The organism is Vibrio sp. MMH1-50 (assembly GCF_022347645.1).
Classification (GTDB): Bacteria; Pseudomonadota; Gammaproteobacteria; order Enterobacterales; family Vibrionaceae; genus Vibrio; species Vibrio harveyi.
In genome coordinates this window covers 1-57,671 of the sequence record NZ_JAKRGG010000025.1, presented here as the reverse complement: position 1 = coordinate 57,671, position 57,671 = coordinate 1, and the positions used below count along the sequence as shown (strand labels likewise).

The window sequence follows — 57,671 nt, the reverse complement described above, 5'->3', positions numbered from 1 at the left end:
AGCGGAAGAACTGAAAGAACGCTTGTACACCAAGCGTGACGAATTGGGCGACTTACTGCCTGTACCAGTGAAGCTAGTGCACCTGAACAAGTGCCCTATTCTCGCTCCAGCAAAAACGTTAACCGCGGAAAATGCGGAAGTCATTGGTATTGACCGCCAACAATGTTTAAACAATTTAGCGTTGTTGCGCCAACACCCAGAGATCCGAGAGAAGCTGATTAGTCTATTCTCTATAGAACGTGAATTCGAAAAGAGTAATGACGTTGATACGCAGCTTTACGATGGCTTTTTCTCGCCTGCTGATCGCGCTGCGATGGACATCATTCGTGAAACCGATCCGAATAACTTAGCCGCACTGGACATTGAATTCGATGATAAACGAATCAAGCCATTGCTTTTCCGTTACCGTGCTCGCCATTATGCAGGCACATTAGATGAACAAGAACAAAGACGCTGGGCACAACATTGTCGTGAAGTTTTCGAAAGTCAGATTGAAGAGTACATGATGAATTTGGAAAACTTAGTTCACGAACATGAAAGTGACGAAAAGAAGATAGCAATATTAAAATCCGTCTATCGTTATGTAGAGAGCCTAGCCTCCTAATTTCTTACCTTGTTCAAGCGCACCTTCGGGTGTGCTTGTTGTTTTATATGCTGTCAAAATGATAAAAGATCGATTACTACAGCTGATCCATTTGCTCATCTCCCTCGCACTCATCATGGGAGCACTTGGTATCGGCAACACCATTCAAAAATTCATTGGCATTTCTGTTCCAGGAAGTGTCATCGGCATGCTTGTGCTGTTTTTCTCAATGACCCTTGGCTTAGTCAAAGTGGAATGGGTTAAGCCAGGTGCAACCCTATTCATCCGCTATATGATCCTGCTATTCGTGCCTATCAGCGTGGGTCTGATGCAACACTTCGATATGCTACTGGCGAATGCACTGCCAATTATTGCGAGTGCCGTAGGCGGCTCACTGATCGTATTGGTCAGCTTAGCGTGGTTCTTAGATTACTTGCTGAAGGAGAAACACTAATATGTGGTTACTTGTCACTATTGTGGTTTTCCTTGCCGCTCGTCAAATCGCAATTAAGGTTAACAACCCAATCGCTAACCCGCTTTTAATCAGCATTGCAGTATTGATCCCTCTACTCACCTTTTTGAAAGTGCCGTTTGAAACCTACTACGCCGATAACGAGTATATTAGCTTCTTGCTTCAGCCCGCTGTTGTTGCGCTAGCGTATCCGCTCTATGAGCAACTACCTCAAATCAAAGCCAATTGGCGCATTATCGCACTGGCTTGCTCTTTGGGCAGCGTGATGTCGATGCTAACAGCGACACTGATTGCCGTTGCGTTCAAAGCAGACATCAGCCTGATTGCAAGCTTAGTGGGCAAATCGGTAACTACCCCTATCGCGATGGAAATCTCTAGTCACTTAGGTGGTGAAGCCGCTGTTGCCGCTATTTTAGTGCTTATTGTGGGTTTATTCGGGGCGATTTTAGCTTACCCAATCTTTAACCTTATCGGCATTAAGCACCCTATCGCTCGTGGCCTGACAATGGGTACTGTCTCTCACGCACTTGGGACAGCAACATGTGCTGAAAAACAGCCTGGTGATGCGGCTTTCTCATCTCTAGCTTTGGTGCTGTGTGGCATCATCACTTCTATTCTTGCACCAAGCTTCTTTGCTTTGGCTGTTTGGTTATACCAATAAAGACCTCAATGACCTGCTCTACTTTGCTTCCCGATAAAGTGAGCAGGCCATAATCTCATCCAGAAAATTCGCAGTATGAATATACGTTGATATAGTTATTAGTGGGACAGAGATAACGTTAAATCGTCGTGAAATCGAATACATGTGTGAGCTCACTCTAATTATGTAACGTAAATTATCATTGCACACATTAACGTGATCTAAAGCACAGAACATTTCCATCTTTCACATAGAATAACTGTCCATGCAATAACAAGGATTCAACATGAAAAGTCGCATTGAACAGGCGCTAGCAAGCGCTCCTGAAGCACTTTCAACACATCTTGCTCCTATCGTTCTCGCTGACGATTTTGATGCCACTATTTCTGAGCAACAGTTTGATGAGCTGCTGAACGCTACCAACCTTTCAGACAAAGAGCTTCGTGTTGCTCTACTTCCTTTTGCCGCAGCGTTTTCTTACGCTCCAATTTCTGAATTCTATGTCGGTGCGATTGTTCGCGGTCTATCTGGTCGCCTTTACTTCGGTGCGAACATGGAGTTTTTCGGCGTTCAACTGGGTCAAACCGTTCATGCAGAGCAGTGTGCGATCAGCCATGCTTGGATGAAAGGCGAACATGGTGTGAAAGATATCACCATTAACTACAGCCCTTGTGGTCACTGTCGTCAGTTCATGAATGAACTAACTACGGCGAAAGAATTAAAAATCCAATTGCCAGAGCGTGAAGAGAAATCGCTACACGACTATCTTCCTGAAGCATTCGGTCCTGCTGATCTTGGTATCCAGTCAGGTCTAATGGCAGAAGTGAAACACGAGTTTGCTTGCGATGACAACGACACTCTGATCCAAAAAGCAGTTACTGCTATGAACATCAGTCACGCTCCATACACTAACAACTTAAGTGGCATTGCTCTTGAGATGAATAGTGGTCGTGTATTCCAAGGTGCTTACGCAGAAAACGCAGCGTTCAACCCTAGCCTTCCGCCACTTCAGGTTGCCTTAATTCAAATCCTGATGGCAGGCGAGCAGTTTGAAGACATCAAAGCCGCAGCACTAGTTGAGAACTCACAGGGTAAGATCAGCCACCTAGCCGATACTCAATCAACACTAGAGGCACTGAACCCAGATATTCCAGTGAGTTTTGTTAACATTTAACTCACAATGCTCTTATGAGAGAGGCTCTGCATGACGCAGGGCCTTTTTTATTGTTTAAAATCACACGCAAACGTTTGCTTCATTCGCAAAAATCAGTATGATCCCCTGCAAATTCGCTTCCACCACTTTATTTTGTAAGGGAACACTATGTTTGGTACTGCTACTAGCACTCATGCTACCCGTGTATTACTTCTGGGCTCTGGCGAGCTTGGTAAAGAAGTAGCAATTGAATGTCAACGTCTTGGTTTAGAAGTGATCGCGTGTGACCGTTATGCTGACGCACCAGCAATGCAAGTGGCTCATCGCAGCTACGTCATCGATATGCTTGATGGCGAAGCATTAGAAGAAATCATCAAGAAAGAGCAACCTGCTTATGTGGTTCCGGAAATTGAAGCTATCGCAACAGACAAATTAGTTGAGCTAGAAGAAAAAGGCGTGAACGTCGTTCCGACAGCAAAAGCAACTAAGTTGACTATGAACCGCGAGGGCATCCGTCGTCTTGCAGCTGAAGAGCTAAGCTTAACGACTTCTCCTTATCAGTTTGCAGATAACTTTGATGACTTTAAAGCGGCAGTTGAGCACGTTGGTATCCCTTGTGTAGTAAAACCCGTGATGAGTTCGTCTGGTAAAGGACAAAGCGTCATCAAAACAGAACAAGATGTGCAAACAGCGTGGGAGTACGCGCAAGAAGGCGGTCGTACTGGTGCCGGTCGTGTGATCGTCGAAGGCTTTATTGACTTCGACTATGAAATTACGCTGCTGACAGTACGAGCGAAAGATGGCGTCCATTTCTGCGCACCAATTGGACATCGTCAAGAAGATGGAGACTACCGAGAGTCGTGGCAACCACAAGCAATGTCAGATACTGCGATTAAAGCAGCAGAAGACACAGCGGAGAAAGTCGTAAATGCGCTCGGTGGTTACGGCATCTTCGGTGTAGAGCTGTTCGTGAAAGGTGATAAAGTAATTTTCAACGAAGTTTCACCTCGTCCACACGACACTGGCATGGTAACTATGATTTCTCAGGAAATGTCTGAGTTTGCTCTGCATGTTCGTGCGTTCACTGGCATGCCAATCAACAGTATCATTCAATACGGCCCGTCCGCGTCAGCTGTCATCCTAGGGCAAGGTACATCAACAGATATTCGCTTTGATAATCTTGCCAATGCCCTGGCTCAACCACAAACTCAAGTTCGTTTGTTTGGTAAGCCTGAAATCGATGGTCGCCGTCGTTTAGGCGTTGTTCTAACGCGTCGTAAGACTATCGAAGATTCGATTGAAGATGCAGTGAGCAGCGCCTCTAAAGTGCAGATCGTTTACTGATTTCACTAGTTCGCTCCAAGAAACAAAAAGCGCAGCCCAATTGGCTGCGCTTTTTATTTGTATAAACTCGGTTACCCTATTCACTTTCAATTAAATACACTTCTTCAGAGAAGTGACTCAGACCCTTTTTGGCAATTTTAGGGTGATTATCATCGGCTTGATCTACGTTTAAGCATGTGATCTTATAACCGGAAAATAACTGTTCAAGCTCTTCTACAGGAACACTAAAAGGAGGTCCTGCCATCTCTTCTTGCGGGTAGTTCAACGTGACCAACAAGATACGACCGCCAGGATTCAGCAATTGCTTAACACGAGCAGCATATTCTGCTCGCATCTCTTTAGGAAGAGCCACTAACGCAGCGCGATCGTAAATGATATCGGCTTTAGATACTGGGGCGGTAAAGAAATCACCCGTATAAATCGACAGCTCATCAAACTGATATAACTCGTGCATACCATTAACAGGCGTTACCGTTGGTGTGTAAAAATGCTCAGCAAAAAACGCTCTTACCGCAATTTGGCTTAGCTCAACGCCCTGAACTTCGTCGTGTTTGGTCGCTAACCAAATCAAATCCTCTGACTTACCACACAGAGGCACCAAAACTTTATCATCACGCTTTGCAGCCGTATGTTGCCAAAATGCAGGCAATAGTGGGTTCACGTCTTCTAGATGAAAACCAATTTGGTTACTGGCCCATTTATTGTGCCAAAATTCTTGATCTCTCATGATTCTTCTACTTGTCGGCTGATAGTGGATTCGAGCTTTGCGCTTCACTTTTGTGGGCTAAGACTAATGATTTTTTCAAATTTGTCTATGCCGTTCATCTTTGGTTAATACTGCAATGTTAGTATGGCTAACGTTCAAGAAGGAACCCTTCCTTGTTCTGATGGTCAGAATAAAGGAAAGCAAAATGGTGATCTAGAACACGATTCCACCATAAGGTTGAAAATCAACCTTGGAATCTATCGTAGAGACCCCATTAACTAGGTAGTACCTGATTTGCGAATCTTAGTGACCTTTTCGTTACCCATTTTCTAAGTGCAAGCAAGTTAAGGAGAGTGAATGAGCTTACTTCTACGTACTACGGCATTGATGCTATTAGTACTAAGCCGTGCGCCGGCTTTCGCCGCACTTCCAAATGTCCCGAGTAACGAGCAAGACCGTTCTGCTAGCCAAAACGAAGTTTGCTCAAAATTGTTTAAACATAGCCTTAGTGGTTTGTATGGCATTCAGTCAATCGACTCCAAACCAGCACAGCCTTATTCAGATTTCGACGTACTTTACAGCAAAGCGCACCAAGCGCAGTTTGAGCTAGAAACCATCTGTAAGAGTACTGCCCTTCTCACTGACGCACAGCCTTATTTTGCTGGCGTTAAATCTCAGCACCGCGCCGAAGAGAAAATCGCCCACGAACTTGACGGTCAAGTAGAACGTATCACCGACTTAGCCCGTGCAACTATCGTTGCAAATGACGTAGCAAGCTTGGTGTCGGTATATGAAACGTTAGAGCGCGAAACAACCATTGTTAAAGTAAAAAACCGCTTTAAAAAACCAACGGCTTCTGGTTATCGTGATCTCAACTTGTTGGTCCGTTTACCAAAAACCAACCTAATTGCTGAAGTCCAATTGCATCTAAAAGCGATTGCTGATGTAAAAAGTGGTCCGGAGCATGATTTGTACGAGCAAATTCAGAAACTGGAACGTCAAGCTCTGGTTGAAGGTCGTAACCTAAATGATATCGAGATGGCATCAATTCGTAACATGCGTACTCTATCTAAAAACTTGTATCAAGAGGCTTGGCATCCTTACCTAACGACGCACCTAGAAGCAGCCTAAGCAAACAGTATTTTAGAAACTGATTCCCTGAATACTGAAAAACCACCGCAATTGCGGTGGTTTTTATTTGTTCTTTAGTCAGTAATGAAAGCCACAAACAAAAAGACCACGACAAAGCGTGGTCTCATTCCATGTTACATGGCTTACTGGTCGGTCTTTAGGTTCTCTACGCGAGCTTTCAACTTCTGACCCGGGCGGAACGTAACGACACGTCGAGCAGTAATAGGAATATCTTCGCCAGTTTTCGGGTTACGACCAGGTCGTTCATTCTTGTCACGAAGGTCAAAGTTACCAAAACCTGACAGTTTTACCTGTTCGCCACTTTCTAGTGCCTTACGAATCTCTTCAAAGAACACTTCCACCGTTTCCTTGGCGTCCCGTTTACTAAATCCCAATTTATCAAACAGGTTTTCTGCAAGTTCGGCTTTTGTGAGCGCCATAAAACTTTCCTCAAAGCTATGTTAAACAATGCTACCTTAGTGTAGCGCCAGAGCAGTTTTACCCTACCAATTCAACAACATATCGGGGTTACATCAGGAAGTGTATGCCAAGCTTATGATTTTCGCCAACTTTTTTCTTTGCTAATATACGGAATGTTGCACCACGCAGATAGTTTACCCACCACCATTTCCAGATTTTCCTTTAATTCCCTCTCCAATGGCAAAAATATCCAGTTCAAATTACTAGATTTGAAACTCAAAACAACATTAATCACTATTTAATAAAAATATCAGATACTGGCTACTTTACAAACAATTGACACAAAACTTCTTACCTTTTCAGTAAGTTGAGTACGTTTGAAAATAGATCTGGTCGGTCCTATTTAGCAGACTTGTTATTCAGATATAGCGTGACACTAGGAGCATGAAAGCTTGAACAGCGACAAAATTCTATTGATTGCTCCATGACGGTTAACTGAAAGGTTGTTACTGTTTATCCCTGTTTTCACCACGCGAAAGAGCCGCCATGTTGCACCAAGTCATCAGTATCTTATTTCCCGTCTTTGTCTTGGTTTGCGTAGGTTACTTAGTTAGTCGATGCCTCAAGCCCGATTTTCGCCCAATCAATCGCATCAATATGGATGTGTTTACTCCGGCACTGGTATTTTCTTCTCTTGTCGGTATGCCACTAAGCATGGTGCAAGTCCCCTTGCTACTAGCCGCGCTTATTGCTGTCGTAGTACCTGGCATTGTGATGGTTCCCATCGCGAAGTTTTGCGGATTATCATTCAAAGCATGGGCTCCACCACACATGTTTCGAAACAGCGGTAACTTAGCGATACCGCTGTTTACTTACACCTTCGGGGAAATCGCCCTTCCCTCCGCAGTATTGCTTTTTGTCGTTTCAGCATGCCTACATATAAGCCTTGGCGTCATGCTACTGAGTAATGGCAATCCGCTTAAACAAATCGTCAAAATGCCGATCTTCTTATCCGCTTTGCTCGCGTTGCTTATCAACATTTCTGGTATTGGTATTTGGTCTCCTCTTTTTGAAGCGACCACATTACTTGGGCAAGCCGCCGTCCCAGTTATGTTGTTATCATTGGGAGCACAAATGTGCCATTTAAGATGGGATGGTCTTCGAGTGGGTCTTTGGTGCACACTTCAATCACTCGGTACCGGAGCACTCGCCTTTGCCTTAATCTATACCTTGATACCATTGCCAATCATGCAATTACAGATGATGGTGTTGTTTACCATGTTGCCACCAGCTGTAATGAACTACTTGTTTGCTGAACGACTCAATATCGAACCTCTGAACGTTGCTTCTATGGTCTTGTTTGGCAACTTTTTAAGCATTATTACTCTACCGCTGCTACTAACGTTTGCTTTATCACTTGCTTGAACCATGCCTCCACATAATCCATCAACATCAAGCAACGTTTAACAAATCACAACGTAACGCTTCAAATTTGAAATCTAATTTTTAACAATAAATTCACCTTATCTAGCCTTTATACCTCGCTTTTTGAGTGTTTTATCTATTAGCCTGAACCCTCCGCAAATTTACAAAGGAGTTGTAATTTTATGGATAAGACATGCCGTGTGATTTTTCTCGGTGGAGCTCATCACTTAGAGGAAATCACAACAACACTCAACACAATCAAATTTACACCAACAGTGTGCTTTGGCGATGACGAATACGTTCTACTCCCAAAAGGAGTTGGTAATTCACCTAGATACTTCGTTTATGTGCACTCCACTTTGACAGATGAAGAACAAAATGAACTGATTCAATTAATCGAAATTCCGATGAAAAATAAATAGAGGCTTAATGGAGGACAGATAATGTACGAAGTTATTTTTATTGGCGGTGAGAGCCATGGTGAAAATATTTCCCTCAACTCTCTACCCTTAACGGTAGATAAAAATGGAGAAAAATATTCTTTATTTGGCTTAACAGACCCTAACTATGACAAACCTTACAAAATATACTGTACGAAGTATTCAATCGCAGAACGGTATATCCCTCAAATTGTTAAAGTCGAATTTATTGGTGGTCATTGGGATCGAGAATTTGAACACAGAATTCTGGGGTGGATACCTACAAGGGTGAACCGAACTCGTGAGGTCCTCGATAATCTAATAACCAATTCCTATGAATTAGTCACTCAGTTTTCCGACGGGAAGACCGTCCACGCATACGCCTCTGAAGATGTTCCAGAAGTATTTTTAAATGAAAGAATGCAAGCATTGCTCAAAGGAGATTGAAGCAAACTTTATCGCTGACATTGTTTATTTAACAAATTCGCAATCTAAATTTTACAGCTAAATTAACCATGTCTCTTTTTTGAGTCTCGCTTTTTGAGCAATTTATCGATTAGCCTAAAATCTCTCAACACTTGCAACGGAGTTGTAATTATATGGATAAAGAGTGCCTTGTAATTTTTCTAGGTGGCTATGAACACTTAGCAAAAGTTGTAACTACGCTTGATGCCATCAAATTCTCTTCAACAATAAAATTTGGCAATGATGAATATACCCTCATGCCAAATGGATATGGAAATACACCTCGAATCTTCTTTTATGTACACACTGAACTGAGTGAAGACATCATTAGAGAAATGAAAAATATGGTGAAACTTTCTATTGATAAAAAATGGTTTGAAATTGGTGGTGAATAATGGCGTTAGAAGTATTTATTGATATTTGCGGAGTCTCAGCAACAACACGAGAGATAGACAGGGAATGGGTAACCGGACTCGTTAACAGAGCAAAAGACCGCAAATCTAAGGTATGGGTGTCTGTGATTGTCCGAGATTTGAAGCAAGATATTAACATTCGGCTTGCATGCGGTAGTGCACCAAGAATAGCAACAACCACAAACAGCCCAAGACGAAAGCCGCTAACCCAGCTCGAAAGAAAGCTGACGGATCTCTGGTCTATGTTCCGGTGCGAAGGTGGGAACGTTAACGTTCAGGGCGTATGTGATTTTATCCGCTACCTCGAAGGGTGTCAGAGACGTGAGAGTGATGAAAAGCTAAAAAAGGATAAGCAGTGGCATTAATTATTTCCATTGATTGCTGTGGAGTAGTCATTGATTCATTAGAGAGCAACTCGAAAACCATAAACGCTATTGTGACGAAAGCTCAAGAACAAGGACAAAAAGTGTGGCTACGTATATGCCTAAAAGATGTATCGCAGAACATCGATATTGAACTTTGCTGTGGAGAACCGCCGTCTAACTCTGTGCCACCAGCAGCTAAAAGGGGCTCACTCATAGAGAAGAATATTAAAAAACTTTGGTTAGAACTTGGTTGCGCGGGTGAACAAGTGAATGCACAGAAGATCTCTGCATTTTTACTGTATTTTCAAAGCTATATTAATCAGTCCTAGAGAGTAGAACCTGCAATCACGAACTACCTATCAAGTTAACGTTTAAGAAAGGCGCTGGTGTTCTTCAGTTATCGATTAAGCTGTGGCACTGCGCTTTTAAACAGATGACCTAGAGAAACCTTTTAATGGTAGAGGCATATCAAAAACAAAAGATTGAATGATAGACTAACGTCAAACAACTACCGTTTTTGCTTTGCAACTCTATGACATCAATTATTCAAATCAGCGACTGCCATTTAAGTGACGATTCAAGCTTTGAGAATCTACGTGGCGCGCTTCTTTATGCTCAAAAAGATTCATCATGCGATACCCTTTTGCTCACAGGCGATCTTTGTTGCAACCCCAAACCGGGTGATTACCGTGTACTACTAAGTTTCCTAGAAAAGCACATTCGCGATAAGAAAATATTCGCAATTGCAGGCAACCATGATGACACCAAATTGATGAAGCGGGAACTGGTCGGTAGCTCTATTAACGTAGTGAATAAAGCCAAAATTCATAACCGTGACATGCTGTTCTTAGATTCGAGTGCTAAACCTTTGGATAAGCGCCACCCTTTAGGCTCTGGTCGTGTCGATAACCGTGGGCTAGCACGCTTCAATAAACAACTTCGCCATGCGATCAATCCGATTGTTGTTATCCATCACCCTATTATTCCCGTAGGCTCGGATTGGATACAAGCCATTTGCTTGGAAAACGATGCAAGCTTACATGCGCTTTTGGCTAAGTACCGGGTTCAAGATGTTATTTGCGGGCATGGTCATGATGCACTGACTGTAACGCGTCAAGAAGTCACTCAACATATGGCACCCGCTACTGCTTACGGTTTTGACCACAGTATTGACGAATACAACCGCAATACAAAGATTGGCGTGAATAAGATTCACCTCGAAGATGAGAGGATGAAGGTAGAGACAGTTTGGCTCTAGTTATTCCCTATTTCCTATCTCCTATCTCCTATCTCCTATCTCCTATCTCTCAAGATATAAAAAAACCCTGCCAAACTGGCAGGGTTTCCATTTCTTAAGAAGATACGTTACATGAGATTAGTCACGTAGAGACGCACCAAACTTCTCAGAAACGTGAGCAACGATAGCATCAACCGCACCAGCGATATCTGCATCTTCTAGAGTACGCTCAAGTGACTGTAGAGTCAGAGCGATTGCTAGGCTCTTCTTACCTTCTTCAACGCCTTTACCTACGTAAACGTCGAACAGCTTCGCATCTTTAAGGAACTCGCCACCTTGTTCTAGACAAGCGTTAACGATATCACCAGATGCAACAGCTTCATCCACGACTACCGCGATATCACGACGGTTTGAAGGGAATTTAGAAAGTGCTACCGCTTCTGGGATTACTTTGCTGTTGATTGCAGACCATTCGATTTCGAAGACGATAGTACGACCATTTAGACCGAACTTACGCTCAAGTTCTGGGTGAACAGTACCGATCACACCCACTTCTTTGCCATCTACGATGATTGCCGCAGATTGACCTGGGTGAAGTGCTGGGTGCTTAGCTGCAGCGAAAGAGTACGCTTTTTCGTTAGCAGATAGCTCTAGAATTGCTTCTAGATCGCCTTTAAGGTCGAAGAAATCAACAGTGTTAGTTTCGATATCCCAATGCTCTTCACCGCGAGTACCTGCGATAACACCGGCAAGCATTGGCTCTTGGCGCATACCGTTTTCTGCAGATTCACATGGGATGAAACGTAGACCATATTCAAATAGACGAACGCGTGGCTGTTGACGCTTCTGGTTGTGAACAACCGTGTTCAGCAGACCTTGGATAAGACCAAGACGCATTGCTGACATGTCTGCAGAAATTGGGTTTGGAAGCACTAGAGGCTCAACACCAGGTACAACTAGCTTTTGTTGCTCAGGCTCAACGAAGCTGTATGTGATTGCTTCGTGGTAACCACGGTCAACAAGAAGATCACGAACGCGTTTCAGTGGAAGATCCGCTTCAACGTGGTTGTGCATCTTAAGTGCTGCTGCTGGGTGTTGGTTAGGAATGTTGTCGTAACCGTAGATACGACCAACTTCTTCAATCAGGTCTTGCTCGATAGCGATATCGAAACGCCATGTTGGTGCTACTGCCACCCAACCTTCTTCAGAAGCTTCAACTGTCAAACCTAGGCGCTCTAGGATTTCTACTACGTCAGCATCAGCGATGTGGTGACCTAATAGGTTGTCTAGCTTAGTACGACGTAGAGCAACTTTGTTTGGCTTAGGTAGGTCTGCTTCAGAGTCTACTGCAACAACAGGTGCTACTTCACCGCCACAGATCTCAACAAGAAGCTGAGTTGCACGCTCCATTGCGCTAACCTGCAGTGCGTAATCCACACCACGTTCAAAACGCATTGAAGAATCAGTGTGAAGACCGTAGCTACGAGCGCGACCACGGATGTGGTCAGGTGCAAAGAATGCACACTCTAGTAGAACGTCTTTAGTTTCCGTTGTTACACCAGACTCTTCACCACCAAAGATACCTGCGATTGCAAGTGCTTTGTTGTGGTCAGCAACAACTAGTGTATCTGCGTTTAGTTCTGCTTCGCTACCGTCAAGAAGTGTTAGCTTCTCACCTTGCTCAGCCATACGAACTACGATGCCACCTTCGATCTTCGCTAGATCGAATGCGTGCATTGGTTGACCTTGCTCTAAAAGAACGTAGTTAGTGATGTCTACTACAGGGTCGATAGAACGAATACCACAACGACGCAGCTTCTCTTGCATCCATAGTGGCGTTTCAGCTTGAACGTTTACGTTCTTAACAACGCGACCTAGGTAACGTGGACACGCAGCTGGCGCTTTCACTTCGATAGACACTTTATCTTCGATTGAAGCTGCTACTGCTTCTACTGATGGCTCAGTTACGTCAGCTCGGTTTAGTACGCCAACTTCACGAGCTAGACCACGAATGCTGAAACAGTCAGCGCGGTTTGCCGTTAGGTCTACGTCTACTGTTACGTCGTCTAGACCTAGGAATTCACGGAAATCGGTACCGATTACTGCGTCTTCTGCTAGCTCCATGATGCCATCTGACTCAACATCGATACCTAGTTCAGTGAACGAACAAAGCATGCCGTGAGATGGTTGACCACGTAGTTTTGCTTTTTTGATTTTAAAGTCGCCTGGAAGAACAGCACCAACCGTTGCTACTGCTACTTTCAGACCTTGGCGACAGTTGTGTGCGCCACAAACGATGTCTAGAAGCTCTTCTTCACCCACGTCTACTTTAGTAACGCGCAGTTTGTCTGCATCTGGGTGTTGACCACATTCAACAACGTGACCAACTTTAACGCCGTTGAACGAACCTGCTACAGGTAGCACGTCATCAACTTCTAGACCCGCCATTGTAATTTGGTGAGTTAGTTCGTCAGTGGTAATCGAAGGACTAACCCACTCACGAAGCCATGATTCGCTGAATTTCATAGTGATTTATCCCCTGGATTACTTGAACTGTTTTAGGAAACGAAGATCGTTCTCGAAGAACGCACGTAGGTCGTTTACGCCGTAACGAAGCATTGTTAGACGCTCAACACCCATACCGAATGCGAAACCAGAGTATTTTTCAGGATCAATGCCTACGCTACGTAGTACGTTCGGGTGAACCATACCGCAGCCTAGTACTTCTAGCCATTTACCGTTTTTACCTTTCACATCAACTTCAGCTGAAGGCTCAGTGAACGGGAAGTAAGATGGACGGAAACGTACTTCCACTTCCTCTTCGAAGAAGTTGCATAGGAAATCGTGCAGGATGCCTTTCAGCTGTGCGAAGTTTACGTTCTCATCAACCAGCATGCCTTCCACTTGGTGGAACATTGGCGTGTGCGTTTGGTCGTAGTCGTTACGGTATACACGACCAGGCGCGATGAAACGGAATGGTGGTTTGCCATTTTCCATCGTACGGATCTGTACGCCTGACGTGTGAGTACGAAGCATCAAATCTGGGTTGAAGAAGAAAGTATCATGGTCAGTACGCGCTGGGTGATCAGCTGCGATGTTTAGTGCATCAAAGTTGTGGAATGCATCTTCGATTTCTGGACCAGACTCAGTGTTAAAGCCAAGTTCACCAAAGAACTTCTCAATACGCTCTACAGTACGAGTAACTGGGTGTAGACCACCGTTCTCGATACGACGACCTGGTAATGTTACGTCGATCGTTTCTGCCGCTAGCTTCGCTTCAAGCTCTGCACGTTGTAGTGCGTCTTTACGAGCTGCGATAGCTTGCTGAACCACGCCTTTCGCTTTGTTGATCTCTTGACCCGCTTCACGGCGTTCTTCTGGTGGTAGTTTACCTAGGCTTTGAAGTTGAGCAGTTAGCTCACCTTTTTTACCTAGATACTGAACACGCACTTCATCAAGTACGACTAGCGATTCTGCAGCTTCAATTGCTGCACTCGCGTTAGCAATGATCTCTTCTAGATGTTGCATCGTTTCCTCATCTACCTATTGGTAGTATCCATAAGGGAGTGATTGGTTTTTTGATAGCTGTACATAGTAGCCAAACCCGCCACCAAGGCCAAATTGAATTATGAAAAGAAGAGGTTATTGAATAAAAAGAACACAAAAACGTAAAAAATGAAGGGTTGCTATGGAATAACCCCTGCTTTTTCGTGATTATTTTTGCATAAGTAGCTAAAGAATACGCCACATAGATTTTCACCAAACAGTGAAAAAATTGGGTTCTCTGGCGTTCTAATGTGAATGACGAGTTAGTTCGAAGATATTAGCTTTTGCGATGACCGTACTCGGTTTTTACCGTTTTGTTTTGCTAAGTAAACGCCTTCGTCAGCAACTCGGATCAAATCAGTGTAAGTTTGCATTTCTTCGCGGCGTTCTGCTACCCCGACACTGATGCTGCCTCGCCAAGGTTCGAATGCTGTTGGAACCAGCATGTGAGAGATCTGTTTTCTCACCATCTCGGCAACATGCAACCCACCTTCAAGACCCGTGTCCGGGCATATAACAACGAACTCGTCGCCGCCAAGTCGGCACACGATATCATCACTGCGGAAAGAGTGTTTTAGCGCTTGTGCAAGTTCTTTTAAGACCAAATCTCCGGCTTCATGACCACAGGTGTCATTGACTTGCTTAAAGTAATCCGCATCAATCATGATACAAACCAAAGGTAAAGCTCTCGCCTCCTCGTTTCGCCACAAGGTCTTGAGAGATTTAATCGCACTTCTTCGGTTCGGCAGTTGAGTCAACGAATCCGTGAGTGATAAAGCCTCTAGCTGCTTATTGGCTTGAGAAAGTTGTATTGTCCTTTCATCCACTTTTTCTTCCAAAACCAGATTAAGCTTCAGTAATTCTCGGTTACGCTCTGAAACTTGTGAAAACAGAGCATTTAGCGCATCTAGCAATGGCGCAGTGGATGCGTTGGCTTGTTTTTCTTGTTCATCATACGCCGCCCTCGGTGACATCCCAGATTGAATGGCAGTCACTTGCTTAGACATATTTTGATCAATACCAAGAATGTGGTAAGCCAACCAATGAATGAGGAAATCCAATAACTGCTCAGCAGCGCGTTTATTGGCATCACTGATAAAGCTCTGCATACTGATGATGTCGCTCATAAATGCGCGGTGTACTTGGATATGTTTTTCTAGGTGCTCTGGGTGGATCTCGACCTCTCGCATCAAGTTCTCTTCTTCTTTGAAGTGGAACTCGGCATAGCGAGACAGTTCAAATAATGCTACTTGAATGTCCGTGAGAGTGATGCTGTTTTGCGCCAAAAGTTCGCCGTACTTGTTGATAAATCCAACAAGATATTGGTGCTGTTCATCGACTTCTTCGATGCCTGTTTCAAAATAAGTGTCCCAGAGAAATGAATTCAACGTTACTACCCCTAAGTAAAACCGGAGGGTTTTGTTAGTTGCTTATCGCATCGCTATCAAAACCACAACAAACATAAGGAATAGTAACGATAAATCTTCCTTACGGCTCTAGCAGCCAGTCAAAATAATGACATGGATCTCTTTGCCTTAGAATTTTCGATTTACTTATCTCCCGCACTAAAAATAGTACTGGATAGATAGCTCGATAAAATCATCGTCTCTTGCGAAATACAAGAGGTCCGTTGGCGTGTCATTTTTAAACAACCAAGCATCAATTTGCCACTTAAAATGATTTGAAATGCGGCTGGAAGCCTCAAGTTTTGCGTTGTACACATCGGTATTATCGAGATCTTGCGTGATACCAGTTAGGATTTCGGTGCCATCTTCATCATTAAACGCTAAGCGAACACCTGCAAAGACATCATTTTGACCAATGTTCTGCGCGTTGTTACCACGGCTATCATATAAATACTCACCGATAAGACCCACATCCCATACCGTTTCAAAAGCCCCCACTATCGTGTATTCAAATCCGGTAACAACACCGACATGATTATCAAAACTATCACGATAAACACTTTCAAGTTTCCATAACCAATCTCCCACGATTCCCTGCACATCCAGTCCAACATGGCTCATCAATGCGTAGTAAGGTTTTAGCTCGCCTTGCTCGAATCGAAAATACGGGTCACGGTTCGTTCCATAGACATAGCTCAAGCCGAGATCCCAATCGCCAAACATTTGTGCATACCGCAACGCGACATCTACATGCTTTTCTTCTCGACTCGATTCGTACAACGCATCATCGGAGACAACAGGATCGAACCTCAAACGCCCATCTTTACCCGCGAATGTTCGTTCACGAAAATAAGGCAAGATAATAGCATCCAGCGTTCCCCACTCTTTGATGGACGTAAAATGCACCATGGGTTGTCCCAATTTATCTTCACCATCGACCGCTTCTACCGCATCAATTTGGTTTACAACATCCACTAAGTGCGCAGATTCTGTTACACCCCAAAACACCTTGCTAATACCAACACGAAGTTCATAGTCATCCCAATAGGTTAAATACAAGGCTTCTCGAATATCAGCATGCGTACGATCATCATCCATGCTGTCCCAACGATAAAAAGGCGTAAAGGTGAAACTCGCATCACCATCTTGAAGCTCCCAGTAGAGCTCTGGTTGCAATACTAGCGATGTTTGCCCTTTGCTCTGCCCTTGAGCACCGGCAGAGAAAAATTGTCGATGCTCGAAGTTAACCTGACCTGCCAATTCAGCGCCAAGCAAAGACGAAGAACAAAGCACAGCCATAATGCTAGCCAAGACTCGGCCAGCAGCGATTGCCCTAGTCATTCAACCTCCCTACTTGACACGCTTGAGGATGCTTTTGTTGAAGTCGTTATCTTTAAGACCGGTCTGAAACGTCAATTCACTGGTTGTCAGTTCTGTACTCTTGCCCGTTTGGTGATTCATCATTGCCATAGTGTGGGCACGCCAGTATTGATTCAGATACTGTTTGTAATCAGAAAACTCTAACGTCTTTAACAACGCACCTTTGCGGTCATAAAATTCTACTTTCAGAGGACGATAATGTGCTTGATCTAGCCAAACCACCTGCTTGGTGTAACCGGAGTTTTTATCTGTCGGGATTTGCTCCAATACAAACGTCTGTTGGTCATTCATCGTTTCATCTTTAAGGTAATTGAAACGGTACTTTTCAATCTCGAATGAGCTCAGGTCTTCATAAGCAAACTCACTGCCCATAAATGGACCAGATTTATTGCGTGAAGCGATACGTTTTACGCGTTTGAGCGCGGGTAGATAGAGCCATTGGTCGTCAGCGCCCACCGTGTGTGAATGATTAAGAAATGCGGTTCCTTTAACATCTCGTGGTTCATCAAAGATAGTTAGCCCTTTATCGCCATCATCAGCGACCTCCAGTGATTTTAGGCGCATCAAGCGAGTACTACTTTCTCCTTGAGCATTGCGAAGTATCATTTGCATGGTGGCAACAGAATCTCCCCAGCCTTGGTCACGCGCTTTGCGCTCTTGTGCAATTTCCAACCCTTTAGCTTCGTCAGCCCAAGTGAGAGGAGCCATTAACAGAGAAATCGATAATGTAACGACATTCAGAGGTTTGCTAAATAACTTCATCATATAGTCCTTGTCTTGTTTTCCTTGAGGGCACTGTTCAATCACAACGATGCCGTAATGTTTTTCTTCGCTTGTGTTTCTGGCGTCTTAGTCTTTGTTTGCTCGACATATGCTGCTTTATCAAAACGCATGAGTAGCGTTGGCAAGAATAAAAAGTCCACGACCAAGGCGATAAAGATCACGATCGCACTAAGCTGCCCCATATCTGCATTTAAGCGAAAGCTCGACATAGCCAATACTGAGAAACCTGCTACCAATACGACGGTAGTGATCCACAGTGCACGACCAACAGTGTGGAAGGCATAACGAACGGCCTGTTCAGCATTTTGTCCTTCTTTTCGTGCTCTTTGATATTTCGAAAGGAAATGAACCGCGTCGTCGACCACAATGCCAAGCGTCAAGGTCACCACGACTGACAGTCCTAGATTGATTTCACCGGAGATCAGCGCCCAAAGACCGAAACCAAGCACGGCCGGGGCAATATTTGGAACCAAGCTGATGAGACCAAGCCTTAGCGAACGCAGCGCAAAGATGAGTAATGCAGAGATCAAAACTAATGTAATTGGTAACGTAGAGAGCATACTTGCCATATTGGTCTCACCAATGTGAGCAAACATCAATGATGGACTCGATGCGACCACATCATATTGCGGTGCATTGTCGGCAAACCACGCGTAGATTCGGTTCTCAAGGTCAACTAATTCAACACTCCCTAAATTATCGACGGTTAACACCATTTTGATCGAAGATTTATCAACATTAATCTGATTATTAAGATCTAAGCCGTACGGCAAAGACATCTCATAGAGTAGAAGGTATTGCGCCGCCAATTCTCTATCTTGTGGTAGTAAGTAGTAACGCTCATCATCAGCGTGCATGTTTTTATTGAGGCGTTTATATACATCCGCGAGCGTTGCAACATGATCTGTCTCAGGCTGTTCGCGAAGCCAATCGGTAAAGTTGCCTATAGCGGTAAGAAAAACAGGATCAGCAATCCCTTGCGACTCATTGGTTTTGATGGCAATGCTGAGATTGGTCATGCCGCTGATACGTGCTTCCATAAAATCGGCAGCTTGACGAAAATCACTGCGATTATCGAAATACTTTACGGATTCATCATTGACTCGATTTAACGGTATCAAGCTTGCACTCACTGCAATAACGATCACTGATATTGGCATTAACACGTTACGACGTAAAACGACAAAATCTCCTAGCTTGTCCATGAAGTCGGTCCCGCTCTGTGAGGCAGGTTGCTTAACTGAGACTGGTAATAGTGTGAGTAACGCTGGAAGCAGCGTCACTGATAGAAAACAGGCAATCATCACCCCTAATGCCGATAAGTTACCAAAATCTCGCAGCACAGGAGAATCCGACATATTCATCATCAGAAAGCCAATTGCGGTTGTAACTGACGTGATTAGGATGGGCATAAAGTTAAGAGAGATACTGCGCTCTATCGAATGTGCCTTACTAAAGCCGTTTTGCATCGACTGGCGCATAGTTGCAATGACATGCACGCAGTCCGCTACAGCCAATGTCATGACCAAGGTTGGCACATTAACCGTCGCAGTGCTTAAAAACATACCAGCCCAACCAGACAACCCCATCGTTGCTATCACCGAGCCAATAATCACAATAAGAGTCGCGACAACACTTAAGAATGAACGCAGCATGATGGTTAAGAACAACAAAATAACCAACAGCATCGTTGGTACTAAGGTAGCGCTATCCTCTTGTGCTGCGGTCATGAAGGCATAGTTCATGGCGATAATACCAGCTTTATGAAACTCAACATTTGGATAGTTTTGCTGATACTGCGCCAGCATCTGATTAATGTGAGCCATCACCTCTTGGACTTCCGCTGTTTTATCAACCTCCGGCAATTGAACGGTGATATTCACGACAGTGACATCGCCTTTTGCAGAGATCAGCGCATTTTTTAACACTGGCTCTGTTAGTGCGATATTTTTTACTTTCGCAATTCGCTCTGGAGTCAACTCATGCTCTTCGTAAAGCAGGTCTTCGACCAAGAGATCATCTTCAACCGCTTCCGTGTGCTGGTAATTAGCCAGAGAGTCTACTCGGCTCGAATACGGCACTTGCCACGAATCCACTGTTAAGTTTTGTATGAGTTTCAGGATCTCAGGAGTAAACACCTCTCTGCTATCAGGAGCGATCACGATAGCAAGATTGTCTGTTTTGGCGAAGGTGGTTTGAATTTCGTCGAAAGCTAATAACTGCTTATTGCTGCCATCGAAAAAGATATTATAGTCGCCCAGAAAATAGAGATTCTTTGCTCCGATCGTTGCGATAATAACGAGTAATACTGTTGCCAGCAGAACCCAAAGACTGTACTTGGTTGGTATTTTCCCCCATTGACCGGGGCCTGCTTGTTGAGCTTGGTGGTGTTTCATCACACTCTCCCTTTGTGACGTTTCGTCAAAAAACGGAGTTAAAAAAGCAGCTTACGCTGTTCTCTAATTCCAGATGCGTTAATAACGCAGTTTTGGCACTCTAGGGATTAAAAATCCTGATACCAAAACAATCGTTATTGACGATCCGTCAAATAGTGTGACTTAAAAACCAATCGAATAACCGATTGGTTTATACCCTACTCAGCGATTGACTGAATCAAGGTAAGCAATTTCTTCGCTAAATAGTTCCTGCTCAACTCGACGCCAGGTTTTGCGGTAATCCCAATCTGTTGAGAGAGGTAACCACCCTAATCCATCAAGTAACATATTCGCATTGTGTAATACCGAAAACGGGTCTTGCAAACGCTGAATACATCGACTGTTAGATGCATTTTGCGCCAAAGCATTAGAACCAAACGCAATCGACCAATTGGCAAAAACAATCGCATCAGCACCAACAGCAGGAGAGAATTTTAAATCTCCAATTTCCACGGCGTGGTTTACTAATGCGTCCGCTCCAGATATTACTTCTTCTTCCAGCTTGTTCAATTCATTCAGTCGAGCGGGTGAAGCTTTCTCTATCACCCAAGGAGTTTTGGCGACAATAGCGCAAGTCGACAATACGGGTTCCATACGGGCGTAAATACGATACCCAACATGCATTGCAATGATCTTTTCACGCGTGTTGCCATCAAAATTTGCCGTACGCTCAAAAAACACCACCTCACTTTTCAGTGAGTGTATACAAAGTGCAAGGATCACATCTTCTTTGCTGCAAAAATGGTTATAGATGGTCCCTTTTGAATACGGACTGGCAGCCGTTAGCTTATCCATGGTGAGATTAGCAAAGCCTTGTTCTTGCACTAAAGATTTAGCCAGTTGAACTAATTCGACCTCGCGATCAGCGATCGCCTGCTGTTTCTTAGTCAAACCAGAAGCAATTCGGCCTCCCTCTTGCTTGTCATCTTTGTTGCAACCAAAGTTAAACATACTTCCTCGTCCCGTATCCCTGTGTAACTCAAATGAATTGTAACACGAATATGGTTTGCAGAAACGCCACCACATTTCTGACGAATCGTCATAATTGACACTTCGTCATATTAGTTCATTAAATAAACATTTCAAGGATGAATCTATAAATCACTAAAAATAACTAGAAGCTATATCGAAAGGCTTGGTTTATCCCCAGCCGAAGCGATAGCGTAGCGAATGTCATCAATGAAGTTGACTTCTGTTTGTACAATACCATCAGAAAACGTTACAGGCTGATGCGGACCTGCTATCAGCAAAACGTTGGTAAAGTCTGACACATTAAAGTTCTCTGCAACGACGTTTTTAGAATGAAAATCTAACACGGTTTTCGCCATCTGCTCTTCTAAGATAAGTAGCTGTTCTTCCGTGATTTTCATTCGCGATAGCGCTACACGTACACACTTCTCATGTGTAGTCGTTTGTTCTTTAAGGATCTCGGTGTACTTCTCGTTAAGTTTAGAGTTTTCTGCATAGCTGTAATAAAGCGGACCGTGAAGCGTGATGTTGTTATCTTCGTCCACATAAACCAAATCAAGCAGCTCTAGAGCACCAAGGTAGTCAGACATGCTTTGCTTTGAGAGATCATACTTTTTCATAAGAATGGTGTAGCCATCCTTCCCCCTCAGCATTCGAAGTTCTCGATAAAAATCGTAAAGATGCGGAAACTGGAAAAAGACTTCATCCTGCGTACGACTGAAATAGTCCTGATCTTCGGCTTGTAGCTGATTTGCCAGCTTTTGAAGCTCATCGAGGGTACAATCCACAGCTCGACAATACTCAAGTAGCTTATCAAGACCTAGGTTAGTGCTAGTTAAATGACGTTTAAAAGTGGACAACGGCATGCCCATTTTCTCAGATAACTCTCGATATGTTAGCCCTTTGGTTTTGATCGCTTGTCGTAATGCGGCTAACAAGTACTCGGGAGTGAGTTCTCTCATCTACAATTCCTTATGGCAATGTTACAACTGAATGGTATTTGTAACAATTTAGAACCAATTGGCAAGCCATAAGTTCATATTTTTATAAGAAAACAGTGAATTAATATACCCAACATCACATTTAGATGAGCAATACCGCCACCAGAAATGCATTCAGTTTCATTATATCTAATCAATTAAACACATCATAAATACGGTATAACATCCATAGCCCGTCGCATTTCATGCTGATTTATGGAAACTACTCGAATACTTTCGACTTTGAAAGACGTTCATTTTTAGAATAATCACATTAAAACGCACACGCCAAAAAACTGCATATATATGCAACAAAATAGTTCTATTTCTTAAGGCTGAACTTTCTCTGCCACATTCTGTTCAGTGTCAACTATATGGGAGCGCAAAAAACGTAAATGGATAATAGAAATCCCAACGATGATGAGTGGAACATAGATACTCGTTATTGAGTTTGCGATGTAGATCAGAGTCATTTTAAGTTTACCGACAACGCCAACTGAATGAGACCAGCCCTCTGTATTCCCGTCTGAAAAAATACCAAAAGCAAGGTAATACAACATCAGATACAACAGAATAGATTCTTTCCATTGCCCTTCATTCAAATGCCCGACAGCACTCCAAGATACAAATAATGACAAGAATAAAAGAACAAGTAGACCTAAGAAGTCGATAGGAAAAGACAACATGGTCACGAGTAAATTACCTTTAGCTGCTAGCGTCGCTACCAGTAAGCACACGCAGAACGTCACAATTGCATTATTTAAAACTGTATCACGCATAAATTCGCCTCCTTTTTTAGGAGGCGAATTATGAGATAAAAACAGCCATTGACGCTTAGTTAAAAATGGGGGAACGAGCTACCTCTAACGATTTCATCTTTATTGCACATAAGTTTGCAACACGCTGTGCAACATCATACTTTATTAAACGAGCTTTACTGCCGTACCAAAGGCAAGAATCTCTGATGAACCGTCCACAATCGAACTAGTGGTAAAACGAATACCGACAACAGCATCTGCTCCTAGGTTCGCGGCATCCTCTACCATTCGTTGAATAGCGATATTTCGGGCTTCAGTCATCATTTCGGTGTAGCCACGAATCTCACCACCAACAATGCTTTTTAAGCCAGCCATGAAATCACGCCCAATGTGCTTTGACTGAACCACATTGCCCGTCACGACCCCTTTTATCTCCGCAATTTCACGCCCTGGAATCGTCTCGGTTGTTGAATAAATCATGTTATACCTCAGCAAGATAATTAGATAACTCAATTAAGTTACCATCTGGGTCTCTAATGTAAACCGATAGGATGTTACCAATTGCGCCTGTCCGTTGAACAGGACCATCAATAACCTCGACAGAATGGGAGTCTAAATGGGAGAGCACATTTGCAATTGGCGTATCACATACAAAACATAAATCAGCACTCCCAGAAGCTACTTGACTTGCCTTAGGTTCAAATTCATTGCCAAGCTGATGCAAATTGATCTTCTGCCTTCCATACACAAGTGCAACACGCCCCTCACCAAAGGTGATGCTTTCCATACCAAGCACTCGCTCATAAAAATCCACCGTGGTTGTTATGTCTTTTACTGTTAAAACCAAATGGTCTAATCGATTTATTTTCATCCCTACCTCTTATTACAACGCCTCGCTTGAGATTACTGCCTCTATTTCTATTGCCAAATCAGCATGGATCAAGGCACTGACTTCCACCAGCGAACACGCCGGCAAGTAGCCCTCATAGAAATCAAATAGTACTGAACGAATCGCCGCGAGTTGACTCATATCAGTAATAAACACCGTCAACTTCACCAGATCACGCTTCTCTCGTTGCTCTTCAGCCAGTATTTGCGATAGATAGGATAAAACTGTCTTTGTTTGATCTACTAGCCCCTCAGCTTGGCTCGAAGAGCCTAACGCAGTCAACCCTGAAACATATAAGGTCTCACAGTGTCTAGTAGCATGAACATAAGGACCTGAAACCTGTGGCAAAAATTCATAACTGATTCGTTGAACCATACATTCCTTCCCTAGCGGTTAAATTTTCGTTTGTTCAGTTGCTCTTTCTAGTCGTGGAGCAACACCATAGTTCGCTTAATGATGTCCTCTAACGGCTGCGCCTTGGTGTCTTTCCTAGCTCTTTTGCTCGTTATGCCGATAAACCCTACCACAGATTAATAACAAAATGATTTAGCAAGCACTGAGATGGAAGTGAGAAGTGAGAAGTGAGAAGTGAGAAGTGAGAAGTGAGAAGTGAGAAAACTTACGGATAACAAAACAAAAAGCAATAAAAAAGGAGAGCTAATGCTCTCCTTCTCTTAATCCTAAACTGCTAATTAAAGAGCAGCTTTCGCTTTTTCAACTAGAACAGCAAATGCTGCTTTGTCGAATACTGCGATGTCCGCTAGGATCTTACGGTCGATCTCGATAGATGCTTTCTTAAGACCGTTGATGAAACGGCTGTAAGATAGACCATTTTGACGAGATGCCGCGTTGATACGTGCAATCCATAGTTGACGGAATTGACGTTTCTTAGCGCGACGGTCACGGTAAGCGTATTGACCAGCTTTAGTAACTGCTTGGAAAGCTACGCGGTAAACACGTGAACGTGCACCGTAGTAACCTTTAGCTTGTTTTAGAACTTTCTTATGACGTGCACGAGCTTGTACACCACGTTTTACGCGAGGCATTATGCTTCTCCTAAACTAAACGATTGATAACTAAAAAGAATTAAGCGTATGGCATCATACGAACAACTGCAGCCACTTCACAACGAGGAAGGATTGAGTTTGGACGTAGTTGACGCTTGTTCTTAGTAGTACGCTTAGTCAGGATGTGACGTTTTGTAGCGTGCTTGTACTTAATACCACCAGCAGTTTTCTTAAAACGCTTAGCAGCACCTTTGTTGGTTTTCATCTTAGGCATGATGAATAACTCCGCATTGAGTAGGTTTAATAAACAACGTAATTAGGGCGAACAAAACCCAGCCGCTATACCTTTTATTAGAAGGAAAGGCGGCTAGGTCTTAATTACTTGATGAGCCGTTAATTACTTCTTTTTAGGGGCAAGAACCATGATCATCTGACGACCTTCGATCTTACTTGGGAAAGATTCCACTACAGCAAAGTCTACAGTGTCTTCTTTTAAGCGATGAAGAACGTCAACACCGATGTCTTGGTGTGCCATTTCTCGGCCACGGAAGCGAATTGTTACCTTCACTTTGTTGCCTTCTTCAAGGAAACGCGTCAGGTTGCGTAGTTTTACCTGATAGTCTCCAATATCAGTTCCAGGACGGAATTTTACTTCCTTAATCTGAACCTGTTTTTGCTTTTTCTTCTGCTCTTTAGCAGATTTGCTCTTTTCAAAGAGGAATTTGCCGTAGTCCATAACACGACAGACTGGCGGCTCAGCGTTAGGACTGATCTCCACAAGATCCATGCCTGCTTCTTCAGCAGCTGCGATCGCTTCTTGAATCGATACAACACCAACTGATTCACCGTCAGCGCCAGTTAGTCGAACTTCACGAACGCCACGAATTTCACCGTTCATACGGTGTGGGTTTTGTTTTACCGGCTGTTGGCCGCGTCTTCCGCCTTTAATAGCTTATTCCTCCAGATTGAGCTTACGGCTAGAGATCTCGTCTTGGATGTATGCGATAAAGTCATCCACTTTAAATTTACCGAGATCTTTACCTTTACGAGTACGTACTGCGATTTCGCCTGCTTCCATCTCTTGGTCACCGACAACAAGCATATACGGTACACGCTTCAAAGTGTGTTCGCGGATTTTAAAGCCAATCTTCTCATTTCTCAAGTCCGCTTTAGCTCTAATTCCACTTTTTTGTAGTTTTTGTACTACTTCCTGAACATAATCTGACTGTTTATCAGTAATGTTCATAAGAATTGCCTGTTCTGGCGCCAACCAAGTTGGGAAGAAACCAGCATATTCTTCGATAAGGATACCAATGAAACGCTCTAGTGAACCTAGAATTGCACGGTGAATCATTACCGGTACAAGACGTTCATTGTTTTCACCTACGTAAGTTGCACCTAGGCGACCTGGTAGGTTGAAGTCTAACTGAACAGTACCACACTGCCACGCACGGTCTAGACAGTCGTATAGCGTGAATTCAATCTTAGGACCGTAGAACGCACCCTCACCTTCTTGAATTTCGTATGGGATTTCCATCGATTCAAGAGATTGTTTCAATGCTTCTTCAGATTGATCCCAGATTTCGTCTGAACCTACACGTTTTTCTGGACGAGTAGACAGTTTCACTACGATGTTGTCGAAACCAAATGTTTGGTACGTATCGTACACCATCTTGATACAGTTTGTTACTTCTTCTTGAATTTGGCTCTCAGTACAGAAAATGTGAGCGTCATCCTGAGTAAAGCCACGTACACGCATAATACCGTGTAGTGCACCAGATGGTTCGTTACGGTGACATGAGCCGAACTCAGCCATACGTAGCGGTAGGTCACGGTACGATTTTAGACCTTGGTTAAAGATCTGTACGTGACCTGGACAGTTCATTGGCTTAATCGCGTATTCACGGTTTTCAGAAGAAGTTGTGAACATCGCATCAGCGTATTTGTCCCAGTGACCAGAGCGTTCCCAAAGAACGCGGTCCATCATTAGCGGACCTTTTACTTCTTGGTAACCGTACTCATCTAGCTTAGCGCGAATGAATACTTCTAGATCACGGAAGATAGACCAACCATTGTGATGCCAGAACACCATACCCGGCGCTTCTTGCTGCATGTGGAATAGGTCTAGTTGCTTACCAATCTTACGGTGGTCGCGCTTCGCCGCTTCTTCTAGGCGAGTTAGGTGCGCTTTCAGAGCTTTCTTATCGTGGAAAGCTGTACCGTAGATACGTTGAAGCATTTTGTTGTCGCTGTTACCACGCCAGTATGCGCCTGCCACATTTAATAGTGTGAAATGTTGACAGAAGCTCATGTTAGGTACGTGTGGACCACGACACATGTCGATGTATTCTTCATGGTGGTAAAGACCTGGACGATCATCACGAGATACGTTTTCGTCTAGGATTTCCACTTTGTATGGTTCTTCACGTGATTCAAACGTATCACGTGCTTCCTGCCAGCTTACTTTTTTCTTAACCACTTCGTACTTGGTTTTCGCTAGCTCTTTCATACGCTTTTCAATCTTTTCAAGATCGTCTTGCGTTAGAGAATCGTCTAGGTCGATGTCGTAGTAGAAGCCGTTGTCGATTGTTGGACCAATCGCCATTTTAGCTTGAGGGTAAAGCTGCTTAAGAGCGTGACCAAGAAGGTGAGCACAAGAGTGACGAACGATTTCTAGACCGTCCACTTCATCTTTAACTGTGATGATCTCTAGGCTTGCGTCTTCTTCAATTAGGTCACACGCATCTACGCGGTTACCATTTACACGACCAGCGATAGTTGCTTTTGCAAGACCAGGACCGATCGATTGCGCAACTTCCATAGTAGAAACTGGGTTGTCAAATTGACGCTGACTGCCGTCAGGAAGAGTAATAATAGGCATGCTATGTCCTTTACAGTGGTGTTGCACACCAAGCAACACATGTTATTCAAATTAGAAGATATTTCGAAAGTTGATGACGGTCGCTCGGTAACACGAATACCGGACCTTCATCAGAACGAGGATTGTACCTAGCTCACATTTAGAATGCAAAGAGCGATTTCAAAATGTCATCTAAACTTCATTACTACCAATTCAACACTAAGCCCAAATTGTATAATTATTGCAATTGAACAGCATTCAAAACATGAAGACACTATAGTTAATTTATTGAGTAATCTCATTTTAGGCTTTCATCATGATGGATTTAAGATGGCAACCTACTCTTTTGAGTTGCGCCTTGTTTCTAAGTACCCCAGCGTTCAGCGCATCCGATTTGTATGGTCCACTGCGCTCTTATGCGCAATCTCCAATACAAGTGGTCAGTCATACTAACGTACTTCGCTCTGGGTATAGTCTTCCCTCCGGCTACGTTGAAGCATATGGTTCGGGCACCATCGCAAGTGTCTGGGCTCACACGAGCGATTATTCTCTCGATTACTATCACAACCAACTTGAGCTCGGTGGAAAATGGCAAATCAACGACCAGTGGCAATGGGAACTGAACTATCGTTGGGTCTTTGCTGCAGACAACCATTTAGATGGACTGACCGAAAGCTTTCACGACCTATTTGGTATCGGACAAAATGGACGAGATGAAGTCGGCAAGAACCGCTTTTATATGTCGATGCCCGAGTACGACATTTTAATAGAGGATTTTGAAGGTGAAACACTGGCAAACAACCTCTCAACGTATATCCAATACCAAATAATACAAAATGAACATCATGGTTTATCTGTCGGTGGTAGTCTCTACTATAACGATGTCGCTCACGGCTCCTTTAAAGGAAGCAGTTTTGAGCAAGGAGTACAAATTAACTACAGCTACCGACTCAATGCAGCCAATGTATTCTATTCCATGGCGGGGATGACGTTTCGAAATAGTGATCGAGCGCTTGTTGACTTCCCATACCGGCACAACACGGCAGCGCTTGCAGGCGGATATCGTTATGCGTTAAACAACAATCACCACTTTATCCTTGAATATCATTGGTATCAGGGCTCCACTGAAGGTCCAAGCGAGTTTGCTGACGCATCGAATGAGTTTGTGATTGGGTATCGCTATTTGATGGAGAACTCTGCCATTGAAATCATGGCGATTGAGAATGCGAGAAACATGGATAACAGTACCGATATCGCCTTCACTTTTGGATATCGGTACCTATTCGTTCCAGAAACGGAAAGTTAGATGTTTACAGATTCAATGTCGGCGCAACTGCTGCCGCAACTTCTGAATCAGAAGCTCCAATTGGTAACGAGAAAGAACGGTATTGATCGCCTGACATACTAAATGAACGGTCGATCTCTGCTAAACAGTGGATAATCCCACCATCTAGGATAAATGAGAGTTCGATCTCTTTAGTTGACACAAAACCGTTATTACGAAATTCCAGTTCTTGATAGATACCGGAGCGTGAAGAGAACGTATTGCCACGCAAGAAGCCTTTCTCGACATCCGCTTTCACCATAGTAAAACCTGCTTGTTCGATGGCTTGGATTACACGCGAAGCAACTGGTAACGGCTTAACCTCGATGTAATCTCTATCACGCGGGTCAATCGCAAAGCCAATATCTAGCGTAGTTTCTACCCAAACATGGCATTGATTTTTCTGTGCACTCACAGCTGTGATTGGTGTTTCGTCATGAAGTTTGAGCTCGAATGGCACTTGTTTTTCTTCATTCGGTTGAATGACAAACGGTTCGACCGCTTTAAGTTGGTCTATCGTGAAAGTTTGGTAACTGATACTGTCATCCACTTCCACTTTCATTTCGGTGTTGAGCTTGATGGTAATGGCATCAATTTGTTGCTCTACGTCACCACCTTTGATTTGAACATGACCGCGCAGTGTTGCCCCTTGGTACACGCTCATTTCATCTAAGATCGTATCGACTTTAGCTGAGCCGATCCCAAGCGACGCTTTGAGTTTTTTAAACATGCGATTCCTTTGTGACTGTCTATTTTCATTGTTTTGATAAGTCTCTGTTTACACAACTGCAGAAACTCCTGCAAGTAATAGACGACAAGAATGCGGACTAATTCCTTTTATCACTGCACAAAATAGGTATGTTTGTTTGCAATTTGTCCATAGATTACGCACTATTTGTATAGTCAATTAAAAGGAAATCTTTATGTCTGCGCCACTCTACATGCAAATCAAGCAATTCATCCTCGATAAAATTGACTCGGGAGAGTGGATAGTTGGGCATCGTATTGCGACAGAGATCGAGTTGACTGAGCAGTTTGGTGTGAGTCGAATGACCGTCAACAAAGCCATTCGGGACTTAGTCAACGAGGGGAAACTGCAACGTCGCCCTCGCCTTGGGACTTTTGTTTGTGATCCGGCGGAGAAATCAGAATCGCCCCTTTTAGACATTCGCAATATTGCCGATGAAATCAGTAATCGCGGACGAGAACACCGCAGCGCAGTGTTACAACAAATCGCTATAAAAGCCGATGACGCTATTGCAACCAAGCTTGGCGTGATGTTAGGCACAACAGTATTTTATAGTGAAATCATACACTTTGAAGATAACAACCCGATTCAACTTGAATTGCGTTGGGTCAACAGTCAATACGCACCAAATTATCTACAACAAGACTTCACTTGTAAGACGCCAAACCAATACCTATCAGACAATTGTCCACTGAGCGCCATAGAGCATACGGTCGAAGCGATTATACCGGATGGACGCGTTAAGCAAGACCTGAAAATGCAAGCCAATGAACCGTGCTTACTCCTCAATCGCCGGACTTGGAGCCAAGATAAACTGGTCAGTACAGCCCTTCTGTATCACCCTGGTAACAAGTACAAATTAAGCTCTAAGATCCTGTTATAAACTGGACGTCACTTCTTCGTTTCGATCACATTTCCGCAACATTAGCCTTGTCAGTGATGCTTTTTTCTCCTATTTATTTGTATATACATTTAAAGAATACGAATTGAAAGGAACGACAAGAATGGATCTGTTGATTGAGAACGCCCGTTTAGTCACGATGCAAGAAGGAGAACATGGTTACCTGCCTTCTCCTCCTGCCCGCGTTGGCATTCGTTCGGGAAAAATCGTTGCCATTAGTACCACAGAAAAAGGCAAAGACAGTGCACAAACCGAATCCATTCTGAATCCAGATCATTACGAACAAACGCTTGACCTTCAAAACAGGTTGTTACTGCCAGGGTTAATAGATTGCCACACCCACCTCGTATACGCGGGTAATCGAGCCAACGAATTTGAAATGCGCCTCAATGATGTGCCTTACGAAACAATCGCCAAGCAAGGCGGCGGTATTCTCTCTACTGTTTATGCCACACGAACCGCAACTAAAGAACAACTAATTGAGCTCGCTTTGCCACGCCTTGACGGTTTGATTGCAAGCGGCGTCACGTCGATTGAAGTCAAATCCGGTTATGGATTAACTCTGGATGATGAAATAAAAATGCTACGTGCAGCCAAAGCCTTGGAACATGAACGTAAGGTTAAGATCACAACCACCTTACTCGCTGCTCATGCGCTTCCTCCAGAATATAAAGATTGCGCTGACGACTATATTCAGCATATTTGTGACGACATTATTCCTCTTGTCGCTCAAGAAAATCTCGCCACCAGCGTCGATGTGTTTTGCGAATCGATAGGCTTTAACTTAGAGCAAGCCGAACGCGTCTTTCAATCGGCTACCCAACACGGGTTAAGAGTGAAAGGGCATACTGAGCAGCTTTCTATGCTTGGCGGTACCGCTTTAACCGCTCAATACAATGGTCTGTCTGCCGATCACATCGAATACCTAGATGAACAAGGCGTAATAGCTTTAGCCAGCTCTCCAACGGTTGCGACGCTGCTTCCCGGCGCATATTACTTCCTACGTGAAACCCAATTACCACCGATTGATTTACTCAGAGAACACAAGGTTCCAATGGCGATTGCAACAGACATCAACCCAGGAACATCCCCGTTTGCTGATTTAACCTTGATGATGAACATGGCATGCACACTTTTCCGTTTAACACCACAAGAGGCATTGCGTGGTGTTACGCAAAACGCTGCAAAAGCATTGGGTTACGGAGAATCTCGTGGCGTCATTGATATTGGCTGTGACGCCGATTTCTCCATCTGGGATATCGAGCATCCAGCAGACCTCAGCTATCAAGTCGGTGCAAAACGCTTAGTAGGTCGTATAGTGAATGGTGAATACGTTTCCCACGGAGGGCATTAAAATGTCTCAATCCGATGTAAATCACCCACCCTTTCACTGGCAAGGTCGTCACGATGCCGAAGATGGAGAACAAGGAAAGCGTGTCCACCACGTGATCAAAAATATCTCCACCGAAGAACTACCACATTTAAGCGAAGGCGTTTCAATACTTGGCTTTGCTACCGACGCAGGTGTGGCGCGTAACAAAGGTCGCATTGGTGCGAAGAAGTCACCAGATTTAATCCGTCGTGCCTTAGCCAATCTTGCATGGCATCAGGACGCGCCACTTTACGATATAGGAACCGTCGTTTGTGAAGACGATTTACTAGAGTCAAGTCAGAATCTGTGCGCGCATACTATTGCTCAAGTCCTACCCTATAGCCCTGTCGTCGTCTTGGGTGGAGGGCACGAAATTGCGTGGGCTTCATTTTCTGGATTGGCCAAATACTTCAAAACCCATCACCCAGATAAGCAGCCAAAAATCGGTATCATCAATTTCGATGCACACTTTGACTTACGCGCTTTTGAAAGCCCCATTGCAGAGGTAAAGCCAAGTTCTGGTACACCATTCAATCAGATCCATCATTTTTGTCAGCGTAACGATTGGGCATTTCATTACGCCTGCATAGGTGTCAGCCGCAGCAGCAATACTCAGGCTCTTTTTCAAAAAGCAGATCAACTCAACGTCTGGTACGTGGAGGATAATCAGCTTTGTTACATGAACCACAGCTATCATTTAACCCAGCTCCAACACTTTATCGATGACTGTGATTATCTCTATCTGACGATTGATTTGGACGTATTTCCAGCGGCAACTGCACCTGGGGTAAGCGCGCCAGCAGCGAGAGGCGTAAGCTACGACATCCTTGCACCGTTTCTCGATCGAATACTGCATTACAAGAACAAACTCATGTTGGCAGACATTGCAGAGTACAACCCCACTTATGACGTCGATAGCCAAACGGCTCGATTGGCAGCACGTCTGTGCTGGGATATTGCCAATGCCATGGCAGAGAAAGACCATAAACCCAAATAACCGAATTCAATAACACTTAACTCGAATAATGGTTAGTTCTCATGCCAAGTTATTTGAGGAGAAGTAGCCAAGCAGAGACTTGGATATAAACGTGAAACTAAAGGAGTCTTAAAATGACACAGCGCCAGGGACAAGATCCACGACTTGATACAAGCAGAACAATTCGTGCTCCACACGGTACACAACTGCGCGCCAAATCTTGGCTGACGGAAGCGCCACTTCGTATGCTGATGAACAACCTTGATCCAGATGTAGCCGAGCACCCTCACTCGCTTGTCGTCTATGGTGGCATTGGTCGAGCAGCACGAAATTGGGAATGCTTCGATAAGATTGTTGAAGTGTTAGAAAGACTCGACGATGACCAAACTTTACTCGTCCAATCAGGCAAACCTGTCGGCGTTTTTCCGACGCATAAAAACGCGCCGCGCGTGCTGATTGCGAACTCAAACTTAGTGCCACATTGGGCGAATTGGGAACACTTCAATGAGCTCGATAAAGAAGGCTTGATGATGTACGGTCAAATGACCGCAGGCAGCTGGATTTACATTGGCTCACAAGGCATTGTTCAAGGTACTTATGAAACCTTTGTGTCTGTGGCGAAAAAGCACTTTAAGGGTGATGCCAAAGGCCGCTGGATCTTAACTGGGGGCCTTGGTGGCATGGGTGGTGCTCAACCTCTTGCTGGCACCATGGCTGGCTTTTCCATGATTGCGGTCGAGTGTGACGAATCACGTATCGATTACCGCCTACGTACCGGTTATGTTGACAAAAAAGCAACGTCTTTGGATGAGGCACTAGCGATGATCAAAGAATCTGACGCACCAATTTCAGTTGGTCTACTGGGCAATGCAGCAGATATCTTCCCAGAGCTTGTAGAACGTAACATCACACCAGACGTAGTAACAGACCAAACCTCTGCGCACGATCCATTGAATGGTTACTTACCTCAAGGTTGGAGCATGTCACATGCAGCAGACATGCGTTTACAAGATGAAGCAAGCGTAGTTAAAGCAGCCAAACAGTCGATGGCGATTCAAGTGAAAGCTATGTTGGAGCTTCAAAACCGAGGCGCGGCAACGCTCGATTACGGAAATAACATCCGTCAAATGGCTTTAGAAGAAGGCATTGAGAACGCGTTTGACTTCCCTGGCTTTGTACCAGCTTACATTCGCCCGCTATTCTGTGAAGGCATCGGACCGTTCCGCTGGGCAGCATTATCTGGCGATCCAGAGGACATCTACAAAACCGACCAAAAAGTGAAAGAGCTGATCCCGGATAACCCACATCTACATAACTGGCTAGACATGGCACGCGAACGCATTCAGTTCCAAGGTCTACCAGCACGTATCTGCTGGGTTGGTTTGAAAGATCGAGAACGTTTAGGTCAAGCCTTTAATGAAATGGTGAAAAACGGTGAGCTCAAAGCCCCTGTCGTCATTGGTCGTGACCATCTAGACTCAGGGTCTGTAGCAAGCCCGAACCGTGAAACCGAAGGAATGATAGATGGCTCAGACGCCGTTTCAGACTGGCCACTACTAAACGCATTGCTGAATACCGCAGGGGGTGCGACATGGGTATCTCTTCACCATGGTGGTGGCGTAGGTATGGGCTTCTCACAACACTCTGGCATGGTGATTTGTTGTGACGGCAGTGATGACGCGTCAGAGCGCATTGCACGTGTTCTACATAATGACCCAGCAACGGGGGTTATGCGTCACGCTGATGCAGGATACGACATCGCAAAACAATGTGCAGCTGAGCAAAAACTGGATTTACCAATGCTCAATGAAGAACTGAAAAAGCTGAAGTAAGGATGAAAGACATGCTCAATTTAACGCTAAAGCCAGGTCATATTAGCTTAAACGAACTACGCCAAGTGAGCCGCTCACCCGTAAACCTTACTCTGGATTCAAACGCGATTCCAGCAATAGAAGAAAGCACTCAAGTGGTCGATCGAGTGATTGCAGAAGACCGGACGGTTTATGGCATTAACACCGGCTTCGGTTTGCTAGCAAATACACGCATTGCACCAGAAGATTTGGAAACACTGCAGCGCAGTATCGTGCTTTCTCATGCGGCTGGTATCGGCAAGTTCATGTCAGACGAAACCGTTCGTTTGATGATGGTATTAAAGATCAACAGCCTCGCCCGTGGCTTCTCTGGCTTACGTTTAAAAGTCATCAACATGTTGATTGATTTGGTGAATGCTCAGGTCTACCCATGCGTCCCTCAGAAGGGCTCTGTAGGCGCATCTGGTGACTTAGCGCCATTAGCTCATATGAGTACGGTTCTTCTTGGTGAAGGTCAAGCTCGCCATAATGGCAAAGTGATTTCAGGTCTAGAAGCACTGCAAATCGCCGGTCTTGAGCCAATCACTCTTGCTCCAAAAGAAGGGTTAGCACTGCTTAATGGTACTCAAGCGTCAACAGCATTTGCACTAGAAGGTTTGTTCATTGCCGAGGACCTGTTCTCATCAGCGACGGTTTGTGGTGCGATGTCAGTAGAAGCGGCTTTAGGCAGTCGTCGTCCGTTCGACCCACGTATCCATCGTGTTCGTGGTCATCGTAGCCAAATGGATGCCGCCTTGGCGTACCGCCACCTGTTAGAGGCGACCAGCGAGATTGGTGAATCTCATACCAACTGTGAGAAGGTACAAGATCCTTATTCACTGCGTTGCCAACCTCAAGTAATGGGAGCTTGTTTGCAGCAAATTCGCAATGCAGCAGACATTCTACAAGTGGAGGCCAACTCTGTGTCGGATAACCCGTTGGTCTTTGCGGAAGATGATGACATCATCTCCGGCGGTAACTTCCATGCAGAGCCAGTCGCTATGGCGGCGGATAACCTTGCACTTGCGATTGCTGAAATTGGTAGCTTGTCTGAGCGACGCATGGCACTACTTATAGATAGCGCTCTATCTAAGCTTCCTCCCTTCTTAGTCGACAATGGCGGCGTGAACTCCGGCTTTATGATTGCTCAGGTGACGTCGGCAGCATTGGCAAGTGAAAACAAAACATTGGCTCACCCAGCTTCTGTCGATAGTTTGCCAACATCCGCAAACCAAGAAGATCACGTTTCGATGGCTACTTTTGCTGCTCGTCGTTTAAAGGAAATGGGAGAGAATACACGTGGCATTTTGGCGGTTGAATACTTGTCAGCTGCTCAAGGGCTAGATTTCCGTGCACCAAACAAATCTTCAGAGCGTATCGAAATTGCCAAGCAAATGCTGCGTGAGAAAGTGTCGTTCTACGATAAAGACCGCTACTTCGCGCCAGATATCGAGCAAGCCAATGCACTACTCAAGCTCGCTCTGCACAACGCATTAATGCCAGAAAGCTTACTACCAAGCGTGCATTAATTCATAGTGAGTGATGACTTTAAAGGCTCCTCCGTGGAGCCTTTATTGTATTTATATATACCTAAGTAACCTCGAGATGCTAGGTTCAGCGAGAATGACTTGGTTTGTAGACGCGGAGGCGATTTAAAGGTCTAGTGGATCTAAATCAAGAATCGCCAATAAAATATACAAGCCAAGGTCCTTACTATTTGTAAAGAGTACCCTTTGGAAGCGTGTCATTGACTCGCTTTTCTATTAAACCAATGGCTAAGTCAAACAAATTGGAAATTGGAAATAGCTGGCTGTTACGCTGCGTTGTTTTCCTTGCTTGCTTTCGGTAAGTAGGGAATCAATGACAACGCTCTGAACCCTGCATCTTGAAATCACTTGGGTATATACTCATCGCCCGAAGCGAATGGTAAATTCCTGATTTATAGCCATACTGAATAATGTGACACAAAAGCACTCTTTTTGATGCTTAATTGCCCTGCGTTATCGTTTCATTGTTAAGATACAGTGAAGTTTTCACTGGATGGACCATTGCTACGCAGATATTCGCATATAATCCCTGACAGTTTTGGTTACTACGTAAAAATTATGTTTCTAACACCTTATTTTTCAAACACTAATCACCAATTTCAGTTCACTCGTGAGCAAGCAAGTCACTTCGCTAAACGCGTCGCTGGTGATTACAACCCTATCCATGATGAAGACAACAAACGCTTTTGTGTGCCGGGCGATTTACTTTTTGCCGTATTGCTAAGCAAAGAAGGGGTAAGCCAAAAGATGCGTTTCGATTTCTCCGGAATGGTGAACGATGGCGTAGCGCTTCATATCGAGAATAAGTGTGAAAAAGAAAGTGCCGTAGTCGATGAAGCAGGTAAAGAATACCTGCACATGTCTCGTGAAGGCGAAACTAACCTCAACCCTGAGTTCATTGAACACGTGGTGACTAACTACGTTCAATTCTCTGGCATGAACTTCCCTCACATCATGGTTCCTCTGATGGAAGAGAAACAAGTGATGATCAACTGCCAACGACCATTAGTGATCTACGAAAGCATGGAAGTAGAATTCAGTCGTTTAGACCTAACTCATCCAGAAGTAGATTTCACTGGTGCGACGTTCGATGTTGAAGGTAAGCGCGGCGTAGTAACACTAAACTTTGCCTTCAAAGAAGATGGCGAAGTTGTTGGCAAAGGCATCAAGCGCATGGTTGCGAGTGGTCTTAAGCCATACGACCAAGATGCAGTGGACGATTTGGTTCAACGCTTTAACGAGCGCAAGGATGCCTTCCTAGCAAAGTTTGCTAAGGCAGCATAATCATCCCACTGCCGACAGATTTCAAAAAGAAAGCCCAGCGTATTGCTGGGCTTTCTTTCATCTGTAACTCGGTATCTTTGCGTCAAATCCAGCGACGCACTTGGTTTTTATAATCCAAATAGTCTTCGCCAAACAACCTCTCTAACGCACGTTCTTCTGGCTTTATTTGATAACGGTTCATGTAGGCCACAAACAATACACCACATAAAATGACGCTTAAGTGTTGCCACCACAAACCTATAGCGACAATAACTAATAATAACGCCACATACATTGGGTTACGCGTGTAGGCAAAAACGCCGGAATCCACCACTAGTGAAGCCGTCTCTGGTTTAACCGGATTTACGGTCGTCTTTGCTTTGCGAAATTCATAAACACCGGCAATACCGATAAAACCAGCAAGAATAATGAGCCCCGCCGTAACGAACTCGACAAACGGCACTGTAATTTTCATTTCAGGCATCGCTTCTTTTAACCCATACATCAGCAGTATCATCAAGAAAAATAGAGCGACAGGCGGCACTTTAAGCTCAAGCTTTTTCAATCTTCATATCCTTATGAAAGTAAAAAACAGATTCATGTTCAGTTACATAGCACGAATGACAACAAGCCCAGTAAAACTGGGCTTGAGTAAACGTTATAACAAGGTTAGCAAAGCTTGCACTGGGTGTTTAGGTTTGATGCCTTCAAAACGCTTTACTTGGCTTCGACAGGAATACCCTGTAATTAAGCATCGGTCATTATCAAGCTTATCTAAATTTGGTTTCCAGCTTAGATCATAGATATCACGAGACATAGTTAGCTTATCCACTTCATGACCAAAAGTGCCAGCCATACCACAACAGCCTACAGGCACAGTATTCAAGATCGCACCAAAGTGAGCAAAGATTGCCCCCCACTCTTTCTCAGCATTTGGCATTTTTGTTTTCTCAGTACAATGCGCAAACAAATACCAAGGTGCTTGCTCTTTGGTATCTAAAGCCTCGAACTCGCTCAGTCTTGGATAAAGCCATTCATGAGCAGTTAAAACATCAAACTGACCACGCTTACTGCCCAATACCTCAGCATACTCATCGCGATAACAAAGCACTAGCGCGGGATCAACACCCACCATTGGAATGTCTAAATCCGCAACCATCTCCAAGAACTTAGCGGTATCTTGAGCGGTGTGCTTGAACTGGCGTAAGAAACCTTTAATGTGCTGTGCTTTGCCATTTGGCTTAAATGGCAAAAGAACAGGGTTCATACCCAACTTCTTAACCAGCTTGATAAAGTCTTCCACCACCTCAGCATCGTAGTAGCTGGTAAATGGGTCTTGTACAATCAGTACATGCTGTTGTTTGTCCTCACTTGATAAACCACTCAGCACTTGAAGATCATAAGCCGTCGTTAACGTGTCTACACGATCCTTCAAAGTAGGCACAGACAGCAACGGTGCATCGACATAACCCACAGTAGATGCCGTTAAACTTTGCACCCAAGACTGCTTAAGCACTCCATTCACAAGCGTTGGTGCTTTTGCCATTAATGGCAGCATCGACTCAATGTTCGACACCAAGTAATCTTTTGCCGGACGTTGGTAGCGCGAGTGATAGATGTTTAGGAAACGAGAGCGGAAGCTAGGCACATCAACCTTGATAGGACACTGACTCGCACACGCTTTACATGCAAGACAACCATTCATTGCCTCGTATACTTCGTGAGAGAAATCATACTCATGACGACGATTGATTGAATGACGTACACGGTCGATCATGGTTTTGATAGGCGTTTTATTTTCTAGCGTCTGCTTCTCTAAGTCGAGAATATCAATGCCTTGCTCTGTCAACTGACGTAACCATTCACGCACCAAACCTGCTCGCCCTTTTGGTGAATGGCGACGATCTGCTGTCACTTTCATCGAAGGGCACATCGGCGAGCTCGTGTCGTAGTTAAAACATAAGCCGTTCCCGTTACACTCCATTGCCTGCTTGAAGCTATCACGCACATGAACGTCAATCTGACGGTCGAAGTAGCCACGTTTCGTATCCGTGACTTTCACAAGTTCTGCATCGCTGTTTAACGGTGTACAGATTTTGCCAGGGTTCATTTTATTGTGCGGGTCGAACGCCGCTTTTACACGTCGTAGCTCGGTAAACAGTTCCTCACCGAAGAACTCAGGTCCATATTCAGAACGAAAACCTTTTCCGTGCTCACCCCACATCAAGCCACCGTATTTGGCCACCAGCTTAACAACCTCGTCTGAGATTTCATGCATTAAGGCTTCTTGATGAGGATCGCATAAATCCAATGCAGGACGGACGTGAAGTACGCCAGCGTCTACATGACCAAACATACCGTAGTTGAGTGACTTCGCATCCAGCAGTTCACGGAACTCAACAATAAAGTCCGCTAGGTTCTCTGGCGGCACACAAGTGTCTTCCGCGAACGCTACCGGCTTAGCACGCCCTTTCGCGGCCCCCAACAGCCCCACAGCCTTTTTACGCATGTTGTATATACGCCCGATGCTCGCAACATCATTACATACTTGATATCCAATAATGCCCGCTTCTTCGGTCTCTAGCATGCTATCAAGTCTGCTCGTCAGGGAGGCCACTTGCGCGGCAACTTCCTCTTCATCTTGACCTGCGTATTCCACCATATTGATGCCAAGCATCTCTTTGCTGGGCACGTCGGTGATCAGGTCGCTGACGGTGTGCCAGACAATGTCTTGTTTGGCAAGGTTAAGCACCTTAGAGTCGACGGTTTCGACTGATAGAGCATTTGCCTCAACCATAAATGGAGCGTTACGCAATGCAGAGTCAAAACTGTTGTATTTTACGTTCACTAACGTTCGAGCTTTAGGGATACGAGTTAAGTTAAGTTTTGCCTCGGTAATGAATGCCAACGAACCCTCAGCCCCACACAATACGCGAGTAATATCAAAACGATCTTCCTGCTCATCAAACGCGTTCTTTAGGTCATAACCGGTTAGAAATCGATTTAATGGTGGAAACTTATCATTAATTTGCTGACGCTTATCACGACACACCGCTTCGGTAATGCGCATCGCGTTGTGGGCAAACTCACCTTCAATGGGCATACCATGAGACAGATCCGATTCTAAGATGGAACCGTCAGCAAACACCGCTTGCAGTGACAAAACATGATCTGACGTTTTACCGTATTTGAGAGAACCTTGACCAGATGCATCGGTATTGATCATCCCACCAATCGTTGCTCGGTTACTGGTCGATAAGTCTGGTGAAAAGAAGTAACCATATGGGCGCACAGCATCGTTGAGTTGGTCTTTGACCACTCCCGTTTGAACACGCACCCAACCTTGCTCTTCGTTAACCTCTAACACTTTATTCATGTGACGCGACAAGTCGACCACAATGCCTTTGGTTAACGACTGTCCATTGGTACCTGTTCCGCCTCCACGTGGTGAAAACGTTATACGTTCATAAGCTTCCTTATTGCTCAACCGACCAATAAGGGAGACATCTTGAGTGTTTTTTGGGTGAACTACAGCCTGAGGAAGTTGCTGGTAGACACTGTTATCGGTGGCTACCGCAAGGCGGCTAGAATACTGGCTTTCAATATCGCCAGTGAACCCGGATTGCTCAAGTTCTTTGAGAAAACTCAGAACAAGAGGATCGACATCCGTTTGCGAGTGTAATCTTGGTAACATTTGCTTCCTGCCCCTACTGCGCTGATCCAATCAGCTGCGGGTTATGTAATTTTTAAGCACCCACGCCTCGGAACTACACCGTCAACAGCAGAAGACAGAGACATGAATGAGGTAATATTCTTTGAATTACGTCACTTTACAACATTTAAAAAGGCGTTCAAATCAGAATCTCCAAACAAGAATTAAACTTATGCTTTATTTTTTGAGGCTTGATGCCTTACATTGAAAGGGAAATAGCCCTTTAATATGAGCTTTCAGGATGAAAAAAAATAAAGTTGTAACCACTGAAGATATCCTTCTAAAACTTTGCCAGTCGGTTTCTGGCGTTCTTACTTCGGCGACTTCCTCTCAAGTTAACTACTCAGCAATGGTGCAAAAGATCAACAAAACCAGCCTCAAGCCGGATTTTGGTTGTTTTGTACTGTTTGACGGTGGGTTTACTGGATTGGTGGTCATTAACTTTACTGCTAAAGCGGCACTGGAGGTCTACACCAACTACATGCGCAATATGGGCATGCCAGAAGAGGAGTTAGCGATCTCGCACACCTCTGACGAAGTAGGTGATGTTCTTGGTGAGCTGATGAATCAGTTGGTTGGCGACTTCACCAACAAGATCCGCAAAGAGCTACAAACCAACATTACTCAAAACCAACCCAAAATGTTGGCTCTGAATAAACAGGTAATTTTGCAAGTAGACACCAACCTCGATCGACCTCAAGCGCGTCGCGTGACCTTCTCTACGGCAAATAACAACATTTTCTACTTAGAACTTGCGATGGACAAAACCGAGTTTATTCAACTTGAAGAGTTTGAGGTGGCGGAAGACGAGAGTCCAGACGACATTTTAGAAGCGACTCGCAAAAGTATGGAAGATAAGCAAGCGTCACAATCAAGTGGTTCTAAAAATGACGCAGATGATCTGTTAGACCAGTTAGGTTTATAACGTTTCAATCGCTATTAACACCGTATTAAGCCCCTTTTAATAAGGGGCTTTCTTTTTGCTCACAGCTCGCCTTTCTGGCGTTTTTAGTGCGAAAAAGGTAATATGTCCGACTTCTTAAATTTTCTGCTCTTGGTACTGTTCATCGATGGATAAACAAAAAGCTCTGAAGAAAATCGCCAAATGTTTAGAACTGGGTAATTCCGCCAACGTCAATGAGGCTGCAAACGCCATCAAAATGGCGCATCGTTTGATGCTTAAATACGGGTTGGATAAAGATGACATTGAGTTTATCAAGATGGGTAAGACGCAATCGTCACACCTGCTGCCAGCCAACATCAGTTCAACATTGCTGCGTGTGATCCGCGGTATTAACACTAAATTTGGTGTCGAGGCAGTACTTCTAAACCATAAAGGATTAAAACGAGTTGAGTTTATCGGTGAAGCAGACCGTGCGATTTTTGCTGCATTTGCATTCGATATTATCTATCGTGAAATGAACGAAAGTACTGGTCAGTTTCGTAACAGCTTTGCCGGTTCAGGCACCTCATCAATGGAAGTCACTCGTCGCGTGAACTCTTTTGTTTCAGGTTGGGTTGAAGGAGCACTTGAGAAACTACCAGTGATCTCCCCTGATGAAGAGTCCGCAAATAAGATCAATAACTACATTGATAAAGAATTTAAAAACATCGACCGAGAGACGTTCAAGAAACAACTCAAAGAAGCGATGAAAAACCTCACAGCAGATTATGAAGTTGGCCTAAAGAAGGGTCGTAAGGTCTCCGTTAACCGCGGAGTGGGCGGAGAGCAAGCGAGAAAAATGTTGGATAACCCATCGAAGTGAGCCTATCACTGGTTATTCAATCGCCAACTATCAGAAAAAGCTGACGAACGTCCTATCAATCTGACGTTCACATAACAAATATCAATACCTTCTATTCCATAATTCACATCCCATTATGAGGCGCCATTGCGCCTCGGCTTATACGGAGATTTTCCTTTGAAAAAGATGTCTATTGCACTTGCGCTAGTGCTGGCTCTTACAGGCTGTCAAGCAACCCAACGCCAAAACGCAACCACAGGTGAATACGAAACAAATTCCACCACACAAGGTGCGCTTATCGGTGCGATTGCTGGCGCAGCAATCGGTCTTGCGACGGGCGACAATGCAAAAGAACGTCGTCAACATGCATTAATTGGCGCTGCAGCTGGTGGCGCAACTGGTGCTGGCATTGGTTACTACTTTGACCAACAAGAAGCAGAATTGCGTCGTGCACTACTGAATTCAGGTGTGCAAGTTGAACGCGTAGGTGAAAACAAACTGCTTCTTCGCATGGAAAACGGCATTGGCTTCTCTTCAAGCTCTTACCAATTAGACGCAAGCATCCATAACACACTACGTGGCGTGGCGCGCATTCTGGTTGAATACCCAGACACTAGCCTTGTGATCGATGGTTACACCGACAGTACTGGTAGCGATTCATACAACCAAACGCTATCTGAGCGTCGTGCTGAATCGGTACGTCAATACCTAGTATCACAAAACGTCGCAGCAGGTCGCGCAATCGCACGTGGCTACGGTGAGCGTAATCCAATTTGCTCAAACCAAACTTCTGAAGGTCGTGCTTGCAACCGTCGTGTTGAAATCCAGATCTTGCCACTGAAGTAATTTGGTTGCACCATATCGGTAATAACTAAAATTACCGGAGCAGGTCTAGCGGTAAGCGCTAGACCTGACATGCCTCATGTGTTTCAAAACTTTTGCCCTTTCCCTGGTATTGATGACCAGTTTGACGGGCGCAGCATTCGCCTCCCAAAACCCAACTCAGCCTGAGGCGCAATTCGAACTAGCGCAGCAGCTGGCTCTATCCCCTAATCCAACTTCACCTAATGACGCACGCTATTGGTTAGAACAATCGGCACATCAAGGGTATATTCCAGCGCAAAAGCAGTTAGCCGAAGACTACGCTAGAGGTTTAACCGGAGACGTAGATTACACCTTAGCAGTGTATTGGTTTACATCAGTGGCACTGGATGATCCAAACGATCGCGGGTTCTTGTTGGCTGATTTTGTAGAACATCATCAGCAAGAAGTATCAAACGCCGATTTGGTTGAAGCCTGGTATCAACTTTCGGCTTTAAAAAACCCGCAAGCAGAGCAAGCGTACAATCAATTTTTGGAAGCGCGGTTTAACCAATTACGAGCTAAACAAGTATCGGAAATCGTCGAGTTAGACAAAAAAGCCACCGACGAAGAAGAACAAGACCAAAAACAAGCGAAGTCCACGCAACAAGCACAAGAGTCCACACTTTGGTACTTCTTTGGCGCCCTAGGTGCTGCTTTAGTAATTGCTGGAGGCGCATTCGCAACTCGCCGACATCGTCAGAATATCAATGCAAATACCGCCCACCAAGTATCCAGAACGCTGCAGTTAGAAACTCAAACTAAAGAACTTGAATTTGCAAATAAGCAGCTTAAACGTCAACTTGAAAAGGTATTCAAAGAGTTTAGGAAGATCAAAGGTCAATCGGAAGGACACAGATTGGCTGTAGCATGTGCCATGTTCGGTTATACCCCACAGAGTATCCCAGACAGTAAAGCAGTGAAATTGCGCTACAGACAACTATCAAAGCTCTATCATCCTGATTCCAGAGGAAGTGAAGAAGAAATGAAGCGTTTAAATCAGGCGTTTAAAACCATTTCACAGAATGTTACAAAATAGTAAAACCAAGTCAAACCCCTTTAGCATGCGAGCTTTTCTGCCTCTAAAATAAAGGCTCGCAATCGATCTCCCTCTCAAACAAATTAACAGACATTTAACCTAGCTATCTTTTGTATGCCATAATACTTGGCGAAAAATAACACCTAGCGACTCAAAATTCATGTAGGTGGGGAGAAAATCAATGTTCACTGAAGAAGGCACCTGTGACTGGTGCAAAAAACCTAGCTTTGTTACTCGTCATGATTACCTAGATGGTAAATACCATCGTTCTTGCAAATCTTGCTACGACATCGCCAAAATTGATGTGCGCCTCTTTAACCAAGGTGAATTGCAAATGCGTGAACGTATGGTTCAGCGAGCAAGCTAACCACAACAAATCAATGGAACTGATTTTCAAAGGCGCCTTGTTTAAGGCGCTTTTTTGATCGTATCAGCTTACCATTTTCCATCCTGCCTTTTCGTCTCCGAGTCAAATCCTACTGTGCAACCCCTGTCTATACAGTAGAAAAACACTGTATAGACAGGAAGCGCAATGTCGATGAGTTCACATTTTCTCACACTGCCAATCTACACTCGATAATAACTTTATTTCTATAATTCAAAAACTTAACAAAATCCCAAGCCATAAACATGCGACATTTATTCTAAGTCATCGATAAAAATGGGTTGATCAGACTTCGAAAACAAACTACTGTATACACATACAGCATGTATAAAGGAACAGTAAGATGCAGTTACAAAGTCAAACTCATACATACTCTCGCTACAACGTATTGGCGCAAGCAACACAACCGATGGATGTCTCTGACCAACTTCTTTCTCAGTTGGCAGTATTATCTCAGCAACAGCAGTGGATTTTGTTTACTGCTCAGTGCCCGCGTCCTGATTTTGAGCAACTTGCTGCTTCTAATATTCGCTGTCAAAACATCATTCAGATGAAGCCATCTCAGCAACTTTCTGAAGTGGAAATCGTTATTAAAGCCATCCAATCTGGCAATGCTAGCGCAGTTGTTGCTTCGAATGAGATTGCTCTTATCAATCAATCTATGCTTCGTGACATCGCTCAGCGTTATCAGTGCGAAGTCTTTTTCGTCGAAGGCCGTCCAAGCCAATACCACTAATAATATCGACGTTATCCATCCTGCATCTCGCCTCCTTTTAAGGGGGCTTTTTTATACCAAAACAAAATAAGGCAAACGTTTGCTTTTTCTCTGGCGAGTTAAAATAGTTCTGGTATGATGCCCTCATTCGGTTTATTCAGTGCGCACTGTGCGCTGAGTAAGTTCTCTTTCTGACGTTTGATTAAGATGATAGGAATGTCGCAATGAGCCTTGCTAATCAAGTACTTGCCGTCAATGACGACCTGCCAATTCGCACTCACAAGCCCGTCCACAGCGGAAAAGTTCGCTCTGTTTACTGGTTAACAGAAAAAGACAGCGCACGACTGATCAAAGAAAAAGGATACGACGTCGCCCCAGATGCGCCCTTGGCCATTATGGTAATCAGCGATCGCATCTCAGCATTCGATTGTATCTGGCACGGAGAAGGAGGACTAAAAGGCGTTCCGGGTAAAGGAGCAGCGCTGAACGCAATTTCAAATCACTGGTTTAAACTGTTTAAAGAAAACGGTCTTGCAGATAGCCATATTTTAGATATCCCCCACCCGTTTGTCTGGATTGTACAAAAAGCCAAACCAGTTAAGATTGAAGCTATCTGTCGTAAGTACATTACGGGCTCTATGTGGCGTGCTTATGCAAATGGTGAACGCAACTTCTGTGGTATTCAGCTTCCAGAAGGTCTTGAAAAAGATAAAATGTTGCCAGAGCTACTAATGACACCTTCAACCAAAGGTATCTTGAAAGGCATTCCTGACGTCCCTGAAGCTGATGACGTGAACATCACTCGCGAAAATATCGTGGACAACTTTGCAGCTTTCAACTTCTCTCATGCAGAGGACATAGCGCAGTACGAGAAGCTACTCAAAGAAGGCTTTAACGTGATCAGTCATGCACTGGAAGCCATCGACCAAACCTTTGTTGATACTAAGTTCGAGTTCGGTTACGTACACGATGCCGCAGGTAATGAAAAACTAATTTATATGGATGAAGTTGGCACACCTGATTCATCGCGAATTTGGGATACCAAAGCGTATCAAAAAGGTCAAATCGTCGAAAACTCGAAAGAAGGTTTCCGTCAGTTCCTGCTAAACCACTTCCCGGACCCAGATATTTTACTTAATAAAGAGCGTATGTCAGAACGTGAAGCATTGGCTCGCAACAACGAATTGCCAGTCGAATCTTTAATGGATATCTCTCGCACTTACATTGGTATTGCAGAAAAAATTACCGGAAAGCCAATTACGTTAAGCCAAAACCCTAAAGCTGAAATCATAGAGATCTTAAGTAAAGACTATGGCTTAATTGACTAAGCTACCCATTGCCGTTTACTGGCAGTATAGTCTCGATTAAAAAACCCGCACATTGCGGGTTTTTGTTTTTATTCGTTTGCATTTAACTAACTTAATAAATGTTTCGTAAGTAACGCATTGTTCAGCTTCGGCCCAATGTGAAGACAGGACAGACCTTCAGAATACAACTTTGAGAGTCAAGTGACAACGTAACCACAACAAAGACTACTATACCAAGTTAAATAGTGTGTTTATACCCAAATTCAAAGTAAATATGATTGAGTTAAATACTCTTGAGTTCTATATCGACAGGTTCAAGCAATCTCTTTTTCCAATGCTTCTATAACCCTTTTAGCATCTCTCAGCGAAGCCCCCATCTCTTTTCTATAAAGACGAATAGCTTTTAATTTAGCCCCGGATTTAACCGCATCACACACCTCGATTGAGACACCAAACCGTTGATCGACCTCTAAACCTGATTGTTCCAATAAGAGATCTATCTTGCGCTCAATTATCTTTTGTCGATACTTAATTGAAGAGAACTCGTTTTGTCCCCAAAATACAGCAAAAGCTAATATGCCTAACATCCACTCCACAAAGCCCTCCTTTGACACACGTTGCTCCCCTAAACAGGAAAAGTTGTGAGGAATAAAACCAATAATTAACATGAGTTCAATTGCTTCGGTATAACTATCTCTAATTACGCCAGTAATCATGGCTTTTACTGCGATGCACCTTCAAGCTTCTTGAATTAGAAGGCATGGTTAAAACGAAATAACTCATCTTTTCGTAGTCCATCGCCATACCGATCATCATCAGATGTTGACACAATATAATTCTCACAGCTTAGGTTCATTCGTGTTTTATTAACCCCATCGCTTCTGCTGTTGTTATAGTATTGAAAGGCCCTAAAATTTGATTAGAGAGAAAGATAAGCTGCTGTTCATCTAAATGTTTAACATCAACACTGCTTGGCATGTCGAAGTAGATGAATCCTTTCAGAACCTCATTGAGCGTTGTAATGTCATATTCGCTCAAAACACTTTTAAGTTTTTCGGCTTCTTCTTGAGTGCACTCGTAATCCTTAAGAAAATGTATGTATAAGAATACTTTTCTTTTGTTATCTAGCGTCAAACTTTTGAACCAATCAGACTGAGGAAATACAATAGTCGTTTCCTTGCCTACCTTGTCACACTCTTGCCACTTGTCATTCCATGTTTCCAAGTAGCTCAGTTTATCCACTTTTGACACGCATCCAACTAAAATGAGTAGCGTCACGTTGATAACGAGTGTTTTCATTATCCCCACGCAATATAAACAACAAAATTGATTCATTTTTTCCTCGTTCTTACAGAAGCATTAAATCAAGCGCTCGTTACAATCTAACATTTTGACTGGTAACTGGTTATCCACGAGAAAGTAATAAAATCGCAAATCCTCGATCAAGTCTTTCGAAGCAAGTTCAAAATCTTGGTAAGTCTGATTTTTGTAGCGAAAACGAACCGTGTGTTCAAACCTCTTTGTTTGTCCATACAGAATTTCTTTTACATCAGATGTCATGATACACATATTGAGAAACCTCAACTTAGTGCCATCAAACGAGACCTCGACAGACTGTCGTGGTTTTGATACTGAATAATCGATAAGTAGTGAGAAACCACAACCAAAGGCTATAAAGCTGAGTTGAGTAAGCAATGGTTCTTCTGAAATGCTCACTAAGTAGTAAGCTAAAATACTAAAGAAAAACACTCTGTTTATAAAACTATGAAGTAGCTTAATATTGGACAACTTGTTTTGTCTTAATAATGCTTTCATGTTTCCATTTATCCTTTTCACTAAGAAGTAATAATTTTTCTAAAATTTCCCAAAGCCCAAAGATAATTTGGTCACTCTTCCCGTTTTTAGTTTGTAGATCCTAATGCCCGTATTGGGTGGAAATAAACTTATTTATATTTTAGTAAATTTAAAGATTAAACATTCCAGTAGCATGAGATCGTTTGCAAGTTCGATATAATCATCACTGTCTTCATCTAATTTAGCTAACAAAGCTAAATCACGCTCATACTTCTCAATTAAGTAAATCTTTATGTACCTCAGTTCTTTATCATCAAACATAGAGATCCAAGCCTGTTTTAGCGCTGCTTTGAAATCCATAGCTGATAACGTTTTTGTGCCGTTGGCGAAACGTAACACTCTTTACTTTCACCCCATATAGGGCGCTGTCGCCTATTTAGAAGCGAAATATGTATCGTACTTCCATCATCTGCAGTGCACTCGTCCCCACCGAGACAACATTGGTTTCGCTGCCATCGCTTTCCTTGAAAGTAGTAAGACTGACCATTACGAGTTAGTGTTATCAGATCTATCAAGATATCTCCATTTTGTAACTCAACATATGCGAGTAAATTTCGTGACTTGCGTTTCACTTCTCCCTCCAATGGAGCAACATTGAATAAGGTTTTCACTTTCAATACATCTAAGGAATCCTATCAGCAAAGCGAGTATCATAAGTCTTCTTGGTTAAAATTAAGTATTTGTTCCCCAAATACAACCTTCGCCTCACTCTCAAGTGACTTTCTGAGTAGTTGAACCTTTATATAATCATTAGCAGCATTAGCGCGAACATTTTCATCATCGGAAAACTCACTTATACTCCTTAGCCTTTCAAGCTCATTAAGCGTAGATTCTAATATTATTCTAGTTTCCCAACCAACAAAGCTAAATTTTAATTCCCTAACATATGTTATGTGACTTTTCTCTATTTTACTTGATGATAGTAAGACTTTTCTTTTCCATGAACATTTCCGTCTATAATTAAGTTTTCGAAAACTAAAAATTTTTAAAACAAGGAAGAATCATTAATTAATGATATTATTTTCATAAAGATCTTCAATAGGAAAAATCATATTATAATCATGCCAGTTCAGATTCCCATCAACAATGTCAAAGTCAACAAAGAAACAAGTATCCCTGTACTGCTCATAATCCGGGTGTTTTCCACTAAAAATAAATGATGAGAAGTCAACAATAGAGATGTGTCCGTCACTGAATTGTATCTTTAATATGTATCCAAAAAGATGTTTTACCTTGACTATTGAAATTTTTTCCACTTTTTCCTTCTTAAATCTGTTCAGGATAATTGTCCATTTAGGGAGGGTTACTGTTTATATGAAAAACGATAAAAACAAGTTTTAAAGTACGTTCCATTAGAGTTGGTGATAAGGCGTAAATTTCGAATTAATTAGTAGCATTACACTTCAGTGTATTATCTCCAATAAAACTGTATGAGAACATACCATTAGATTCAATATAATAAAAATATATTGAATACGCACATCCCAAAAAAAATATATATCAAGATACTTACCCAGCCATTTTTAATTAACAACTAAACTAGGAAAATTAGAAGTAAAAACATATTTTTAATAAGTCCACTTCTTCTTTTGGATGCTTTTAATAACATAAATTCTGACGAATAGTATTTATCGTAAAGTAAACCCAATAAAAACGAAAAATATATTCCACATACAAACAATAACAAACTTATGTCGATTTTAATGAGCACTACACCAAGGAAAGGACAAACTAGTAATATAGAGATAAGTATCATCCATATTATGAGCATTGACACATTTTCAACCCACTCAAACTTCCTAGCCATAAGTTTCGGCAAACAATCCATTTTACCTCCTGATACATTAGACAGGTTTCATCTTGCCTATATGCTTCAAGTAAAAATATAAATCATATCACCCTAATAAAGAAGCCTCACCATTATATAATTGACACCTTGAGATCAATGGCTCAGTTATAATGTTGTAAGTTACATTTTTGTATTAATATCGAAACATAACTAAACACTAATCCCCGAAATTAGACTCTTGACTTAATAAGTTAACGCCGCGGGCATTAATTACTATTCTGCAACAATTTCTGATATCGGAAAGTGTGAGGCTATCAACTTTGCGAACTCTGCATATGCCGTGCATTATCTGCGGATTTTTACCACCACAGGCTTTCCCATAATATTTAATGTCTGGCGAAGAATACAATGATAGTGCTTTCTCAGCATAAGTCATTACAGTTCCCGCTTCGCCACACAACGCCCCAAACGCATAAGGCTTTATAAATTTATGGTGTTCTTATAGTAGTTGATATTTTAACCAATATTCTGCGGTATTGTCATGCTACGCCCAAGCAAATAGCACACTGAACTGGTTTGAAGTAAAAACGCCAAGCGTTTCGAATCACTCTTAAATTTATTGTTATGTGATTTTTCACCACATACGGAAACGCCCAAAGTTATTAGCTTTGGGCGTTTCTTCTAGCAAACTGGTTACGACAAACCGAGCTCTAAAGTGTCATATGCAGAATTGGAAAAGGTTTTCCCATATCATCAAGTGGTGAGCGAGAAACAACTCTAAAACCCATATACTCGTAAAAACCTACGGCTTGCGGGTTTTGTTCATTTACATCGACTTTGGTTGCACCTAACTGCTCTATTGCATATTGCAGTAGCACCTTACCAACACCTTGCCCTCTTGCCTCGTTCAAGATAAATAGCATTTCAACCTTTGAGTCGTAGATACCCACGAAACCTAAAATTGAGCCGCTATCATTTTTCACACATCTCAACGCGACAGCAGGAAAAGCCTGCTCAATGATAATTGGTTTAAAAAACTCAATATCTTCTTCTGTTATGAAGTCATGAGTTGCTCGGACTGAATTTTCCCAAACATTAAGCATTTCTGCATAATTTTCAGGAAGCACATTTTCTACAATCATCGTATTTTCTCTAAAGTTGACTGAAATTCATGTGCAGCCGCGAGGAAGAATGTTAACCTCAATAGGTATGAGTTGTCCACCAATCGCATAATTCCCTGCTAAGAGTGAGCAACACAGAACAAAAGCTGTCGCACATCACCTTAGTCACTAAAATCAAGGGATGATAAAAATGCTATGCTTGATGCCCCCCTAAACAGTTTGTTATGTTTATGTGTTGGAGCGAATGATCTTAAAACCGTCGTCAGCGGCAATCCTAAAGTTATTGCTAAATCCATTTTTTATGGTTACGTCTAATGATTTTTTGCACTGTTTGATATCAGGACATACTCCATTTTCTACTTCGAATACGTATCCTCCTGGAGCTAAGTAAATGGTAATTTCCTCCATCACGTTAAGCCACACCACGTATTCTCCATCTATTTTCAAGAATGTAGTAGCCAAAGATCCTAAAACACCAGTGTCCCGTGTTATCGTCACTGGAACAGTTCTAAGTTCAGAAGGTTTATATAATTTTTGATTATATAATCGTTTATGAGACGCTAGCTTGACATCAGATGGTACTGTTGGAGCTGTAGCGCATCCAACTAATCCAACAATTAAAAATAAGCACAAAATCCTTTTCATATATTTCTCCACAAATTAGCTATACGTTTTTAAGCTACATACACATAACGCCTTGTTAAGGTATAAAGCACGCAATACCTAAGCGACCGCATACCACCTTAATCACTAACACCAACGCATGGTAAAAATGCCACGCGTGCTGAATCACTCTTGAACAGATTGTTAGAATTACTTTTGCACGGACTTTGATACAAAGTATTCAAAAACCCTTCTTTCTCTATCAGCCCCGCAACTACCACTTTCCTTAAACCAGTTGATCAACTCTACTGATTTATCACGGCGGAAAATTAACGCTCCATAACGAGAAGTGCATTCTTTGTTGTCGAAAGATTGAGATTCAACCAAAACTACATATTTATCATTGAATCGCTCTAGATGAATTAAACTAGTTTCTCCAAACTTAATAAACGAACATTTTTTGTCCCCGATATCACTCAGCTCTTGAGAATATGAGAGATTCCCAGCGTTAATAACGTCTACGGTACAATCTTCATTTAACTTAATTTCTCTTTCAAAAATCGAGAATTGCTCTGCGCTAACGGAAAACGAGATCAAAATACCTATATAGATAGGGAACTTACTCATGTTAACGTCCACATTCATATAGTTTTCGCTTCCCAATAGGCATCGCCTACAGCTTTAGTCCCATCCCATAAGTCTATATGCCCTTGCCCTGAAAAGTCAGGAATGTTCATATAACATACAATACCTTTCTTACCGATAGCATTGCTTGGCAGATGCCCATTTGCTTGGCTTGTCCAACCGAGTGTGCGTGTCCCTAAGACTTTTGGAGAACCTAGCTCTGCAGCTAGACCTTGTGCCCCTCTTAAATAACCATGCGAGTATTTATTCTTTGACGAATTCTTAAAGGCTGTAAGGAAGTCACCATCTGTTTTAACTAAAGCTTCGCTCATCCTAATTGCACAAGTCTTGGGAAATGCCATTGAGTATAAATGGGCTTGCATAGGAAGAGTTTTATAGTTTACTTTGAGCTTGCTGAAACTTGGCTTTTTCATATTTAACCTTTATTGGTGTGAACTTAAGGGATGCTCACATATGCAAATATGTTGTTAAATATGAGTACGTCTTTTTGTCGACTCATATCGATATTTATAAGTCTATTAATTTCAAGTCGTTGCATGAGCCTTTGTAGTTCTAACGCCCTGTTAAGGTGTGAGCAACGCAATACCGATGTCCCTGCAAGCACCTTAATCACATAAACCAACGCATAGTGACAATGCCAAGCGTTGAGAATCACTCTTAAATGCTTTGTTACGTGCGCACCAACGATGCCCCTATGGCTCACCTCCAACACCAACATATAGACTAATCATTTCATGTAACACCGAATTTTTACTATATTCCCGTGTTCCAGATACCTCTATACTCGAGAATTTTGAATCAACCACAAGTTCAAGTTTTTCACTATCATAGAACCATATTGAAAAAAAGTCCGGATCAACTGTTAATTGATGTTTATCTTTAATACCATCTAGTATTAAACCAACTCGTAACTTTAGCTTATCTAAATTTAATGTTTCTGATTGATAATTAACCACATAGTTATTCATTAGACAATATTTATTTTCAAATATTAACAGGTCTCCATCACTAAAAGTGTAATAGTGCCTTATTACTTTCTCATCACTATCTGTATCAATCCCCTCATAGACATAAAATGCAGAAGAGCCTTTGATCAATGGCATGAAAGAGATTTCATCACAGGCACTTGAATAAAATGGACTCAAAGCCAAGCAAAAGATCAGTATGCAATTGGATACCCTCATCAATCAAACCTCGTGATTCTTTTTGCATTAGGGACAACTTCTATATGCCAACATTTATTTGACTTTCCTGTTTCATCAATGAACTTATTGATATATCCGTCTTCTGTTAATGCTTGTAAAACAGCAGTAAACTTTTTAACAGAAAAAAACTCACTATTAGCTACTCTTGTAGAATTAACACCGATATCAATAACATTGTATTTCTTATAGTCCTCAACAGTTGTACAATGCTTTGAAACCTTTTTGCCACCTCTAGCTAATAGTTCTATTTTTTCTTTCATTAATCTTATAACTTCATGTTTATCTTTTTTTGAATTACTACTATAAACATCAAGAACAGCGTCGCCATTTTTACCATACAGCTGTTTTTGCTTTTTCAAATCAATTCTAGCGTTTCTATACATTATTGACGCTTGCTCTTCAGGAAATCTTAATGTACTAGATATTACCGCACACTTCATTCCAGCTTGTGCTAACGCTAACCTAATAACATTAATAGAATAACTACTTACTAATCTTTTATCACTAGGGAGTGATGATTTATAGCTAACAGAATAGTCTGTAGTTGACAACTTATTCCTTGACTCTATTTCAACATTTTTATTGCGTACAATTAATGAACTACTAAGTTTTTCCTTTTCTTTTTTAGGCGCATACATTAATAGCTCGCGAAAAGTTCTTCCATTCGGATCAACTCTACCATCAGGCTTCCAACCTGGCATTATAGTTCTTTGATAAGAAAATATTGCTCCGATTGTCTTTGAACCACACAAACCATCGGTTATTAGCTTTCCTGCCTTAGCTTGACTGTTTAGTAAAATCTGAACAATTTTTACATCTTTTTTCTTATTAACTCCACCAGCACCAACTGAACTCTCGATCGCTACCATCAACAAATACCCATAAACTTAAAATAATAACATTCTATGTTATTCAGGCATTTCCAATCTTCAACAGGAGTCAATCAACACTCGACAGACTTCTAGAAATATCTATAGTAAATGTAATTAACAAACTAGCCACTATTATCAAGCATGTAACGCCCTGTTAAGGGGTGAACAACGCAATACCGAAGCCGCCGCATACCACCTAACCACTGAAATCAACGCATAGTAAAAATGCCACGCGTTGCGAATCCCTCTTAAACAGTTTGTTAAATGACTTGGATTCAAGTACGAAGTGCGACACCCCTGAAATTTAAAACAGTGAGATGTGCTATTCATAAGTTTTACTCCCGCCAAGAAGTGAAAAACCATGAATTACACACACCTCACTGAGAATGAAAGGTATATGATGTCCGCACTTAGAAAGCAAGGCATTAGTGTCGTCAACATCGCTAAAGAGCTAGGGCGTCACAAGAGCACTATCTACCGAGAATTTAAACGCAACTCTCGATACAACGCCTATCGCCCTCACCCTTCCTATCAGCCTGCTAGAGCGCAACAAAGAGCTAGAAACAGGTTGAGCCGGTCACGGCGTAACAAGCGCTATACCAAGCACGATTTCAAAATTATTGACGCGCTTATAATGCTCGATTGGAGTCCTGACCAAATCGTTGGATTTTGCCGTTTGCATGGCTATCCAGTGATGAGCCATGAGCTTATTTACCAGCATATTTGGACCGATAAAGCCAACGGAGGCATGCTCTGGAAACATTTACGTCAATCACCAAAACAGAGTACAACGCCAAAGATAGCAGGGGGAGAATTGCCGCTAAAAGGCACATAACAGAGCGACCAAAACAAGCTGAGTTACGCCTAGAACCTGGACATTGGGAAATAGATACCGTGATCGGTCGTGGAACTAAGCACTGCATTGTTACTCTCGTTGACAGAATGACTGGCTACACCTATATCGGACAGCTAGATGACCGAACAACTGCATCACTCAACGCGAGAATGACAGAGATCGTTACGCGTTCAAACTTACCATTTAGAACTATCACTGCTGATAATGGTACAGAATTCAATCAATATCAGGAGATAGAAAACAAGCATAAATGTTTGTTTTACTTCGCAACGCCCTACCACTCTTGGGAGCGAGGGACCAATGAGAATACAAATGGACTCATACGCCAATATTTACCTAAGAAAACCTCAATGGCTCATGTGACACAAAGACTGTGCAGCCAGATAGCGTATAAACTGAATAACAGACCACGCCAAAGGCTTGGTTACGAGACACCAACGGAGTATATTTATGATCAGCTACTCTAAGTGTCGCACTTCAAACTTGATACTAAGTGCGTAGCCAAAGTTGGTAAAAGTCTGTTTCATCGTGCTTGGGATTCTTGCGCACGAACTCCCAACCATGGCGCTTGTAGAATGTGAGAGCTCTATGGTTAGTTCGGCTTACTGAAAGTACAGCACGCAAACAACCCGCTGTACTCAACGCGCTTACAATATAATCCTGCAATTTTGCAGCGAGTCCTGAACCACGAAAATTCGGCTTTAAGTAAATGAGATGCACATAGCCAGTCTCCGGCTCGGGTGAAAAGCTACGAAACTCTAACTGCCCTGCAAACTGACCATCCACAAATATATGGATATAGAACCATCCTGATGTTGCTAGCCGGTCTAATACTCGTTCACGATAACCACTGATGAAGTCGTCGAAACCATCGTAATGCCCAAAACTACAAAAGTATGCATCTTTTCTCGCAGCTACGCACAATTCGAAATCATCAATGTTTATCTGCTGAAAAGCAATTTCCATACTTACCTTTTCCTTCAAGCACCTAACGCCCAATTAAGGTGTGAGGCACGCAATACGATGCTCCCGCATACCACCTTAATCACTAAAATCAACGCATAATGAAAATGCCACGCGTTGCGAATCCCTCTTAAACAGTTTGTTAAGCTACTGAAGTAAAAGAGATAATCAAATTAAAACCAAAATACATTAAGCAGACAACCCAAAAACCATAACCAACAAGAAACATTGG

The 57,671-nt window shown here is 43.0% G+C and carries 60 protein-coding genes and 2 pseudogenes (1 of these 62 running past the window's edge); 28 read left to right on the top strand and 34 right to left on the bottom strand.

What is annotated here, in order from left to right:
* The 5 genes from sbcB to purT form a co-directional block, all read left to right on the top strand.
* A protein-coding gene (gene sbcB / locus MHO32_RS17335) for an exodeoxyribonuclease I (RefSeq protein WP_050939029.1) crosses the window boundary here: on the top strand, positions 1 to 604 show its end. The gene continues 818 nt to the left of window position 1, outside the view; the window shows 604 of its 1,422 coding nt (coding positions 819–1,422); its start codon lies off the left edge, out of view; it ends in the stop codon at positions 602 to 604.
* A 58-nt stretch (positions 605 to 662) separates the two neighbouring features.
* Entirely contained in the window at positions 663 to 1,037 is a 375-nt protein-coding gene (locus MHO32_RS17330; protein ID WP_005445537.1) for a CidA/LrgA family protein, read from the top strand.
* A gap of 1 nt (position 1,038) precedes the next feature.
* Positions 1,039 to 1,716, top strand: coding sequence for an LrgB family protein (locus MHO32_RS17325; RefSeq protein WP_009705896.1), 678 nt, complete (start codon positions 1,039 to 1,041; stop codon positions 1,714 to 1,716).
* A gap of 265 nt (positions 1,717 to 1,981) precedes the next feature.
* Positions 1,982 to 2,869 (top strand): cytidine deaminase, encoded by an 888-nt coding sequence (gene cdd, locus MHO32_RS17320; RefSeq protein ID WP_069687232.1) that lies wholly within the window; start codon positions 1,982 to 1,984, stop codon positions 2,867 to 2,869.
* Between the two features lie 147 nt (positions 2,870 to 3,016).
* A complete protein-coding gene (purT, locus tag MHO32_RS17315; RefSeq protein ID WP_239213190.1) occupies positions 3,017 to 4,192 on the top strand; it encodes a formate-dependent phosphoribosylglycinamide formyltransferase in 1,176 nt (391 codons plus the stop codon).
* Positions 4,193 to 4,268: 76 nt separating this feature from the next.
* Here purT and MHO32_RS17310 read toward each other — a convergent pair whose 3' ends face one another.
* Positions 4,269 to 4,919 carry a thiopurine S-methyltransferase gene (locus tag MHO32_RS17310; protein WP_239213188.1) on the bottom strand — a complete coding sequence of 217 codons (651 nt, stop codon included), beginning with the start codon at positions 4,917 to 4,919 and terminating at the stop codon, positions 4,269 to 4,271.
* Positions 4,920 to 5,255: 336 nt separating this feature from the next.
* On the opposite strand from MHO32_RS17310, the gene MHO32_RS17305 reads away from it, so the two are divergent.
* Entirely contained in the window at positions 5,256 to 6,029 is a 774-nt protein-coding gene (locus MHO32_RS17305; RefSeq protein ID WP_239213186.1) for a phosphoribosylglycinamide formyltransferase, read from the top strand.
* 143 nt (positions 6,030 to 6,172) lie between these two features.
* Here MHO32_RS17305 and ihfA read toward each other — a convergent pair whose 3' ends face one another.
* Positions 6,173 to 6,469, bottom strand: a complete 297-nt coding sequence (gene ihfA, locus MHO32_RS17300) for an integration host factor subunit alpha (RefSeq protein WP_005445544.1) — start codon at positions 6,467 to 6,469, stop codon at positions 6,173 to 6,175.
* Positions 6,470 to 6,995: 526 nt separating this feature from the next.
* Between ihfA and MHO32_RS17295 the strand changes: the two genes are divergently transcribed.
* The 7 genes from MHO32_RS17295 (at position 6,996) to MHO32_RS17265 (ending at position 10,794) form a co-directional block, all read left to right on the top strand.
* Positions 6,996 to 7,874, top strand: a complete 879-nt coding sequence (locus MHO32_RS17295) for an AEC family transporter (RefSeq protein WP_069687235.1) — start codon at positions 6,996 to 6,998, stop codon at positions 7,872 to 7,874.
* A gap of 182 nt (positions 7,875 to 8,056) precedes the next feature.
* The gene (locus tag MHO32_RS17290; RefSeq protein ID WP_047517048.1) at positions 8,057 to 8,296 is read left to right on the top strand and encodes a hypothetical protein; all 240 of its coding nucleotides are present in this window, start codon (positions 8,057 to 8,059) and stop codon (positions 8,294 to 8,296) included.
* 21 nt (positions 8,297 to 8,317) lie between these two features.
* Entirely contained in the window at positions 8,318 to 8,740 is a 423-nt protein-coding gene (locus MHO32_RS17285; RefSeq protein WP_017817999.1) for a hypothetical protein, read from the top strand.
* Between the two features lie 152 nt (positions 8,741 to 8,892).
* Positions 8,893 to 9,153, top strand: coding sequence for a hypothetical protein (locus MHO32_RS17280; protein WP_005445548.1), 261 nt, complete (start codon positions 8,893 to 8,895; stop codon positions 9,151 to 9,153).
* Positions 9,153 to 9,536 (top strand): hypothetical protein, encoded by a 384-nt coding sequence (locus tag MHO32_RS17275; RefSeq protein ID WP_239213184.1) that lies wholly within the window; start codon positions 9,153 to 9,155, stop codon positions 9,534 to 9,536. Before MHO32_RS17280 ends, MHO32_RS17275 begins: the two co-directional genes overlap by 1 nt.
* Positions 9,527 to 9,865 (top strand): hypothetical protein, encoded by a 339-nt coding sequence (locus MHO32_RS17270; RefSeq protein ID WP_029791121.1) that lies wholly within the window; start codon positions 9,527 to 9,529, stop codon positions 9,863 to 9,865. Before MHO32_RS17275 ends, MHO32_RS17270 begins: the two co-directional genes overlap by 10 nt.
* 203 nt (positions 9,866 to 10,068) lie before the next feature.
* Positions 10,069 to 10,794, top strand: a complete 726-nt coding sequence (locus MHO32_RS17265; protein ID WP_239213182.1) for a metallophosphoesterase family protein — start codon at positions 10,069 to 10,071, stop codon at positions 10,792 to 10,794.
* A 117-nt stretch (positions 10,795 to 10,911) separates the two neighbouring features.
* On the opposite strand, the gene pheT is transcribed toward MHO32_RS17265, so the two are convergent.
* From pheT to thrS, 16 genes are all read right to left on the bottom strand, one after another.
* Complete coding sequence (pheT, locus tag MHO32_RS17260; RefSeq protein ID WP_239213180.1) at positions 10,912 to 13,299, bottom strand: phenylalanine--tRNA ligase subunit beta; 2,388 nt, start codon at positions 13,297 to 13,299, stop codon at positions 10,912 to 10,914.
* Positions 13,300 to 13,317: 18 nt separating this feature from the next.
* Positions 13,318 to 14,301 (bottom strand): phenylalanine--tRNA ligase subunit alpha, encoded by a 984-nt coding sequence (gene pheS, locus MHO32_RS17255; RefSeq protein WP_005439802.1) that lies wholly within the window; start codon positions 14,299 to 14,301, stop codon positions 13,318 to 13,320.
* Between the two features lie 281 nt (positions 14,302 to 14,582).
* Complete coding sequence (locus MHO32_RS17250; protein WP_239213169.1) at positions 14,583 to 15,707, bottom strand: GGDEF domain-containing protein; 1,125 nt, start codon at positions 15,705 to 15,707, stop codon at positions 14,583 to 14,585.
* A 177-nt stretch (positions 15,708 to 15,884) separates the two neighbouring features.
* A complete protein-coding gene (locus tag MHO32_RS17245) occupies positions 15,885 to 17,066 on the bottom strand; it encodes a hypothetical protein (RefSeq protein ID WP_239213167.1) in 1,182 nt (393 codons plus the stop codon).
* A gap of 9 nt (positions 17,067 to 17,075) precedes the next feature.
* Positions 17,076 to 17,867 (bottom strand): outer membrane lipoprotein-sorting protein, encoded by a 792-nt coding sequence (locus tag MHO32_RS17240; RefSeq protein ID WP_443088421.1) that lies wholly within the window; start codon positions 17,865 to 17,867, stop codon positions 17,076 to 17,078.
* A gap of 41 nt (positions 17,868 to 17,908) precedes the next feature.
* Entirely contained in the window at positions 17,909 to 20,284 is a 2,376-nt protein-coding gene (locus tag MHO32_RS17235) for an efflux RND transporter permease subunit (RefSeq protein WP_239213165.1), read from the bottom strand.
* Between the two features lie 201 nt (positions 20,285 to 20,485).
* A complete protein-coding gene (locus MHO32_RS17230; RefSeq protein ID WP_239213163.1) occupies positions 20,486 to 21,274 on the bottom strand; it encodes a TetR/AcrR family transcriptional regulator in 789 nt (262 codons plus the stop codon).
* A 170-nt stretch (positions 21,275 to 21,444) separates the two neighbouring features.
* Positions 21,445 to 22,254, bottom strand: coding sequence for a helix-turn-helix domain-containing protein (locus MHO32_RS17225; protein ID WP_005445576.1), 810 nt, complete (start codon positions 22,252 to 22,254; stop codon positions 21,445 to 21,447).
* A 347-nt stretch (positions 22,255 to 22,601) separates the two neighbouring features.
* On the bottom strand, positions 22,602 to 23,051 hold the full coding sequence (locus MHO32_RS17220; protein ID WP_050932775.1) for a hypothetical protein: 450 nt from the start codon (positions 23,049 to 23,051) through the stop codon (positions 22,602 to 22,604).
* 144 nt (positions 23,052 to 23,195) lie between these two features.
* Complete coding sequence (locus tag MHO32_RS17215) at positions 23,196 to 23,510, bottom strand: heavy metal-binding domain-containing protein (RefSeq protein ID WP_005443150.1); 315 nt, start codon at positions 23,508 to 23,510, stop codon at positions 23,196 to 23,198.
* A 1-nt stretch (position 23,511) separates the two neighbouring features.
* Positions 23,512 to 23,901 (bottom strand): VOC family protein, encoded by a 390-nt coding sequence (locus MHO32_RS17210; protein WP_239213161.1) that lies wholly within the window; start codon positions 23,899 to 23,901, stop codon positions 23,512 to 23,514.
* Positions 23,902 to 23,913: 12 nt separating this feature from the next.
* Positions 23,914 to 24,294 (bottom strand): RidA family protein, encoded by a 381-nt coding sequence (locus MHO32_RS17205; protein ID WP_017190336.1) that lies wholly within the window; start codon positions 24,292 to 24,294, stop codon positions 23,914 to 23,916.
* 317 nt (positions 24,295 to 24,611) lie between these two features.
* Positions 24,612 to 24,965: a 50S ribosomal protein L20 gene (gene rplT / locus MHO32_RS17200; RefSeq protein ID WP_004727974.1), complete on the bottom strand. Its 354-nt coding sequence runs from the start codon at positions 24,963 to 24,965 to the stop codon at positions 24,612 to 24,614.
* A gap of 40 nt (positions 24,966 to 25,005) precedes the next feature.
* Positions 25,006 to 25,200, bottom strand: a complete 195-nt coding sequence (gene rpmI, locus MHO32_RS17195) for a 50S ribosomal protein L35 (protein ID WP_005445589.1) — start codon at positions 25,198 to 25,200, stop codon at positions 25,006 to 25,008.
* A 123-nt stretch (positions 25,201 to 25,323) separates the two neighbouring features.
* Complete coding sequence (infC, locus tag MHO32_RS17190; RefSeq protein WP_074050532.1) at positions 25,324 to 25,875, bottom strand: translation initiation factor IF-3; 552 nt, start codon at positions 25,873 to 25,875, stop codon at positions 25,324 to 25,326.
* Between the two features lie 3 nt (positions 25,876 to 25,878).
* The gene (gene thrS, locus MHO32_RS17185) at positions 25,879 to 27,807 is read right to left on the bottom strand and encodes a threonine--tRNA ligase (protein ID WP_239213159.1); all 1,929 of its coding nucleotides are present in this window, start codon (positions 27,805 to 27,807) and stop codon (positions 25,879 to 25,881) included.
* 295 nt (positions 27,808 to 28,102) lie between these two features.
* On the opposite strand from thrS, the gene MHO32_RS17180 reads away from it, so the two are divergent.
* The gene (locus MHO32_RS17180; protein ID WP_239213157.1) at positions 28,103 to 29,092 is read left to right on the top strand and encodes a DUF3187 family protein; all 990 of its coding nucleotides are present in this window, start codon (positions 28,103 to 28,105) and stop codon (positions 29,090 to 29,092) included.
* A gap of 4 nt (positions 29,093 to 29,096) precedes the next feature.
* Here MHO32_RS17180 and MHO32_RS17175 read toward each other — a convergent pair whose 3' ends face one another.
* A complete protein-coding gene (locus tag MHO32_RS17175) occupies positions 29,097 to 29,840 on the bottom strand; it encodes a sporulation protein (RefSeq protein WP_009697351.1) in 744 nt (247 codons plus the stop codon).
* Between the two features lie 193 nt (positions 29,841 to 30,033).
* On the opposite strand from MHO32_RS17175, the gene hutC reads away from it, so the two are divergent.
* From hutC to MHO32_RS17145, 6 genes are all read left to right on the top strand, one after another.
* Positions 30,034 to 30,741: a histidine utilization repressor gene (hutC, locus tag MHO32_RS17170; protein ID WP_005445599.1), complete on the top strand. Its 708-nt coding sequence runs from the start codon at positions 30,034 to 30,036 to the stop codon at positions 30,739 to 30,741.
* 121 nt (positions 30,742 to 30,862) lie between these two features.
* Positions 30,863 to 32,113: an imidazolonepropionase gene (hutI, locus tag MHO32_RS17165; protein WP_239213155.1), complete on the top strand. Its 1,251-nt coding sequence runs from the start codon at positions 30,863 to 30,865 to the stop codon at positions 32,111 to 32,113.
* A gap of 1 nt (position 32,114) precedes the next feature.
* Entirely contained in the window at positions 32,115 to 33,128 is a 1,014-nt protein-coding gene (gene hutG, locus MHO32_RS17160) for a formimidoylglutamase (RefSeq protein ID WP_009700164.1), read from the top strand.
* A 113-nt stretch (positions 33,129 to 33,241) separates the two neighbouring features.
* Entirely contained in the window at positions 33,242 to 34,939 is a 1,698-nt protein-coding gene (gene hutU, locus MHO32_RS17155) for a urocanate hydratase (RefSeq protein ID WP_009705869.1), read from the top strand.
* A gap of 11 nt (positions 34,940 to 34,950) precedes the next feature.
* Positions 34,951 to 36,486 (top strand): histidine ammonia-lyase, encoded by a 1,536-nt coding sequence (hutH, locus tag MHO32_RS17150; protein WP_239213153.1) that lies wholly within the window; start codon positions 34,951 to 34,953, stop codon positions 36,484 to 36,486.
* A gap of 576 nt (positions 36,487 to 37,062) precedes the next feature.
* Entirely contained in the window at positions 37,063 to 37,788 is a 726-nt protein-coding gene (locus MHO32_RS17145; RefSeq protein ID WP_239213151.1) for a DUF3581 domain-containing protein, read from the top strand.
* A gap of 82 nt (positions 37,789 to 37,870) precedes the next feature.
* Here the strand turns inward: MHO32_RS17145 and MHO32_RS17140 are convergent, their stop codons facing one another.
* Both MHO32_RS17140 and ydiJ read right to left on the bottom strand, forming a co-directional pair.
* Positions 37,871 to 38,332: a methyltransferase family protein gene (locus MHO32_RS17140; protein ID WP_005445612.1), complete on the bottom strand. Its 462-nt coding sequence runs from the start codon at positions 38,330 to 38,332 to the stop codon at positions 37,871 to 37,873.
* A gap of 93 nt (positions 38,333 to 38,425) precedes the next feature.
* Positions 38,426 to 41,461, bottom strand: coding sequence for a D-2-hydroxyglutarate dehydrogenase YdiJ (gene ydiJ / locus MHO32_RS17135; RefSeq protein WP_239213149.1), 3,036 nt, complete (start codon positions 41,459 to 41,461; stop codon positions 38,426 to 38,428).
* Positions 41,462 to 41,720: 259 nt separating this feature from the next.
* Here ydiJ and MHO32_RS17130 point away from each other — a divergent pair, with 259 nt between their 5' ends.
* The 7 genes from MHO32_RS17130 to MHO32_RS17100 all read left to right on the top strand — a co-directional run bounded on the left by MHO32_RS17130 (position 41,721) and on the right by MHO32_RS17100 (position 47,552).
* Positions 41,721 to 42,404 (top strand): DUF3334 family protein, encoded by a 684-nt coding sequence (locus MHO32_RS17130; protein WP_009697342.1) that lies wholly within the window; start codon positions 41,721 to 41,723, stop codon positions 42,402 to 42,404.
* A gap of 145 nt (positions 42,405 to 42,549) precedes the next feature.
* Positions 42,550 to 43,245 (top strand): DUF2786 domain-containing protein, encoded by a 696-nt coding sequence (locus tag MHO32_RS17125; protein WP_005445617.1) that lies wholly within the window; start codon positions 42,550 to 42,552, stop codon positions 43,243 to 43,245.
* A gap of 165 nt (positions 43,246 to 43,410) precedes the next feature.
* Positions 43,411 to 44,070, top strand: coding sequence for an OmpA family protein (locus MHO32_RS17120; protein WP_017190341.1), 660 nt, complete (start codon positions 43,411 to 43,413; stop codon positions 44,068 to 44,070).
* Between the two features lie 76 nt (positions 44,071 to 44,146).
* Positions 44,147 to 45,124: a J domain-containing protein gene (locus tag MHO32_RS17115; protein ID WP_026138246.1), complete on the top strand. Its 978-nt coding sequence runs from the start codon at positions 44,147 to 44,149 to the stop codon at positions 45,122 to 45,124.
* A gap of 181 nt (positions 45,125 to 45,305) precedes the next feature.
* Positions 45,306 to 45,491 carry a hypothetical protein gene (locus MHO32_RS17110; RefSeq protein ID WP_005445621.1) on the top strand — a complete coding sequence of 62 codons (186 nt, stop codon included), beginning with the start codon at positions 45,306 to 45,308 and terminating at the stop codon, positions 45,489 to 45,491.
* Between the two features lie 361 nt (positions 45,492 to 45,852).
* A complete protein-coding gene (locus MHO32_RS17105; protein WP_009697340.1) occupies positions 45,853 to 46,245 on the top strand; it encodes a SulA-like leucine-rich domain-containing protein in 393 nt (130 codons plus the stop codon).
* A gap of 203 nt (positions 46,246 to 46,448) precedes the next feature.
* The gene (locus MHO32_RS17100; protein ID WP_005445626.1) at positions 46,449 to 47,552 is read left to right on the top strand and encodes a phosphoribosylaminoimidazolesuccinocarboxamide synthase; all 1,104 of its coding nucleotides are present in this window, start codon (positions 46,449 to 46,451) and stop codon (positions 47,550 to 47,552) included.
* A 293-nt stretch (positions 47,553 to 47,845) separates the two neighbouring features.
* Here MHO32_RS17100 and MHO32_RS17095 read toward each other — a convergent pair whose 3' ends face one another.
* The 12 genes and pseudogenes from MHO32_RS17095 to MHO32_RS17035 all read right to left on the bottom strand — a co-directional run bounded on the left by MHO32_RS17095 (position 47,846) and on the right by MHO32_RS17035 (position 55,617).
* Positions 47,846 to 48,247, bottom strand: a complete 402-nt coding sequence (locus MHO32_RS17095) for a hypothetical protein (protein WP_239213147.1) — start codon at positions 48,245 to 48,247, stop codon at positions 47,846 to 47,848.
* Between the two features lie 136 nt (positions 48,248 to 48,383).
* Complete coding sequence (locus tag MHO32_RS17090) at positions 48,384 to 48,830, bottom strand: hypothetical protein (RefSeq protein WP_239213145.1); 447 nt, start codon at positions 48,828 to 48,830, stop codon at positions 48,384 to 48,386.
* A gap of 60 nt (positions 48,831 to 48,890) precedes the next feature.
* On the bottom strand, positions 48,891 to 49,346 hold the full coding sequence (locus MHO32_RS17085; RefSeq protein WP_239213143.1) for a hypothetical protein: 456 nt from the start codon (positions 49,344 to 49,346) through the stop codon (positions 48,891 to 48,893).
* Positions 49,347 to 49,478: 132 nt separating this feature from the next.
* Entirely contained in the window at positions 49,479 to 49,724 is a 246-nt protein-coding gene (locus tag MHO32_RS17080) for a hypothetical protein (RefSeq protein ID WP_017817976.1), read from the bottom strand.
* 665 nt (positions 49,725 to 50,389) lie between these two features.
* Complete coding sequence (locus tag MHO32_RS17075; RefSeq protein ID WP_239213141.1) at positions 50,390 to 50,641, bottom strand: DUF2442 domain-containing protein; 252 nt, start codon at positions 50,639 to 50,641, stop codon at positions 50,390 to 50,392.
* A gap of 847 nt (positions 50,642 to 51,488) precedes the next feature.
* Positions 51,489 to 51,718: pseudogene (locus MHO32_RS25840) on the bottom strand (hypothetical protein); the annotation flags it as partial.
* Between the two features lie 166 nt (positions 51,719 to 51,884).
* Positions 51,885 to 52,316, bottom strand: coding sequence for a GNAT family N-acetyltransferase (locus tag MHO32_RS17070; protein WP_045490299.1), 432 nt, complete (start codon positions 52,314 to 52,316; stop codon positions 51,885 to 51,887).
* A 207-nt stretch (positions 52,317 to 52,523) separates the two neighbouring features.
* A complete protein-coding gene (locus MHO32_RS17065; protein ID WP_239213139.1) occupies positions 52,524 to 52,940 on the bottom strand; it encodes a hypothetical protein in 417 nt (138 codons plus the stop codon).
* A 168-nt stretch (positions 52,941 to 53,108) separates the two neighbouring features.
* Positions 53,109 to 53,525, bottom strand: coding sequence for a hypothetical protein (locus tag MHO32_RS17055; protein ID WP_239213131.1), 417 nt, complete (start codon positions 53,523 to 53,525; stop codon positions 53,109 to 53,111).
* A 14-nt stretch (positions 53,526 to 53,539) separates the two neighbouring features.
* Complete coding sequence (locus tag MHO32_RS17050) at positions 53,540 to 53,956, bottom strand: T6SS effector amidase Tae4 family protein (protein ID WP_239213120.1); 417 nt, start codon at positions 53,954 to 53,956, stop codon at positions 53,540 to 53,542.
* Positions 53,957 to 54,235: 279 nt separating this feature from the next.
* Entirely contained in the window at positions 54,236 to 54,646 is a 411-nt protein-coding gene (locus tag MHO32_RS17040; protein ID WP_069687247.1) for a hypothetical protein, read from the bottom strand.
* An 80-nt stretch (positions 54,647 to 54,726) separates the two neighbouring features.
* Positions 54,727 to 55,617, bottom strand: a complete 891-nt coding sequence (locus MHO32_RS17035) for a peptidoglycan-binding domain-containing protein (RefSeq protein ID WP_239213118.1) — start codon at positions 55,615 to 55,617, stop codon at positions 54,727 to 54,729.
* Positions 55,618 to 55,981: 364 nt separating this feature from the next.
* Between MHO32_RS17035 and MHO32_RS17025 the strand changes: the two are divergent.
* Positions 55,982 to 56,943, top strand: a pseudogene (locus MHO32_RS17025) (IS30 family transposase).
* A gap of 22 nt (positions 56,944 to 56,965) precedes the next feature.
* Here the strand turns inward: MHO32_RS17025 and MHO32_RS17020 are convergent.
* Positions 56,966 to 57,442 carry a GNAT family N-acetyltransferase gene (locus MHO32_RS17020; protein WP_005500215.1) on the bottom strand — a complete coding sequence of 159 codons (477 nt, stop codon included), beginning with the start codon at positions 57,440 to 57,442 and terminating at the stop codon, positions 56,966 to 56,968.
* Positions 57,443 to 57,671: the final 229 nt, after the last annotated feature.

Bases quoted from the DNA above. Each gene is read 5' to 3' on its own strand.
- MHO32_RS17310 (WP_239213188.1), bottom strand. From the start codon at position 4,919: ATGAGAGATCAAGAATTTTGGCACAATAAATGGGCCAGTAACCAAATT.
- MHO32_RS17100 (WP_005445626.1), top strand. From the start codon at position 46,449: ATGAGCCTTGCTAATCAAGTACTTGCCGTCAATGACGACCTGCCAATT.
- MHO32_RS17065 (WP_239213139.1), bottom strand. From the start codon at position 52,940: ATGAAAAGGATTTTGTGCTTATTTTTAATTGTTGGATTAGTTGGATGC.
- rpmI (WP_005445589.1), bottom strand. From the start codon at position 25,200: ATGCCTAAGATGAAAACCAACAAAGGTGCTGCTAAGCGTTTTAAGAAA.
- MHO32_RS17115 (WP_026138246.1), top strand. From the start codon at position 44,147: ATGTGTTTCAAAACTTTTGCCCTTTCCCTGGTATTGATGACCAGTTTG.
- MHO32_RS17265 (WP_239213182.1), top strand. From the start codon at position 10,069: ATGACATCAATTATTCAAATCAGCGACTGCCATTTAAGTGACGATTCA.
- MHO32_RS17105 (WP_009697340.1), top strand. From the start codon at position 45,853: ATGCAGTTACAAAGTCAAACTCATACATACTCTCGCTACAACGTATTG.
- MHO32_RS17085 (WP_239213143.1), bottom strand. From the start codon at position 49,346: ATGAAAGCATTATTAAGACAAAACAAGTTGTCCAATATTAAGCTACTT.
- MHO32_RS17055 (WP_239213131.1), bottom strand. From the start codon at position 53,525: ATGAGTAAGTTCCCTATCTATATAGGTATTTTGATCTCGTTTTCCGTT.
- MHO32_RS17110 (WP_005445621.1), top strand. From the start codon at position 45,306: ATGTTCACTGAAGAAGGCACCTGTGACTGGTGCAAAAAACCTAGCTTT.
- hutU (WP_009705869.1), top strand. From the start codon at position 33,242: ATGACACAGCGCCAGGGACAAGATCCACGACTTGATACAAGCAGAACA.
- MHO32_RS17325 (WP_009705896.1), top strand. From the start codon at position 1,039: ATGTGGTTACTTGTCACTATTGTGGTTTTCCTTGCCGCTCGTCAAATC.
- MHO32_RS17290 (WP_047517048.1), top strand. From the start codon at position 8,057: ATGGATAAGACATGCCGTGTGATTTTTCTCGGTGGAGCTCATCACTTA.
- hutI (WP_239213155.1), top strand. From the start codon at position 30,863: ATGGATCTGTTGATTGAGAACGCCCGTTTAGTCACGATGCAAGAAGGA.
- MHO32_RS17285 (WP_017817999.1), top strand. From the start codon at position 8,318: ATGTACGAAGTTATTTTTATTGGCGGTGAGAGCCATGGTGAAAATATT.
- rplT (WP_004727974.1), bottom strand. From the start codon at position 24,965: ATGCCTCGCGTAAAACGTGGTGTACAAGCTCGTGCACGTCATAAGAAA.
- hutH (WP_239213153.1), top strand. From the start codon at position 34,951: ATGCTCAATTTAACGCTAAAGCCAGGTCATATTAGCTTAAACGAACTA.
- MHO32_RS17210 (WP_239213161.1), bottom strand. From the start codon at position 23,901: ATGAAAATAAATCGATTAGACCATTTGGTTTTAACAGTAAAAGACATA.
- cdd (WP_069687232.1), top strand. From the start codon at position 1,982: ATGAAAAGTCGCATTGAACAGGCGCTAGCAAGCGCTCCTGAAGCACTT.
- MHO32_RS17240 (WP_443088421.1), bottom strand. From the start codon at position 17,867: ATGAAGTTATTTAGCAAACCTCTGAATGTCGTTACATTATCGATTTCT.
- pheT (WP_239213180.1), bottom strand. From the start codon at position 13,299: ATGAAATTCAGCGAATCATGGCTTCGTGAGTGGGTTAGTCCTTCGATT.
- hutG (WP_009700164.1), top strand. From the start codon at position 32,115: ATGTCTCAATCCGATGTAAATCACCCACCCTTTCACTGGCAAGGTCGT.
- pheS (WP_005439802.1), bottom strand. From the start codon at position 14,301: ATGCAACATCTAGAAGAGATCATTGCTAACGCGAGTGCAGCAATTGAA.
- MHO32_RS17220 (WP_050932775.1), bottom strand. From the start codon at position 23,051: ATGCGTGATACAGTTTTAAATAATGCAATTGTGACGTTCTGCGTGTGC.
- ydiJ (WP_239213149.1), bottom strand. From the start codon at position 41,461: ATGTTACCAAGATTACACTCGCAAACGGATGTCGATCCTCTTGTTCTG.
- thrS (WP_239213159.1), bottom strand. From the start codon at position 27,807: ATGCCTATTATTACTCTTCCTGACGGCAGTCAGCGTCAATTTGACAAC.
- MHO32_RS17230 (WP_239213163.1), bottom strand. From the start codon at position 21,274: ATGTTTAACTTTGGTTGCAACAAAGATGACAAGCAAGAGGGAGGCCGA.
- MHO32_RS17205 (WP_017190336.1), bottom strand. From the start codon at position 24,294: ATGGTTCAACGAATCAGTTATGAATTTTTGCCACAGGTTTCAGGTCCT.
- MHO32_RS17275 (WP_239213184.1), top strand. From the start codon at position 9,153: ATGGCGTTAGAAGTATTTATTGATATTTGCGGAGTCTCAGCAACAACA.
- MHO32_RS17175 (WP_009697351.1), bottom strand. From the start codon at position 29,840: ATGTTTAAAAAACTCAAAGCGTCGCTTGGGATCGGCTCAGCTAAAGTC.
- MHO32_RS17120 (WP_017190341.1), top strand. From the start codon at position 43,411: ATGTCTATTGCACTTGCGCTAGTGCTGGCTCTTACAGGCTGTCAAGCA.
- MHO32_RS17035 (WP_239213118.1), bottom strand. From the start codon at position 55,617: ATGGTAGCGATCGAGAGTTCAGTTGGTGCTGGTGGAGTTAATAAGAAA.
- MHO32_RS17050 (WP_239213120.1), bottom strand. From the start codon at position 53,956: ATGAAAAAGCCAAGTTTCAGCAAGCTCAAAGTAAACTATAAAACTCTT.
- MHO32_RS17040 (WP_069687247.1), bottom strand. From the start codon at position 54,646: ATGCCATTGATCAAAGGCTCTTCTGCATTTTATGTCTATGAGGGGATT.
- MHO32_RS17225 (WP_005445576.1), bottom strand. From the start codon at position 22,254: ATGAGAGAACTCACTCCCGAGTACTTGTTAGCCGCATTACGACAAGCG.
- MHO32_RS17095 (WP_239213147.1), bottom strand. From the start codon at position 48,247: ATGATTACTGGCGTAATTAGAGATAGTTATACCGAAGCAATTGAACTC.
- MHO32_RS17180 (WP_239213157.1), top strand. From the start codon at position 28,103: ATGATGGATTTAAGATGGCAACCTACTCTTTTGAGTTGCGCCTTGTTT.
- MHO32_RS17020 (WP_005500215.1), bottom strand. From the start codon at position 57,442: ATGGAAATTGCTTTTCAGCAGATAAACATTGATGATTTCGAATTGTGC.
- MHO32_RS17280 (WP_005445548.1), top strand. From the start codon at position 8,893: ATGGATAAAGAGTGCCTTGTAATTTTTCTAGGTGGCTATGAACACTTA.
- MHO32_RS17145 (WP_239213151.1), top strand. From the start codon at position 37,063: ATGTTTCTAACACCTTATTTTTCAAACACTAATCACCAATTTCAGTTC.
- ihfA (WP_005445544.1), bottom strand. From the start codon at position 6,469: ATGGCGCTCACAAAAGCCGAACTTGCAGAAAACCTGTTTGATAAATTG.
- MHO32_RS17330 (WP_005445537.1), top strand. From the start codon at position 663: ATGATAAAAGATCGATTACTACAGCTGATCCATTTGCTCATCTCCCTC.
- MHO32_RS17295 (WP_069687235.1), top strand. From the start codon at position 6,996: ATGTTGCACCAAGTCATCAGTATCTTATTTCCCGTCTTTGTCTTGGTT.
- MHO32_RS17090 (WP_239213145.1), bottom strand. From the start codon at position 48,830: ATGAAAACACTCGTTATCAACGTGACGCTACTCATTTTAGTTGGATGC.
- MHO32_RS17305 (WP_239213186.1), top strand. From the start codon at position 5,256: ATGAGCTTACTTCTACGTACTACGGCATTGATGCTATTAGTACTAAGC.
- purT (WP_239213190.1), top strand. From the start codon at position 3,017: ATGTTTGGTACTGCTACTAGCACTCATGCTACCCGTGTATTACTTCTG.
- MHO32_RS17070 (WP_045490299.1), bottom strand. From the start codon at position 52,316: ATGATTGTAGAAAATGTGCTTCCTGAAAATTATGCAGAAATGCTTAAT.
- MHO32_RS17130 (WP_009697342.1), top strand. From the start codon at position 41,721: ATGAAAAAAAATAAAGTTGTAACCACTGAAGATATCCTTCTAAAACTT.
- MHO32_RS17125 (WP_005445617.1), top strand. From the start codon at position 42,550: ATGGATAAACAAAAAGCTCTGAAGAAAATCGCCAAATGTTTAGAACTG.
- MHO32_RS17215 (WP_005443150.1), bottom strand. From the start codon at position 23,510: ATGATTTATTCAACAACCGAGACGATTCCAGGGCGTGAAATTGCGGAG.
- MHO32_RS17245 (WP_239213167.1), bottom strand. From the start codon at position 17,066: ATGACTAGGGCAATCGCTGCTGGCCGAGTCTTGGCTAGCATTATGGCT.
- MHO32_RS17235 (WP_239213165.1), bottom strand. From the start codon at position 20,284: ATGAAACACCACCAAGCTCAACAAGCAGGCCCCGGTCAATGGGGGAAA.
- hutC (WP_005445599.1), top strand. From the start codon at position 30,034: ATGTCTGCGCCACTCTACATGCAAATCAAGCAATTCATCCTCGATAAA.